Origin of the sequence: Pseudomonas sp. 14P_8.1_Bac3 (assembly GCF_025466085.1) — a bacterium.
Lineage (GTDB): Bacteria > Pseudomonadota > Gammaproteobacteria > Pseudomonadales > Pseudomonadaceae > Aquipseudomonas.
This window is the reverse complement of record NZ_JANLOD010000064.1, coordinates 57,327-112,750: the sequence shown is the minus strand read 5'-3', so window position 1 is coordinate 112,750 and position 55,424 is coordinate 57,327. Positions and strand designations below refer to the sequence as shown.

Here is a 55,424-nt window from a genome sequence, read left to right as displayed (position 1 = left end):
CAAGATTAAATTCCGAAACCCCAATTGCGAAAGCAGTTGGGGTTTTGTTTTTAGTAGAAGTCACCAATTTTGCTGGCACGTTCCGCGTAACGGGCTGGTCACAGAATTTCTTGACGACCATAGAGCATTGGAACCACCTGATCCCATCCCGAACTCAGCAGTGAAACGATGCATCGCCGATGGTAGTGTGGGGTTTCCCCATGTGAGAGTAGGTCATCGTCAAGATTGAATTCCAGAACCCCTGTTTGCTAACGCAAACAGGGGTTTTGTCTTTTCGGGATCTGCAAAACCTCCCTGTTGCATAGGTTCGTAAACCTGTTGGTAACTCAACGCTGTTACCCCAAGCTCCTCAGAAGGCATGCCCCCGCGACTCTACTCGTTGGTCAGATTGTTCGCATTCAGGCGTACGTCGACACCCTTCAAGCCGACGTTGCCCAGGCCAGCCCTACGCAAACAACTTCAACACATTATTCATCGCGTCATCGGCGAACCCTTGCACAAAATCCTTGAACCCCGGTACCGCCTCGGCACCGCCCTGGGCCGGTTCGGCGATGATGGTCCAGGTCGCCCGGGCCTTGCCTTCACCCAGCGCTTCCACCGTCATGGCCGCCCACAGATTCGCCACGCCCAGCGTGTTGTAGATCGTGGTCCACGTCATGCTTCGCGCCTGGTCATCCCGTGAGTTCAGTTGTTCGACCACCAGGTTGCCGTCCTTGAAGAATTTCTTGCGCAGGGACGACACGCCTTCCCCGGTCATTTCAATGTGCGACAGCGCCGGGATGAATTGATCGAAGCCGGCAAAGTTGCCGACCACCGCCCAGACGTTCGCGGCATCCGCCGGCACCTCAACGGAAGACACGACGTGGCAGTCTTGAGGGTTTTTGATCAGCGTATCGGGTTGCAGGGTTTTCATGATGTTGCTCCGGTTGAGTGAGTCAGATGAAATTGATTTCTTTGAGGTAATCGCAGCCGCGACGCAGCAGCGCCGGGGATTTTTCCGGGTAGTGCGCGCCCATCTGCCGCACGCCGGCCTGGGCGTTGTCGTGGCCGATCATCGAGATGTCGCCGATGTCTTCTTCAAAGCCGTTGAGGTAGAAACCGAGCACGCCGAACAACGCGTTGTCACTGTCGACCCGGCCCAGTTGCTGCTGCCAGTCGGCCACGCTGACCATGGAGAATTCGCGGCCGGCCTCACGGAAGGACGCGACGTAATCGTCCCAACTCAGCGGTTCGGGGTTGTGCAGGTTGAACACGGCTTTTTCCGCGGAATAGCGGCTGGCATGGAAGGCGATGAAGCGAGCGAGAAAGTCCACCGGCATCAGGTCGAAATTCAGCGCGAATTCCGGCACCTGGCCGAGCTGGATCGACCCCTTGAGCATCAGCATCAAACGATTCTTGTGCGGTTGGCAGACACCGGTGAGGCTGTTGAAGCTGATGTTGCCGGGGCGATAGACGTTGACCCGGACCCCACGCTCCCGCGCCCGTTCGAGAATGCGCTCGCCGACCCATTTCGACAGGTTGTAGCCGTTCTTGATGTAGATCGGCGGAGTGTGCGCGGCGGGCAGTTCAAGCACCCGGCCATCGGCGGCAATCGTGCTGGACGCCGACAGCGTCGAGACGAAGTTGAAGATCTTCTTGCTGCGCCCTTCGCACAGGCGCAGGCACTCGAAAATCGGCTCGACGTTGTCCCGCACCAGCGACGTGTAATCCAGCACGTGATTGACGTTGGCCGCGTTGTGCACCAGCGCGCCGAATTCGCGATCCAGACGCTCATAGACTTCCGGTGCGAGCCCCAGCGCAGGCTGGGTGATGTCCGCCGGGTACACCCGCACCCGACTCAAATCCAGATCCTCCAGACGGTTCTCCCGCAGTGCGTGAGCGAAGCGTTGCGCCGCCGATTGCCCGTCACCCTCGCGCACCAGGCACGCCACCTCGCTGGCACCCCAGCCCAGCAGCGCCTCGACGATGTGCACGCCGACAAAACTGTTGGCGCCGGTGACGATCACCTTGTGCACATCGCCCATGCGGCTGACCGGTAGCGGTTGCACCTCCAGTTCGCGGAAGGCATCGGCGAGGGCCTGCTCGCTCAGCACTTCTTCGGTGCCGGAACCGCGCACCAGCGTTGCCAGTTTGGCGATGGTCGGCAGCTCGATAAAGCGGTTGATCGAGATGCTGCGGCCGAAGGCTTCGCGCAACCGCAACAGCATGCGCGACAGCAGGATCGAGTGACCGCCCAGGTTGAAGAAGCTTTCGTCGGTGGAAATATCGCTGACGGGCAGCTCCAGCAGCTCGGCCCAGATCTCCAGCAGCAGTGCTTCATCCGCGCTGGCCGGTAAACGCAGCGCCGCGTTTTCAACCATGTTCACGGGCAACTCCAGCAAGGCTTTGCGATCGACCTTGCCATTGCTGGCGAACGGCATGCTCGGCAGTTCGGTCCAGGCGCAGGGCTGCATGTAGTCCGGCAGATGCTGGCTGGCGTGCGCCCTAAGTGCTTCGCGGGCGGCACCGGGGTGAGCTTCCTGAGGCTGAGCAAGGAACGCCAGAATCCGCCGCTGACGGTCGATGACCACCGCCACCTGACGGTACAACTGGCTGTCGCGCAGGCAGCGCTCAATCTCTTCCGGCTCGACCCGAAAGCCGCGAATTTTTACCTGGTTGTCCCGGCGTCCGCACAACTCGATGCCGGCGCTGGTCCACTTCGCCATGTCGCCGGTACGGTAGGCTCGCAGGTGCTCACCATTCGGCAGGCTCAGATTAAAATAACGCTCGGCGGTCTGCTGCGGGTTGTTCAAATAACCCAGGCACACACCCGGCCCGACGATGTACAACTCCCCGACAACCTGTTCGGCCACCGGTTGAAAATCTTCATCCAGAATCAGCACCTGGCTGTTGGCGATCGGCCCGCCGAGGGTGCGATTGCTGTCGCCGGTGCGCAGTTGCCGTGCGGTGATCAGCACCGTGGCTTCGGTCGGGCCATAGAGGTTGTACAGATTGCCCTGGCGGGTCAGTTGCTCGATGACATAGGGTTCGCAGACATCGCCTCCGGTCATCACGTGATCTAGGCACTGCAGTTGATCCAGCGGCAAAATGCTCAACAACGCCGGTGGCAAAAACGCGTGGGTCAACTGTTGGTGGCGGATCAATTCCACCAGTTGCAGCGGGTCGCGGCGTTGATCGTCGCTGGGCACGATCAGCTCGGCACCCTGCAGCAGGGTCGGGAAAATATCGATCAGCGATGAGTCGAAGCTCAACGATGAGAACTGCAGCGCGCGGCTCTGTTCGTTCAGTCGCACATAGTCGGCGTACCACGCGGTGAAGTGCGCCAGGTTCGCCTGGCTGAGCGAAACGCCTTTGGGATGGCCGGTGGTGCCCGAGGTGTACAGCGCCATGCAAGGCGCATCGAGGTTGGGTCGCTGGCGCATCAACGGTTGATCGAGGTCTACGTGCTCAAGGTCAATCGCGCTGATGTCCAGGCTGGGCATATCCCCGGCGAGCGGATGCTGCCCGTCATGCAGCAACAGTACGGCGCCGGCGTTCGACAAGATGTACTGCTGACGCTGCAACGGATGGCTCGGTTCCAGCGGCAGGTAGATCGCGCCGCTGCCGAGAATCGCCAGAATCCCCGCATACAACGCGCTGCATTTTGGCAGACAGATGCCGATCACCCATGGCGTGTCTTGAAGCTCAAGCAATGGTTGCAGTCGCTGCTGAATGGCGCGGCTGTGGGTGTGCAATTCGCGGTAACACAGGGATACGCCGGCCACGTGCAGCGCCGGTCTTTCGGCGGACTGGATGAAGCGCTTCTCCATGCGCTCGATCATCGGCACCTGAGCGAGTTGCAACAGCTCGGGGGCAGCGGTCGCGTTCATCTGATGGACGTAGGCGAGGCTATCCAGAAACAGCAGGCTTTCCACCCGCTCGAACGCAACGGCGCCCGCCGGTTCGGCCAGCAGAAAATAATCCGCATCCCGCGAGAAGCGACTGACCAGCAAGGCGACGTGATCGACCATTTCCGCCAGTGCGCGCAGACGCAGCGCCTGGCCGTTGCCCGAAGGCTCGTCAGCGATCGGCACCCGCGTGAGCAACGTTGAACCGAGCAGGCACAGCAGGTCCAGCGGCGGCAAACCGCAAGTTCCCGCCACGCCGACAGCCAGGCGCAACGTCAGTCGCGGTGTCCCGCTGAAGGGCTGAAACGGCAGAGTGTCGTCATCGATCAGCAAATCAACGTTGCCCGAGGGCAGTGGTTCCAGGGCCGTCACCCGCACCAGTGAATGGCCGTGTTGTTCGAGCTCCCGTGCCAGATCGGTCAGGGCCTGGCTCTGCCCGATGAGCAAAATGTCGAGACGTCTCATGATGTGCTCCTCGTTAAGCCAGGTAGTCGCTCAGGGCGGTTTGAACGCACGGCGACTCGAGCAGCGAACTGCTATGGAAAAACCGCACGATGTTGGCGACCAGCGGGTGATGGCGGTTGATCGGGAAGGCCAGCCCCGACACTTCGCTCTTAAGTGCGTGGCGCGCGGTATCGCTGACCTGCAAGGACTCGATCAGGCGGATGTCGAAGGATTTCTGGATGTCGTTGGTCAGGTAATGGCTGATGAACACCGGCAGAATCTGCGCAATGCATTGGCGGTCCTCTTCGCCTGCGGTGTGCCAGTAGATGCGCACCAACCGCGCCCAGAACCCGGAATGGCGGCCTTCGTCGAGCAAGTGATCGGCCATCAGACCCTTGATCGATTGCTTGACCGTGTCGTCCTTGGCGAATGCCGCGACATCGCCGGTCACGGTGTTCTCGGCGATGGCCACGCAAATCAGTTCCACGGCGCTGCGCAAGTGCTCCGGTGCCAGCGCCACGGCAGCCGGGATCGCGCGGCTCAACTCGATTTCATCCGGCAACTCGATCGGCGTGATACCGGTCATGGCGACGGTCTGTTGCATGAAGTCCATCGCCACCAATGCGTGGTAGTCCTCGTCGATCACTACCGTCATGGCGTCGTAGCGGCAGGCGAATGGGAACGCCACGGCGAAGCGGTTCTTGGCGATGCTGCGAGCGGTCTTGTCGACGATCTCGGTTTCGAAAATCACTACGTCGTTGATGAATTTGTAGAGCGTCTGCACCAGGGCGAAATCCCGTTGCTCCGGGCATTCGCGCAGAAAGGTATCGCTCAGTACCAGCGGCTGACGGCTGAGCGGGTAGATCAGCTTGTCGTCGTTCTCCAGCACGCGGCGCGGGCGGGTGCGGATGGTCGCCCGGCCTTCCCAGGCATCGGCGAAGGATTGGTAGTCAGCGGCGTTCATGCGTTCACCTCCGCCATGGGTTCGTTCATGTTCAGGCGCAAGCCGTTCCACAGCGCGATGCGGCTTTCCACGGCGGCGAGGGCACTGGCGTAGACGTCTTGCTCGCGTTGCGGGTCGCCGTTGACCAGCCGCGCCAGGAGTTTTTCTGCCGCCGGGCCATGGTCTTCGGAATCGACTTCGATGTGCCGCTGCAGGTAGTAGCGAAAGGTCGGCGCCTGTTCAATGCCGATACCCCAGTCGTCGAGAATGCGCTGGAACATCTGCGGAATGACGCTCTCGCGACCGTGCAGAAACGCCGCCGCGACACTGTGACCCGGTGCATGCAGTGCGGTGTGCAACGTCTGGCGCACGAATAGTGCGGCGGCCGGGTCGACGTCGACGCTTTGCAGGGCCACGTCGTAACTCACGCCTTCTTGTTGCAGGGCCACGAAACGCTCGACGGCGGCGGTACGGGCGCCCACTTCGCGCATGGCATCCAGATACAACTCGAAGTGGCTGTAATGACCGTGGGCCGGACGATTATCGGTTTCTTCACCGAGCACGATCTCGTTGATCAGTCGTGCCGCCTGCGGATCACTTGGCGGCAACCACGGTAATTGAACGCACGTCAGCTCCTGTTGCAGGCGTTTGGTCAGCGACATGAAATCCCACACCGCAAAAACATGAGATTCCATGAAACGTTGAAGTACAGAAAGCGAATGGATTTCAGAAAAAATCGGGTGCGCACTCAGTTCTGCTTTCTTCTGATCAAGACGGTCTTTAATCGATTTCATGGCGAGCCTTTAAGTGATCTGGAATGAGGTGAGGTCGGTAAGTAACGGGTGCTTAAAGTTTCCTGATGGCGAACGGTAGCCGCAGATGCGTTGAACGAAGTAAGTTACTTGTAAGACAGTTGTATTCAGCGTTTCAGCCAGTGTTCATTGGCTGGGATAAAAACTAGTACACGAACAAAGTGCTGGGCAAGTTATTTTTATATTATTTTGAAGTTCAACTTTATTGGGCGCGACAAGTTCCAATAAAACTCTTGTTCTAAGTTTTATTTGGGCGTAGTTGCTCCTTCCAACTTATATAAGTAGAAATCGAAATAAAGAGTGAATGCCTCACTCGAGCAACTTTCTATGGATGATCGCTAGTGTCATCTGAGGGGGGTGGAAGTTGGCGGGGGCACCAATACCTTCCTTTTCCCGTGGCAAGACTCCTTCCGTAGGTTCTTGATGCGGGCACAACACCGCTCATGCGGTGCATCGCCCGTCTATTTAGTTGTTGGCAGTTCAAGAGTGAGCGTAAATCAAGGCAGCCGCTATCGCCGACGTGTCATACCGTCAGTACGGGTGTCGAACTCAAGGAAAAAGAAGGAGATGCGCCGTCGGGGCGAGCGCCGGCGAGCAAGGAATATCTGCTCGCTCAGGCTTGTCGCGACGATTTATTTCGGAGTTTTTCTGCTTTTGGATTCCGCGCTGTCGAGGTAGCGGGTAATGACTTCGACGCCGCGATTGAGGTGCTGTTCGAGTAACTTCACCGAAAGATCGATGTCACGGTCTTCTGCTGCGCGCAGCAGCGCGCGGTGATCGTCCTGGGACAGTTTGCCCAGGCCCATGGCTTCCAGGTTGAAGCGCAGGAAACGCTCCTCCTCGTTCAAGCCTTCCTCGATCAGCTTCAATAGCCGACGGTTAGGTGCCCTGTGGTAGAGCGCCATATGGAACAGCCGGTTCAGCCGACCGATCTCCGTGTAATCGTGCTCGATTTCCAGTTCGTCGATGTAGCGCGCCGCCTGTTCAAAGTCGTCGGCGGTGAGCAACGGGATCGACAGGCGCAGCGCTTCGGCTTCCAGCAGGATCCGCAATGCGTAGGTTTCGGCGGCATCGCCCTGAACCAGCGGCGCGACGACCGCACCTTTATGGGCAATCACATTGAGCAATTCTTGCGCTTCGAGCTGGCGCAACGCTTCGCGCACGGGCATGCGGCTGACCCCGAACAGGTCGGCCAGGTCTTGTTGACGAAGGGCAGCGCCGCAAGGAATGCGCCCGTCGAGAATGGCGGCGCGCAGGGTTTCTTCGATGACTGAACGGGCCAGATGCGCGGGAATCGGGCTGTTCACTTTAATGCTGCTGAGAGGGTTGGGTTTCTGTGTCACTACAACGCACCCTGAATGACTGAGAAATTTGGATCCAAATGGACACTAGTGACTGCCTGTGAGGTTGTCAAACGGGCCCACTAAACAGTTCGTTTCCTAAAGTTTAGCGGGCTCCGGTGATCTCACCGTGCCATTGTCTTTTAAGCGGCTAACCTTCACCATCAATCGATTCCACCTGCCTGACTGGATGCCTCCCTTTGGCGGTACGTTTCGTAATCCCCCGGACTGTGCGCTGGCTCTGCTGCGCGTTGCTGCTGGCCGGCGTCCTGCCGGGCGGGCTGCATGCCGACTGGGATTTTTCCCTGATCAGCCGAAAGGCGCAGGCATTGTACGGGCCGTTGGGTGCCGGGCAGCAGCGGATTGATGCGTGGCAGAATCTGCTGGCCACACAAAAGCAGGTCAGCGAGCTGGAGAAGCTCAACGTGGTCAACCTGTTCTTCAATAGACAGGTGCGCTATGTCGAGGACATCGATTTGTGGCATGTGGTCGATTATTGGGAAACGCCGATCGAAGCGTTGTGGAAAGGCGCAGGCGACTGCGAAGACTATGCGATTGCGAAATACTTCAGCCTGCGCCACCTCGGCGTTTCCGCCGAGAAACTGCGCATCACTTACGTCAAGGCCGTCAGCCTGAACCGCGCGCACATGGTGCTGACGTACTATTCCAGCCCCGATGCCATGCCGCTGGTCCTCGACAGCCTGATCGATACGATCAAACCCGCCAGCCAACGAACCGACCTGCTGCCGGTCTACGCTTTCAATGCAGAAGGATTGTGGTTGCCCGGCGCCAAGGGCAACACAAAAGTGAGTGACACCAAACGCCTGTCCCGTTGGCAGGATGTGCTGAAGAAAATGCAGGCGGAAGGTTTTCCGGTCGAGACGACTAACTAGGAGCACGCGCTCAGATGTCTTTGTTCAAACAGCTGTTGATCGCAATTTGTCTGTTCCTGGTGGTCGCCTTCACCGGCAGCTTCATGGTCAGCCTCGAGAGCTCGCGGACCCAGTACGTCAACCAGTTGCGCTCCCACGCGCAGGACGCCGCAACGGCGCTGGCGCTGTCGCTGACGCCGAACATCGATGACCCGGCGATGGTCGAGCTGCTGGTCAGCTCGATTTTCGACAGCGGTTATTACGCAAGCATCCGCGTGGTCGATCTGTCGAACGACAAGACGATGGTCGAGCGTAGCGGCAGCCCGGCGGTGAATAACGTGCCGGACTGGTTCGTCAAGCTGATCGGCCTGGAACCGGCGGGCGGCGATGCGATTGTCAGCCGCGGCTGGGAGCAGGCTGCCCGGGTCGAGGTGGTCAGCCACCCGATGTTCGCCATCGCCAAGCTGTGGCAAAGCGCACTGGGCAGCCTCGGCTGGTTGTTGCTCTGCGGCGCGGTCAGTGCGGCGTTGGGTGCGGCGCTGCTGCGCCGGCAATTGAAACCGCTGGACTACATGGTCCAGCAATCCCATGCCATCGCCCGCCGGGAATTCCTCAGCCTGCCCGACCTGCCGCGCACCCCTGAATTGCGCCGCGTGGTCCAGGCGATGAACCAGATGGTCGAGAAGCTCAAGGCGTTGTTTCAGGAGCAGGCCGAGCGCAGTGAAAAATTACGCGACGAGTCCTATCAGGATTCGTTGACCGGGTTGGCCAACCGGCGCTATTTCGAGATGCAACTGAACGCGCGGGTGAGCAACCCGGAACAGGCGAGTTCGGGTTATTTACTGCTGTTGCGGGTCAAGGACCTCGCTGGCTTGAACCAGCGCAAGGGCGGTCAACACACCGATGAGCTGCTCAAGGCCGTCGGCCAGCAGCTGTCTCGCGAGTGCGCCAAATACCCCGAGACGCAGAACCTCGTCACGCGGATTCGCGGTGGCGAATTCGCCGTGCTCGCGCCAGGACTGGTGCACGCCGAAGCCCTGCAACTGGCGCAACACCTGGATACTGCCCTGGCGAGCCTGCATGCGACCGGTGCTACCGACGTGGCGGCGGTCGCCTACATCGGCCTGGCACCGTTTATTTTTGGCGACTCTCCGCAAGCGGTGCTCGGCCTCGCGGACCAGGCGCTGGCGCAAGCCGAGGGTCAGGGCGATTCACGTTGGGTGTGCCTGGATCATTCGGCGGCGGCGAGCCTTGGCGACGATCATCATTCGTGGCATCGCTTGCTTGATCAGGCGCTGAATCAGCGGCGCTTCGAGCTGTATTTCCAGCCGGTGGTGGCCAGCCAGGACACCACGCTGGTGCTGCATTACAAAGTGCTTTCACGCCTGATCGACGATCAGGGCCAGACGATTCCGGCCGGGCGCTTCCTGCCGTGGCTCGAGCGTTTCGGCTGGGCGGCGCGGCTGGATCGGCTGATGCTGGAGCGGGTGCTCGAGCAAATGGCCGGCCACGAAGCATCGCTGGCGCTGAACCTGTCTTCGGCGACGCTGACCAATCCGCAAGCGCTGGGCAAGGTCTTCGATATCTTGCGCGCGCACTCCAACCTCGCGCCGCGGCTGACCCTGGAAATCGGTGAGGAACAGCTGCCGGAGCAAGCGAAGCTGGAAGACCTGACGCGGCGCCTGCGGGACATCGGCTTCTCGTTGGGCCTGCAACATTTTGGTGGGCGTTTCAGCATGATCGGCAACCTGGCGCGGCTCGGGCTGGCGTATCTGAAGGTCGATGGCGTGTACATCCGCGCGATTGATCGCGAGAGCGACAAGCGCTTGTTCATCGAGGCGATTCAGCGGGCGGCGCACAGCATCGACCTGCCGCTGATTGCCGAGCGGGTCGAGACCGATGGCGAAATGTCGGTGATTCGCGAGATGGGGATTTATGGGGTGCAGGGGCAGTTGATCGGGGGGCCTAAGCCTTGGGATCAGGGCTTTTGAAATGAATTGTCAGTAAAGGCCGCCTTCGCGAGCAAGCCCGCTCCCACCTTGGATCTTCAGCGGGCACAGTATCTGTGTACGACCGGGAACCGATGTGGGAGCGGGCTTGCTCGCGAAGGCGTCAGAACAGGCGACCAGAAAACCAGGGATCAGATCAACCCCATCTCATCATCCTCATCCACCAAATGACTTAACCCGCCCAACGCTTCCCGCGCCTGGGACCGGTCCATCAGTTTGGCCTGCGCGGCCGCCGGCAGGTCGGTGACGCGGATCACGCCCTTATCCGTCAGCACCTGAATCAAGTCGTCGAGTACCCGGATCATGTCCAGATCGCTCTGTTTCAGTTGCTTGAGCTGTTTGATCTGCTGCAGTTGTTTCTGGCTGGTGGCGACGACCTCACTGGTGAACCAGTCCTGCAGATCGGGGTGATCGGCCGGCAGGGTTTCAGTGGATCCGGCGTAGGCCTCGGACTCCACGCGCATCAATTGGCCGTCTGCATTGCGTTGCACGTAGAACATCAAGCGTCCCTCAAGAGTTGAGCAGCGTCATCCTGTCAGCAGCATAGGCGAATTAAGCCATATGGTTATTCGCTAACGGTATTTAAATTCAGGTTCTTATACCTATAAAGTCAACCTCCTGCGTACCTGCCGACCAATCGGCGCGCCGCACGACACGAACCAACACGGGACCTCCGTGAGTTTTCGATCGACGCGCGCGCCCTTGAGCGTGCCACGCGTGGGAGTGATTTATGTCTGTTGTCTCTGCAACTCAACACATCGTGCCGCAAATCTTCGACATTCGCCCGTTCAGCGGCGCCGTCGGTGCCGAAATCATCGGCCTTGACCTGTCTCGCCCGATCAATGATCAAGACTTCGCGCGCATTCATCGTGCGCACCTCGATCATCATGTCGTGGTGTTCCGCGACCAGCGCATTACACCCGAACAGCAAATCGACTTCAGCCGCCGTTTCGGCGTGTTGCAGATCCACGTGCTCAAGCAGTTCCTGCTGGCCGGGCACCCGGAAATCCTCATCGTTTCCAACATCATCGAAAACGGCCAGTCCATCGGCCTGGGTGACGCCGGCAAGTTCTGGCACTCCGACCTGTCCTATAAAGAATTGCCGAGCCTGGGTTCGATGCTGCACGCCCAGGAACTGCCGTCCGAAGGCGGCGACACCTTGTTCGCCGACATGCACAAAGCCTGGGACAGCCTGCCCGCAGCGTTGCGCAAAGCGGTCGAAGGTCGCTCGGCGGCGCACTCTTACACGGCACGCTACAGCGAAACCAAATTCGAAGGTAACTGGCGCCCGACCCTGACACCGGAACAGTTGGCCCAGGTCGCCGAAGTCGTCCACCCGATCGTGCGCACTCACCCGGAAAACGGCCGCAAGGCGTTGTTCGTCAGCGAGGGTTTCACCACCCGCATCGTCGGCTTGCCGGAGGACGAGAGCAAGCAGTTGCTCGATGAACTCTATGCCCACAGCGTTTTGCCGCAAAACATCTACCGCCACCAATGGCAGCCCCACGACCTGGTGTTCTGGGACAACCGTTCGCTGATCCACCTCGCCGCCGGATGCCCAAGCCATCTGCGCCGCAAGTTGTATCGCACCACCATCCAGGGCGACGCGCCTTTCTGAGTTGTCGGAGATCGATCATGTCCAAACGTCTTCCATTTGCACCGCTGGCCGCGGCCATCGGCCTGGGTTTCAGCCTGATCGCCGGCAGCCTGGTGGCGCCGACCGTGGCCCACGCCGAAGGTGAAATCCGCATCGCCGAACAGTTCGGCATCGTTTATCTGCTGCTCAACGTGGTACGCGATCAGAACCTGATCGAGAAGTACGGCAAGCAGGAAGGCATCGACATCAAGGTCGACTGGACGCAGCTCTCCGGAGGTGCGGCGGTCAACGACGCGTTGCTCTCGGGCTCGATCGACATCGCTGGTGCCGGCGTTGGCCCGCTGCTGACCATCTGGGACCGCACCCACGGCAAGCAGAACGTCAAGGCCGTCGCCTCACTCGGCAACTTCCCGTACTACCTGGTGAGCAATAATCCGAAGGTCAAGACCATCGCCGACTTCACCGATCAGGACCGCATCGCGGTGCCGGCGGTGGGCGTGTCGGTGCAGTCGCGCTTCCTTCAATACGCGGCCGCCAAGCAGTGGGGCGACAAGGAATTCAATCGCCTCGACAAGTACACCATCGCCGTTCCGCACCCCGACGCCACGGCCGCGCTGATTGCCGGCGGCACTGAACTGACCGGGCACTTCTCCAACCCGCCGTTCCAGGATCAGGCGCTGGCCAATCCGAACGTGCACGTGGTGCTGAACACCTACGACCTGCTCGGCCCGAACTCGCCGACCGTGTTGTTCGCCACCGAGAAATTCCGCAATGACAATCCGAAAACCTACAAGGCGTTCGTCGAGGCGCTGACCGAAGCCGCACAATTTGCCCAGAACGATAAAGGCGCCGCGGCCGATACGTACCTCCGCGTGACCAAGGCGAAAATCGACCGTGCCGCACTGCTGAAAATCATCGACAACCCGCAGTTCGAATTCAGCGTCACGCCGAAAAACACTTACCCGCTCGCCGAGTTCCTCTATCGCGTCGGCGCGATCAAGAACAAACCGGACTCGTGGAAGGATTATTTCTTCCAGGACGCCAAGCCGCTGCAAGGGAGCTGATCGACATGAACGCCCCTTTGCAAGGCCACACGGTCAGCAAACCGAACGCAGCAGCCCAAGCGTTGCTGTCGGTCGATAATGTCAGCCTCGAGTACCGCACGCCGCAGCGTGTGGTGCGGGCGACCCACCAAGTCAGTTTTGAAATCGACCCGGCGGACCGGTTTGTCCTGCTCGGGCCGTCCGGTTGCGGCAAGTCGACATTGCTCAAGGCCGTCGCCGGTTTTATTCAGCCCGTCGAAGGTGAAATCCGTCTGCAGGGTCAGCGCGTCGATGCGCCGGGGCCGGACCGGATTGTGGTGTTTCAGGAATTCGACCAATTGCCGCCGTGGAAAACCGTCAAACAGAACGTGATGTTTCCGCTGCTGGCCTCAAAAACCCTCAAGCGCAAAGAGGCTGAAGAGCGTGCGCTGCACTACCTGGACAAGGTCGGGCTGGCGGCGTTTGCCGATGTCTATCCGCACACGTTGTCCGGCGGCATGAAGGCGCGGGTGGCGATCGCCCGGGCGTTGGCCATGCAGCCGAAAATCCTCTTGATGGACGAGCCCTTCGCCGCCCTCGACGCGCTGACCCGGCGCAAGATGCAGGAAGAATTGCTGTTGCTCTGGGAAGAGGTGCGCTTCACGTTGCTGTTCGTCACGCACTCCATTGAAGAAGCGCTGGTGGTGGGCAATCGCATTCTGTTGCTGTCGCCGCATCCGGGGCGGGTGAGGGCGGAGGTCCACAGCCATCAATACAACCTGCATAGCCTTGGCGGCGTGGCGTTTCAGGAATCGGCGCGACGGATTCATCGCTTGCTGTTCGATGAAACACCGGAAGCCGAGCGCGAGTTGGATTTTTCCGACATTCGCATCGCTTATTGAGCCATTGAGAGGATTGCCCGATGAGCCAGTCATCACCCGCCCGTGAAGAATTTGAAACCGTTTTGCAACCGCTGACCAGCGTGCCGCTGGAGCGTGAGTTGCCCCTCGGTCAGCGCCTGTGGCAACAGGGCTGGATTCGCAAAAGCCTGATCCTGATTCTGCTCGCGGTGCTCTGGGAAGTGGTCGCGCGCATCCAGAACAACGACCTGCTGCTGCCGAGCTTTCTGCAAACCACCAGCGCGCTGTACGACGGCCTGCTCAGCGGCGAATTGCTGGGCAAGGTGTGGATCTCCCTGGTGGTGCTGCTCAAGGGTTACCTGATCGGCATCGTCCTGGCATTTGCCCTGACCACCCTGGCGGTGTCGACGCAATTGGGTCGTGACCTGCTCAGCACCTTGACCTCGATGTTCAACCCGCTGCCGGCGATTGCGTTGTTGCCGCTGGCGCTGCTGTGGTTCGGCCTGGGGCAGAACAGCCTGATTTTCGTGCTCGTGCATTCGGTGTTGTGGGCGTTGGCGCTGAATACCTATGCCGGCTTTCTCGGCGTCTCGGAAACCCTGCGCATGGCCGGGCGCAACTACGGTTTGAAAGGCATGCGTTTCGTGCTGTTCATCCTCATACCCGCAGCGCTGCCATCGATCCTCGCCGGCCTGAAAATCGGCTGGGCCTTCGCCTGGCGCACGTTGATCGCCGCGGAACTGGTGTTTGGCGCGACCAGCGGCAAGGGCGGGTTGGGTTGGTATATTTTTCAGAACCGTAACGAGCTTTACACCGACAAGGTGTTTGCGGGGTTGGCGGTGGTGATTCTGATTGGGTTGCTGGTGGAGAATCTGGTGTTCGACACGTTGGAGCGGGTGACGGTGAAGCGGTGGGGGATGCAGCGTTAAGGTTGTGCCGCTTCTGCCGCAGAGGAAATCCCCGGTTTCTACCGTGGCAGGTCCGGCCCCTTCGCGGGCAAGCCAAGTTTGCTAGCATTGCGTCTGAGTCAATCCAGATCAGTCACGAGTGCTTACCATGCAGCTACCGGACATGAACCTCTTGGTCGCCCTCGACGCCTTGCTTGACGAGGGCAGTGTGGTGGGCGCGGCGCGGCGGATGAATCTCAGTCCGGCGGCGATGAGCCGGACGTTGGCGCGGGTTCGCGAGGCCATCGGCGATCCGATCCTGGTGCGCGCCGGTCGGGGCCTGGTGCCGACGCCCAAGGCGTTGGCATTGCGCGAGCAAGTGCGGGACGTGGTGGAGCAGGCGGCGCTGCTGTTCCGCTCGGCGGATGACGTCGATCTGGGCAGTTTGCGCCGGCGCTTCAGCATTCGCGTCAACGATTTTTTTGTCGGCGTCTACGGTGGCAAGCTGTTCGACACGATGGAGCGTCAGGCGCCGTACTGCGAGTTGCGTTTTGTTCCCGAGGGCGACGGGGATGACGAGGCCCTGCGTGAAGGTCGCATCGATCTGAGCGTCAGCAACAATCGACCGGTGATGCCGGAAGTGAAGGTGCAGAACCTGTTCTCGACGCACTTTGTCGGCCTGGTGCGCGAGGACCATCCGCTGTTTGACGCGGAGATTACCGCCGAGCGCTTTTCCGGATTTTCCCACATCAGCATGTCTCGTCGTGGCATCGCTCGCGGTCCGATCGACACGGCGCTCAACGCCCTGGGCCTGGAGCGGCGGGTCGCGGTGATTGCGCCGAGTTTCCATGCGGCGATGTTTGCCTTGCCGGATTCCGACCTGATCCTCCCGGTGCCCAAGGAGGTCTTGCTGAGTGTGGCGCGGCTTGGCCTGAAGCTACGCTCATTCACGCTGCCGATACCCCTGCCGACCCTGATGCTGACCCAGGCCTGGCACCCACGTTTCGACAAGGACCCTGCGCATCGGTGGATGCGGGAGACGCTGAAAGCGTGTTGCGACGAGACATGGCTGGCGGCGCAACCGACCTGAAGGCCGCCCCGAATCCCTGTGGGAGTGGGCGTATTGTTGCGTCAGACACACTTATAAACTGCCAATAAGTTGATTTTCGTCAGTCCCCGGATTTCTTAAAATCCTCCGGTCCAAACCCCGGAGCTTGCAGTCCATGACTTCCCTCACGGCCCCGGCACCTCTCGCCGCGGCCAGCCCCGCCGTAGCGCCACCGGCCTTCGGCCCGCGGATCATCATCGGTCTGGTGGGCGTGTTGCTGGCAGTGCTGGTGTCGGGCCTCAACGAGATGGTGACCAAGGTCGCCCTCGCCGACATTCGCGGCGCCTTGGCCATCGGTTACGACGAAGGCACCTGGCTGGTTGCCTGTTACGCGGCGACCTCGGTGGCCGCGATGGCGTTTGCGCCATGGTGCGCGGTGACGTTCTCGCTGCGGCGCTTCACCCTCTATGCGATCAGCCTGTTCACCCTGCTGGGGGTGCTGTGCCCGTTCGCCCCGAACTACGAAAGCCTGCTGCTGATGCGCACCTTGCAAGGCCTGGCGGGCGGTGCGTTGCCACCGATGCTGATGACGGTCGCCCTGCGCTTTCTGCCGGCCAATGTGAAGTTGTATGGGCTGGCCGGTTACGCCCTGACCGCGACGTTCGGCCCTGGGCTCGGCACCCCGCTGGCCGGGTTATGGACCGAGCATGTCGGCTGGCAATGGACGTTCTGGCAAATCATCGCGCCGTGCCTGATCGCCATGGCCGCGGTGGCTTACGGCCTGCCCCAGGATCCCCTGCGCCTGGAACGCCTCAAACAATTCAACTGGCGCGGTCTGCTGCTGGGTTTTCCGGCGATCTGCATGCTGGTGATCGGCATTCTCCAGGGCAACCGTCTGGACTGGTTCGAGTCGAGCCTGATCTGCGGTTTGCTCGGCGGTGGGCTGGTGTTGATGGCGCTGTTCCTGATCAATGAATGGTCGCAGCCTATTCCGTTTTTCAAGATGCAGATGCTGGGCATCCGTAACCTGTCGTTCGCCTTGCTGACGCTGGCCGGGGTGCTGGTGATCCTGCTGGCGGTGATCATCATTCCCTCCAGTTACCTGGCGCAGGTGCAGGGTTATCGCCCGGTGCAGACCGCGCCGATCATGTTGCTGGCGGCGCTGCCGCAATTGATCGCGCTGCCATTGGTGGCGGCGCTGTGCAACTTCCGGTGGGTCGATTGCCGCTGGGTATTGGGGATTGGTCTGAGCATGCTGGCGTTGTCGTGCCTCGGTGGTTCGCAGCTGACCTCGGTGTGGATTCGCGATGATTTCTACGTGTTGCAACTGCTGCAGATCTTCGGGCAACCGATGGCGGTGTTGCCGCTGTTGATGCTGGCGACCGGCAGCATCCACCCGATGGAAGGCCCGTTCGCCTCGGCCTGGTTCAACACAGTGAAAGGCTTGTCGGCGGTGATCGCCACCGGTGTGATCGAGGCGCTGACCACCTCGCGGCTGCACTTTCACTCGACGATGCTGGTAGACCGCCTCGGCAACTCGCCGCTGGCCGACAGCGACAGCGCTGGCCTTGCGCACCGGCTGCATGAGCAGGCCGTGGTGCTCACCGCGTCGGATCTTTATCTGTGCATGGCCGGCATCGCCCTGGCGCTGATCCTGCTTATTTTCTGGCTGCCGACGCGGATGTTTCCGCCGCGTGCGCCGACCTGAATGCTCCACTGAAACCGAAGGTTTTTATGACGACTCAATCAACGAAAAAAGTAGCCGTGGGTGTCGCTGCCCTGGTGGCGGTTGGCGTATTGGTTTATCTGCTGGCGCCAGGAATGTTCGGCAAGCGCACGCAACAGACCACCAACGATGCCTTTGTCTCCGCAGACTTCACCTTGGTGGTGCCACGGGTCGCCGGGTTCATCAAGGAGGTGCTGGTGGAGGACAACCAGCAGGTCAAGGCTGGGCAATTGCTGGCGCTGATCGATGACCGGGATCTGCGCGCCGCCGCTCAAGCCGCCGACGCCGAAACCCTGGTCGCGCGGGCGCAGCTGCAAAACGCTCGGGCGACCCTTGAACGCCAGGCATCGGTGATCGCGCAGGCGCAAGCCACGGTGGTCTCGGCCAAGGCAGAAATGGCCTTCGCCGAACATGAACTGAACCGCTACGACCACCTCGCCGGAGTGGGCGCAGGCACGGTGCAAAACGCTCAGCAAGCGCGTACGCGTATCGACCAGTCCACGGCCCGGCTGGCGAATGCCACGGCGGTGCTGGCGGCGGAGCGCAAGCAAGTGGATATCCTGACCGCGCAACGCGACGCCGCCGACGGTGGCTTGAAACGCGCGCAAGCGGCGCTGGACATCGCCAATTACGAGCTGTCCTACACCCGCATCGTCGCGCCGCAGGACGGCATGGTCGGCGAGCGTGCGGTGCGGGTTGGCGCGTATGTCACGCCGGGCAGCAAGCTGCTGGCGGTGGTGCCGCTGACGCAGGCATATGTGGTCGCCAACTTCCAGGAAACCCAACTGACCAACGTGCAGCCGGGGCAGGATGTGCAAGTGCGGGTGGACAGCCTTGGCGGTGAAGCCCTGAGCGGCCACGTCGAAAGCATTGCGGCGGCCACCGGAGTGACGTTCGCTTCGGTCAAACCGGACAACGCCACCGGCAACTTCACCAAGGTGGTGCAACGGATTCCGGTGAAAATCGTCCTGGAGCCGGGACAACCGTTGGCTGAGCGGCTGCGGGTGGGAATGTCGGTAGAGGCGCGGATTGATACGGCGGGTGCCGGCAAGCATGAGGTTGCGCAGCGATGAAAATCTTCGTTGATCGGGCTGACGCCTTCGCGAACCGGCTTGCTCCCACAGGCAACCGCTTTTCAATGGGGGAGCGAGCCTGCTCGCGCAGAGGCCTTCAGCCACGACTGACCCTGTGCGCCCTGCTGGTGATGAGCCTTTCAGCCTGCACCGTCGGCCCGGACTTTCAGAAACCACAAGCGCAACAAATCACCGAATGGTCAAAACCGCAAAAAGCCGCCGGCAGCCAGGCCGTCGCCGAAACCATGGACGAGCGTTGGTGGGAGGTGTTCCAGGACTCGAAATTGTCGGCCCTGACCCAGCGCGCGCTGACTGATAACCTCGACCTGAAGCTCGCCAGCAGCCGCTTGCAGCAAAGTCGCGCGGCGCGCCAGGTGGTCACCGCCGACCGCTACCCCAACACCGCCGCCACCGGCGGCTACGGGCGTGAACGCAGCAGCGGCAAAGGCCTGGCCGATCCGTCGGGGAACAATGGCAACGCTGCATACAATTTGTGGGACGCCGGTTTTTCCGCCTCCTGGGAGCTGGATTTCTGGGGCCGTGTACGCCGCGAAACCGAAGCCGCCGACGCCACCCTGGAAGTCGCCGAAAACGATCAACGCGGCGTGTTGTTGTCGGTCCTCGCTGAAACGGCTCAGGACTACATCCAGCTGCGCGGCGTGCAGAGCACACGAGCGGTCACCGAGCAGAATCTTGATGTCGCGCGCCATAGCCTGAAACTGTCGCAATTGCGCCTGACCGACGGTGTCGCCACCGACCTCGACGTCGCCGAGGCCGCTGCGCAGGTCGCCGCCATCGAATCGCGCCTGCCAGCGCTGGAGCAGCGCCAATCCCAGCTGATCAATGCGCTGAGCCTGTTGATGGGCGAGCCGCCGCAAGCGCTGCACGCCGAGTTATCCACCGACGCTCCCGTGCCACAAACACCGCGTCAGGTCGCCATCGGTCTGCCGTCGCAACTGGCCGAGCGTCGCCCGGACATCCGTCAGGCCGAAGCCCGCTTGCATGCCGCCACCGCGAACATTGGCGTGGCCAAGGCAGATTTCTACCCGCGCATCACCCTGTCAGGCAACATCGCTTCACAGGCGCTGCAACTGAGCGATTTCGGTTCATGGGGGTCGCGGGCCTTCGGCATCGGCCCGCAAATCAGCCTGCCGCTGTTCGACGGTGGCCGCCTGCGCGGCGTCTTGAACCTGCGCGAAGCCCAGCAACAGGAAGCCGCCATCGCCTACCAGCAAACGGTGCTGCGCGCCTGGCATGAAATCGATGACCAACTGACCGCCTACAACGCCAGCCAACTGCGCCGTGACAGCCTCGCCGAAGCCGTGCGCCAGAACCAGATCGCCCTGCGCACCGCGCAGCAACAATATGTCGAAGGCGTGGTGGATTTCGTCAACGTCCTGACCGTGCAAGGCGAATTGCTCGCGACCCAGCAGCAATGGGTAGAAAGCTCGACCGGGGTGTCATTGGCGATGGTCGGGTTGTACAAGGCGTTGGGCGGGGGATGGGAGTCGGTGTATCCGGTAGGGGAGACGGCGCAGCGCTAATATTGCGGTCAGTTGAACTGGCTTTCCCACAGATCTGGATGAGTGCTCGCTCAAGGTTGATCCGTTCCCCATCAAATGTCGTTGGTCGCAAAGCCAGCATCGACGGTGAACGTACGCCGTCCTACAGTGATCAACAGGGTTCGTGGTCGGGGGCTCGTTTCCGGGGGAGATGCAATGGAGGCGCGCAGGGAAATGCCGTTGGGTGGTACTCAAGAGCCGCATGCTGCACCGGGTGTCTGGGCGACTGTCCAGCGCTGGTTGCGTTGGGCGCAGGAACATTGGCTGCTACCGATTCTGGCACTGGCGGCGCTGGTACGTTTCTACGACCTGACGGCGGCTGCCATCTGGGGCGACGAAGGATCCAGCCTGTTATTGAGTCAGTTTTCGCTGTCCGGCATCTGGCTGCACGCGGCCCATGATGTGCATCCACCGCTGTATTTTTTCCTGCTGCACGGCTGGATCGGGCTATTCGGCGACGGCATTTTTTCGATCCGCTGCCTCAGCGCAGTACCCGGTATCGTCACGGTTTGGCTCGGCGTGTGGCTGATGGACTTGCTCGCCACCCGCCGCGCGGCGCTGCTCGCGGGTTTCCTGCTGGCGCTGTTGCCCACGGCGGTGCGTTACAGCCAGGAAGTGCGCATGTATTCGTTGCTGGGCTTGTGGCTGATCGGCGCGACGATTGCCTTGGTCTACTGGATCAGGCGCCCGCACCGCCCCCGTTATCTGGTGGCGTACGCGCTGTTGATGACGGCCGCGTTCTACACCCATTACTTCACCGCGTTGTGCGTGCTCTGCCACTGGTTGTATCTGGGGTTGATTCGCGTGCAGCCGGGTTATCGCTTGCGGCATATTCAACGCCCCGGCTGGTGGCTGGCGAACGCGGCAATCGTGCTGTTGTTCCTGCCGTGGCTGCCAAGTCTGGTCGATCTGTTGCGACACATGGATCAGCTCAGGGCTAATGGCGACGTGGGCTGGGAATTGCCGGTCACGTTGAGCTCGCTGCCTTCCATGCTGTGGTCGTTCTTGATTCAGGACGATGGCGAAACCCTGCCCGCCTTGCTGTTCATTGCCTTGCCGTTGGCGCTCCTGGTGATTGCCGGCGTAGCGTTGGCGCGCGATCGCAGTGTATTTCGCGGCAGTGCGCTGCTGGTGATCTACACGGCGTTGCCGCTGCTGCTGGTGTTCGGCGTGTCGTTCATCACGCCGGTGTTCATTGAACGTTACCTGACCGCGTATGCACTGGGGCTGCCAATGATTGTCGCGCTGGCGGTGGATCGGCTGTATTCAAGCGCTCGGTTAGTGGCGCTGGCGGTATTGCTGCTGTTCATCGGCGTTGAGCTGGTAGGCCTGAAGAACAACGCCACGGTGGACCCGCAGGATCAGATCAATGTGATGGTCGACTACGTCAACCAGCACTTCGTGAGCGGCGACCGGATTGTCACCAGCGACATGCTCTGGTACCTCAGTTACGTCTACTACAACCGCACCGACACCCGCCCGTTGTTGTACACCCCGCCCTCGGCGAGTGGAGCTTCGACCCGGCCGAACGCCTATGGTTTTGGCACTCTGGTGACTGAGGACACCTACGTCGACAGCCTCGACAGGCTGGCCAATAACGGGCGAGTCTGGCTGATCGGCGCCGTCGATGGGCCGGATGAGTTTGCGCCGTTGCCCGCCGGCTGGCATCGCGTTAGCGAGACCCGCGCGGGCGGCGCCTATGCACGCTTGATCGTGCGGCCTTGAAGCTCGGGTTTAACCACGCCGAGGTATTCAGGGTTTCGACGACAAATCCGCCATGCCCTTGAGCAATTCGATCGGCAGCGGAAAAATAATGGTCGAGCTTTTATCCCCGGCGATCGAGCTCAGTGTCTGCATGTAGCGCAACTGCATGGCGCCCGGCTGACGGCCGAGCATTTCGGCGGCCTGCATGAGTTTTTCCGAGGCCTGCAATTCGCCTTCGGCGTGGATGACTTTGGCCCGGCGTTCCCGTTCGGCTTCGGCCTGTTTGGCGATGGCACGGACCATTGATTCGTTGAGGTCGACGTGCTTGATCTCGACGTTGGCGACCTTGATGCCCCAGGCATCGGTTTGCGCATCGAGTACCTGCTGGATATCGATGTTCAATCGTTCGCGCTCGGCCAGCAGCTCATCGAGTTCATGTTTACCGAGCACTGCGCGCAGGGTGGTCTGGGCCAGTTGGCTGGTGGCCATGAGAAAATCCTCGACCTGGATGATCGCCTTCTGCGGGTCGAGTACGCGGAAGTACAGCACCGCATTGACCTTGACCGAAACGTTGTCGCGGGTGATCACGTCTTGCGGCGGCACGTCGAGCACCACGGTACGCAGGTCGACGCGGACCATTTGCTGCACCACCGGAATCAGCAGGATCAGGCCGGGGCCTTTGACCTGCCAGAAGCGGCCGAGCTGGAACACCACCCCGCGCTCGTATTCACGCAGGATGCGAAACGTCGATCCCGCCAGTGCAATCACCAGCAGCAACAGCGCGGCAAAACCCAGTTGCAGGCCCATGGTCATTCTCCACCCGGCGCCGCGTCAGTCGCGGCCACTTGCAGCAGTAATCCCTTGCGTGCCACCACCCGGACCCGTTGTCCGGGTTGCAGGGGCGTGGCGCTGAGTACTTGCCATTGTTCACCTTGCAGGTGCACCCAGCCGTTGCAGGCATTGCCGGGTTGCAGCGACATCACCGGCGTCACGCTGCCCACCAGTCCGGCGTCGCCACTGACGGTGTGGCGCGGTCGGGTTTTCAGGGCGTGGATCAGTAGGAACACCAGCAGCAATGCACTGATCAGTCCCAGACCGATCATCAACGGAACGGGTACTTCGGTGTTGGTCAGGATCACAGCGCCGATGACGAACATCACGATTCCGCCCAGCCCGATCACACCGTAATTGGGCAGCGCTGCCTCGGCGATCAGAAACACGATGCCGAAGGTGATCAGCCAGATCCCGGCGGGATTGGACACCAGCACGACGGTGTCCGCCGCGAGCGCCGATCCGCTCAGGGCCAATAGCAACGCCACTGCACACCACCTAATGTTCACGTGACCCTCCCTGTTGGAGCGAGCTTGCTCCGGGCAGCCTTCCGACGATGAACGGAAAACGCCGCGCTACGTCAGCTCATCGCTTCTTACAGTCTAGTCGAGCCGTCGGTTGTACGAATTTTGCTCAATTGTCGACAGGGTTCCAGCGGACAGATTTCCCGCGCGATGCGCTCAGCGGGCCTAGACTTTTCATTGGAGAGAAAAGTCGTTGGAGAGAAAAGGTTCATCCATCGTCCGGAACGCTGTTACGAACACCGAGGTGCATCATGCGCATGGCAAGAACCGTGCAGAGCAGCCTGGAAAAGGCCCACTGCGAATTTGACATCGTCACCCATCCCCACTCGGCCAGCAGCCTTGAAACGGCGCGGGTCGCGGGTATTCCCGCCGAACGGGTGGCCAAGTCGGTGATCCTCGACGACCACCATGGCCATTACCTGATGGCCGTGCTACCGGCGAGTCGTCATCTGGACCTGAGTAAAGTGCGCAGCAGCGGCGAATGGCAGATCACCCGGGAAAGCACCCTGGCGCATCTGTTCGACGACTGTGAACGTGGCGCCGTGCCGGCACTGGGCGAGTCCTATGGCCTGGAGATGGTCATCGACCCACTGCTGACCCGGCAGAAAGACATCTACCTGGAAGCCGGCAACCACAACCACCTGTTGCACATGAGCATGCCGGAGTACCTGAAAATGGTGCCGCATGCAGAGGTGCGGGAGTTGAGTCATTGAGTTTTATGGCGTCTCTTCAAGCGTCTTCGCGGGCGGTGCTCTGACGTGCCCGCGATTGACTGCGCAGCGGTCACCCCTCATTAGCCATTCAACAGGAGCCCGACATGCAATCCCCCACCCACAGCCTCCCCTCCCTGTTCAAGCAACTCGGCCTGGACAACGACCCGGTCAGCATCGACCAATTCATCGCCACCCATTCACCCCTCAAACCGGAACTGCACCTGGCGGACGCTTTTTTCTGGACCCAGAGCCAGGCTGCTTTTTTACGGGATGAGATTCTGGATGACGCGGATTGGGCGGAGGTGGTGGATCAATTGAATGTGTTGTTGCGCAAGGGGCGCAGTGGTTGAAAGCTGAACAGTCGCCTAAAAATTGTTTCAAAACTTGACCACCTTTCCTCTCCAATGCGATATTGATAGTTAGCAAACTAACAGTGTGTTTTTTCTCCGTGCCGAAAAACCTCGACGCTCTCCAGATGAACATCAGCAGCTCCATGGTGGTGGCCGCCAGGCATTGGCGGAAGATCTGCCAGACCACGCTGGTCAACTATGGAATCTCCGAAGCCTGCGCCGTCCCGTTGCTGATGATCGGGCGTCTGGGCGAGGGCGTCCGGCAGGTGACGGTGGCGCAGGCGGCCGGGATGGAGAGCCCGTCCCTGGTGCGTCTGCTCGATCAGTTATGCCATGCCGGCTACGTGCTTCGCACCGAGGATGCCCATGATCGCCGCGCCAAATGCCTGAGCCTGACCGACACCGGCCGGGAGCTGGTGCAGGCGGTTGAAATCGAATTGGTGCGCTTGCGCAACGAAGTGCTGGAAGGCATCGCCCCGAGTGACCTGGAAGCGGCGTTGCGGGTGTTGAAAGCGTTCGAAGCGGCCAACGCGCCCTCCGTGGTGAACCCTTGAGCGGATTCTTCACCGGCGTTCCCCCGGCGCGCGACTGGTTCTACGGTGTGCGCACCTTTGCGGCCTCGATGATTGCGTTGTACATCGCCATGCTCATGCAGATGCCGCGTCCGTATTGGGCGATGGCCACGGTTTATATCGTTTCGAGTCCCTTCGTCGGCCCAACCAGTTCCAAGGCGCTGTACCGCGCGGTCGGTACGTTTCTGGGCGCGGCGGCGGCGGTTTTTTTCGTGCCGATGTTTGTACAGAGCCCGTATGTGTTGGTGGTGGTCATCGCGCTATGGACCGGGATTCTGCTGTTCCTGTCGCTGCACCTGCGCACCGCCAACAGTTACGCCCTGATGCTCGCCGGCTACACTTTGCCGCTGATCGCGCTGCCGGTGGTGGATAACCCGCTGGCAGTGTGGGACGTCGCCGAGGCGCGGACCGAGGAGATCTTCCTCGGCATCGCTGTCGCGGCGGTGGTGGGCGCGATGTTCTGGCCGCGTCGATTGGCGCCGGTGTTCAACGATTCGGTGAGCAAATGGTTCGCCGATGCCTCGACCTACAGCCTGCGTTTCCTCAGCCGCAATGTGCAGCCGGATGAAGTCAGCGCGCTGCGAGCATCGATGGTCGCTACCTTCAATACCCTGGAATTGATGATCGGCCAGCTGCCCCACGAGGGCTCGCGTCCGCAGACCGTGCGCAACACCAAGGAGCTGCGCGGTCGGATGATCCATCTGTTGCCGGTGATCGATGCCCTCGACGATGCACTCTATGCCCTTGAGCGGCGCACGCCGGAGCTGGTGGACAAATTCGCACCGCTGCTCGACGCAACCACCGAATGGCTTGAGCACAAGGACGCCGACCTGGCTCGCTGGCAAGCGCTGAAAGCTCAACTCGATGCGCTGCAACCTTCCGCCGAAGCGCTGGATGATCGCAAGCAGCTGCTGTTCTCCAACGCCTTGTATCGCCTCGGTGAATGGATCGATGTGTGGCAAGACTGCCGCAGCCTGCAATACGCCATCGAGTGTGAAAGCCAGGACAGTTGGCGCGCGGTGTATCGGCATTGGCGGCTGGGCCGCCTGTCGCCGTTTCTCGATCGCGGGTTGATGCTTTACTCGGCGGCGTCGACGGTGACCGCGATCATCGTCGCCTCGGTGCTGTGGATTCTGCTCGGCTGGACCGATGGCGGTGCCGCGGTGATCCTGGCGGCGGTGGCGTGCAGTTTCTTCGCCTCGATGGACGACCCGGCGCCGCAGATCTACCGGTTCTTTTTCTGGACGGCGATGTCGGTGCTGTTTGCCAGTCTTTACCTGTTTCTGGTGCTGCCCAACCTGCATGATTTCCCGATGCTGGTGCTGGCGTTTTCCGTGCCGTTCATTTGCATCGGCACGCTGACGGTCAAGCCGCAGTTTTACCTGGGCATGCTGCTGACCCTGGTCAACACCTCGTCCTTCATCAGCATCCAGGGCGCTTACGATGCGGACTTCTTCAGCTTCGTCAATTCGAACTTGGCCGGCCCCGTCGGTCTGCTGTTCGCCTTTATCTGGACGTTGATCGCCCGGCCATTCGGCGCGGAACTGGCGGCCAAGCGCCTGACCCGTTTCAGCTGGCGTGACATCGTCAGCCTGACCGAGCCGGCCTCGCTGGCGGAACACCGGCAGTTGGGCGTGCAGGTTCTCGATCGCCTGATGCAGCATCTGCCGCGCCTGGCCATGACCGGGCAGGACACCGGCATCGCGTTGCGCGAAGTGCGCGTGGCGCTGAACCTGCTCGACCTTTTGGCCTACACCCCGCGAGTGCTCGGCGTGCCGCAGGTGCTGCTGCATCAGGTGGTGGCCGAGGTCGGCGAATATTTCAAGGCGTGCCTCAAGGCCGGCGAACGTTTGCCGGCGCCCAGCGCATTGCTGATGACCATGGACCGCACGCGTCGCGCCCTGAACCGCGATTGCGATGATGGTGCCCGCTTGCATCTGCTGCACGCCCTGAGCGGCCTGCGCCTGGCCTTGCTGCCCGGCGTTGAATTCCTCGGCAGCGGCGAACTCGAAGAACCGCTTCCCCATGGCATCGATGGAGCGCCTTTATGATCGGTGATCTGGATATCAGCGGGGTGTTCCTGCCCACGCTGCTGGTGCTGATGGGCATTACCTACGTGATTTACCTGCTGGTGCACGGGTTGCTGACGCGCTTGCACTTTTACCGTCTGGTCTGGCACCGGGCATTGTTCAACGTGGCTCTCTACGCCTTGCTGCTCGGCGCCGTGGATTCACTCAGTCGATACCTGATGACATGAAAAAACCTGTTTTGACTCTAGGCCGCGTGGTCCTGACGCTGTTGATCGTGACCTTCGCCGTTGTCGTGGTCTGGCGCATGGTCATGTACTACATGTTCGCGCCGTGGACCCGGGACGGGCACATCCGTGCCGACATCGTGCAGATCGCGCCGGACGTGTCCGGGCTGATCCAGCAGGTGGACGTGCGCGACAACCAGTTGGTGAAGCGCGGCCAGGTGTTGTTCAGCATCGATCAGGACCGTTTCAAACTGGCGCTGCGCCAGGCCAAGGCGGCGGTCGCCGACCGTCAGGAAACCCTCGCGCAAGCGCAGCGCGAAGCCAAGCGTAATCGCGGCCTCGGCAATCTGGTGCCAGGCGAGCAACTGGAAGAAAGCAACTCGCGGGTCGCTCGCGCCGAAGTGGCATTGATGGAGGCGCAAGTGGCGGTGGACAGCGCCCAGCTCAACCTTGACCGTTCGACGATCCGCAGCCCGGTGGACGGTTACGTCAACGACCGGGCGCCACGCGCGCAGGAATTCGTCAACGCGGGCCGGCCGGTGTTGTCGGTGGTGGACAGTAACTCGTTCCACATCGACGGCTATTTCGAAGAAACCAAACTCGACGGCATTCATGTCGGCCAGTCGGTCGATATCCGCGTGATCGGCGACCGTGCCCGCCTGCGTGGCCATGTGGAAAGCATCGTCGCCGGTATCGAAGACCGCGACCGCAGCAGCGGCAGCAACTTGCTGCCGAACGTCAATCCTGCGTTCAGCTGGGTACGGCTGGCCCAGCGGATTCCGGTGCGGATCGCCTTCGATGACGTGCCGGACGACTTCCGCATGATTGCCGGACGGACGGCGACGGTGTCGATCGTCGACGACCAGCACCAGGAGCCGGCCAAATGAGCAAGGCCTCGGGTTTGGCGGTGGCCGGATTGGGCCTGTTGCTGTCGGCGTGTCAGGTGGTCGGGCCGGATTATCACTTGCCGGACGAAGCCGCCGTGCATCGCGAAGATTTGCAGGGCGACCTGGCGGTGAACGACAGGAATGTCGTGTCGGCGCCGGTGCCCGGCGACTGGTGGCGTCTGTATAAAGACCCGCGCCTCGATCAGTTGGTGCAGCAAGCCATGGCCTCCAATACCGACCTGCGCGTGGCGGCGGCCAATCTGTCCCGAGCCCGCGCTCAGGTCGACGAAGCCCAGGCGGCTGGCGGTTGGAGTGGCGGTGTAAAAATGGGCGCACAGCGCTTGCAGGAATCCGGCGAGGCTTTCCTGCTGCCGGAGAAAGTGCCGGTGGCGAACGTGGGCGACATCGGCATTACCACCTCGTATCAGTTCGATCTGTTCGGCACCTTGCAACGTGGCATCGAAGCGGCCAAGGCCAATGCCGATGCCACGCAAGCCGCTGCGGACACCGCGCGAATCACCTTGGTGGCGGACGTCGTGCGGGCGTATACCCAGGTCTGCGCGGCCAACGAAGAACGGGAAATCGCCCAGCACTCCCTCGACCTGCAGGCCCAGGGCACCACGCTGATCCAGCGTCTGCGTGACGCCGGACGCGGCGATGAAACCCAGGTCACCCGTTCGCAAACCCAATTCAAATCACTGCGCGCCGACATGCCGCGCTATGAAGCGGCGCGTCAGGCCGGATTGTTCCGCCTGTCGATGCTGCTGGCCAAACCGCTCGACCAGTTGCCCGCCGGCACCAGCGACTGCGCCGAGCTGCCAAAGATTGCGCAACTGTTGCCGGTCGGCGACGGCGCAACCTTGCTCAAGCGCCGCCCCGATGTGCGCCAGGCCGAGCGCCGGCTCGCGGCCGCGACCGCCGGCATCGGCATTGCCACCGGCGAGTTGTACCCGGACATCAGCATCGGCGCGACGGTCGGCACGGTAGGCATTCTGGAAAATCTCGGCAAACCGGCGACCAACCGCTGGGGCTTCGGCCCATTGCTGACCTGGACCGTGCCGTCCAACGGCTCCCGCGCGCGCATCCGCGAGGCTGAAGCGGCGAGCCAGGGCGCGCTGGCGCATTTCGACGGCGTGGTGCTCAACGCCATTCGGGAGACCCAGACCGGCCTGGCCCAATATTCCGCGATGCTGCAACGTCGCGATGCCCTGGCGGATGCCGAGCAATCGGCGCAACTGGCGGCGGACCAGACGCACCGCTTCTTCCAGGCCGGTCGCGCCTCGTTCCTCGCCGACCTGCAAGCGACCCGCACGTACACCGATGTGCGGGCGCAACTGGCCGCCGCCAACACCCAGGTCGCCATGAGCCAGATCGATCTGTTCCTGGCGCTGGGCGGCGGCTGGGAAAGCGGACGAACGCAAGGCTCGAATACCGGCAAACCCTGAGGCCGTTGCTATGCTTTGATGTGTTGGGCTGACGCGCCACGAGCCACGCCAGTCCACTGATCAAGGCTCGCGTTGGTCATGGGGATTAAAAATAATGAAAAACCCTTATGCTCCCGGCTTCTGGTGCGCTATTGCGGCATTGGTCTTGCTGTCGGCCACCTATTTCTACGGCATCATGCTGGCGCACCAGATCGACAAGGCGCTGGTGTTCCTCGACAGCGCCGCTGCGCTGATCGCCGTGATGGCCATCGTCGTGGTGGCCTGGGCGTCGTTCCAGGGTCAGCGCATCAAAAAAAGACAACTCGAACAAGGCAAGACCCTGGTGCTGATCTGGGACACCAAGGTGGCGTTGCGTCGGGTCGAAACGGTGTTCGACCGGTATTTCTGGGGCAGCTACTGGCAACCGGGGCGCACGTTCCAGGAAGTCATGGGCGAACTCACCGGCACCCCGCTGGAAAAAAGCCTCGAAACGTTGAAGAAACAGTGCCTGGCTCTCGACAAGCAAGTGTCGGAGGACGGCTGGCATTGGCTGAACAACGCCCGTGAACTCTCCGATGTCGCCTCCGCCATGGCCCGCGAACGTTATCAGCTGGACTTCTGCGACCCGCGCGCGGACGTGACGGGCGGGGCGGTGATCAATCGGGATTTCGAAGTGCTGGTGTATACGTGGACGGCGCGGCTGAAAAGCTTTGATCATCAGCTGGACGAGATGGAAGTCCAGTATTCCTGATGCTCTATCGTCAGTTCTGACGCCTTCGCGAGCATGCCCGCTCCCAACAGGGGCCTCACTGGACCTGTGGGAGCGGGCATGCTCGCGAAGGCGATTTCATGCCCGCCGAAACTCTCGTCCCCTCCGCGCAGTCCATAGACACTCTTTAACCTTTAAACATTGGGCCGCGCGGTGCGCCTGATGCTAATCTCCATCGCACTTTCAGCGCAGTCGTGACCGCAACCCGTCTTGGGTTCAGGGAAGACGACCACATTTTCAACCACGGACATTGATCGGGTCATTCATGAATAAATCAGCAGGCGTGCTTCTTGGAATTGTCGTGGCCATCGGTGCAATCAGCGTCGGCGGTGCCTGGTACACCGGCACCAAGCTCGAAGGGGTGCTGAACACCTCGATCGCCGACGCCAACAAGGAACTGCAAGCCGCGCTGGTCGGCTCCAACGGCACCGCATCGCTGGAACTGGTATCGCTCGAGCGCCACGTGTTCAGCAGCACCGCGCACTACCGTCTCAAGGGCCAGGGCGAGGTATTCGGCGAGGCGCCGGTCGAATTGCTTTTCGTCGACCATATCGAACACGGCCCGCTGCCGTTCTCGCGCCTGGCGTCGCTGAAATTGCTGCCGGTCATGGCCACCAGTCACTACGAGCTGGAAAGGACCCCGGTCACCGAGAAGTGGTTCGCCGCCGCCAAGGACAAGTCGCCGCTCACCGGCGTGGTCAACATCGGTTACGACAACGCCACCAACGGCACCCTCGAGCTGCTGCCGCTGGATGTGGCGCTGGACGCCAAGTCCCACCTGAAATTCTCCGGCCTTAACCTCGACGTCGCGGCCAGCGCCCAGGCGCAGAAAGTCAAAGCTGACGGCTACATGGACAACTTCACGCTGACCACCGTCGATGAAAACCAGACGCCGGTCAACATCGAGTTGAGCGGCCTGACCCTGGCCAGCAACCTGGTGAAAAGCACCTACGGCTACTACACCGGCGACAATACCGTCGAGCTGACTGACAGCAAGACTACGTTCGGCGCGCAACAGTCGGTGCTGGGCATCAAGAAATTCGAGATGAAGAACCAGACCGAGGAATCGGGCACCAGCGCTTCCGGGCGCGCCGATTACAAGATTGGTGAAGTGTCCCTGAACGGCAAGACGGTCGGCTCCGCGCAGATGGCCATGAGCCTGAAGAACCTCGACATCCCGTCAACGATGTCGCTGATGCAGATTTATCAAACCAAACTGCAGCCATACGAAAAAGCCGCCGCCGAAGCGACGGCTGCCGGTGAGCCGGCCCCAGAACTGGTGTTGACCCCGGAAGAAGAAGCCCAGGTGAAAGCTGGCCTGGAGAAACTGCTTGCCGCCGGTCCGCAGGTGGCGCTGGAGAACCTGTCGTTCACCACCGCCAACGGTGAAAGCCGCGCCAATCTGGTGCTGGACCTGACCAAACCGCAATCCATGGACCTGCCGCCCGATCAGTTGATCAAGCAGCTGATCGCCCTGCTCGACGTCAACATCCAGGTGTCGAAACCCATGCTGGTTGATGTGCTCAGCGTCCAGGGGCAACTCGACGGTCAGACTGACGCCAAGGTCATCGCCGATCAGGCGACGGCCACCGCTGACATGTTCGGCGCCATGGCCGTCGGCACCCAGTTCGCCAAACTGGATGGCAATAACGTCGTCAGCAAGTTGCACTACGCCAATAATCAGGTGGAGTTCAACGGCCAGAAAATGACCGTTGAAGAGTTTGTCGGCTTCGTGATGGGCAAGCTCGGCGGCGCTGGCGTTGTCCAGTAAGGCCTAAACGTCGCGAATCAGCAACCACGCCTCGTCAATCGACAACGGCTGCTTCATCCGTTCGGCCAGCATCGCCATCGCCCGTTCTTCATCACAGGCGATGGCGGCTGCAACAACGCCGTTGCTGCCGAACAGGCCGATAAACGGTGGATGGTAAGGATCGCCCTTGAACTCGACCTCGTCCCAGGCTTCGGCATGTCCGAGGTAGTCGTAGTTCTTGCCGAAATGCCAGGTCCAGAAGTACGGCACATCCAGGTAATGCTCGTCGCCACCCAGCATATTCGCCGCGGCAATCCGTGCGTGTTGCTGGGCCAGGCGCCAATGCTCGATCCGCCGCGGCTGGCCATTGAGTGGGAAAGTGGCGATGTCGCCCGCCGCCCACAGCCCTTCGGTCACGCGCATCCCGCCGTCGACCGTCAGTGAATGGTCCTTTTCCATGGGCAGACCGGCAAACGCATCAGTCGCCGGGCTGACGCCGATGCCGACCAGCACCAGGTCCGCCGGCAGGCGCTCACCGTTCTTCAATCGCACCGCTTCAACCTTGTCCGTGCCCTCGATCTGCTCGGCTTCGCTGTCGGTTTGAAACACCACGCCGTGCGCCACATGGCGGGCGCGAATGGCTTTGCCGACGGTTTCGCCGAACTGCTTGGCGAAGGGCACCTCGTGGCGAGCCAGCACGGTGACGTCCAGGCCATGTTCACGCAGGGCCCCGGCGGATTCCATGGCGATGAAGCTGTCGCCGATGATCACGGCTCGTTGGCCAGGTTGGGCCGCTGCCAGAATGTGTTGCGCCTGATCCTTCGAGCGCAGCACCAATACCTGCGGCAACTCGGCCCCCGGCAAGTCGAGCCGGTTAGGGGTGCCGCCGGTGGCGAGTAACGCGGCGTCATAGGTCAACGTCTGGCCGTCTTTCAGGCGTACGGTGCGATTCTGCGCATCCAGGCTCGCCACTTCACCGTTGACGCGCTCGATGCGTTGCTCGCGGTAAAAACTGTCATCCCGCAGCGGCGGCACTTCGTCTGGCGCCATCTCTCCTGCGATCACGAATTTGCTTAACACGGTTCGGTCATAACCGGCGTCGGGTTCACGGTCGACCAGCAGCACGCGGCCGCCGAAGCCTTTTTCGCGCAACGCCGCCGCACCCGCGGTGCCAGCGGCACCGGCACCGATAATCACGAAGGTGCGGTCATCATCAGCCGGCGGGGTGTGAGGATCCGGCAGCGGATGCTCGTCAACCCAGACTTCGTCCTCGCGCATTTCCAGGGGATAGCGCTTGAGGCTGTCCAGCGACGGCGGTTCACACAGTGCGCCATCTTCGATTCGATACGCGGCCTTGTGCCAGGGGCAAATCAGTCGTCCATGACACAACGCGCCCTCGGCCAACGGCGCACCGGCGTGGGGGCATTGACCCTGATAGGCGCGCAGTTGATCGCCGACCCGCAGCAAGACGATCTTGGTGTCACCGATCCGGACTTCCAGGCCACGGTTCTCGGGAACATCGGCGAAACGGGCGACGCGGTGCAGTGCCATGATCGCTCTCCTGGCGGGCGTTTCAGTTAAGAGTTTGGTGTTTATCCCGAGGTTCAGCCAAATCTCACTGCCACCGCACCAACGGTCCAGCTATAGTTTGCACGCCGACCACGGCCCCACCCGCACAAGGTGCTCCGGTATGACCCGATTGACCTCTCTGAACCCTTGGCTGGCGGCCGTTGCCGTCGCCCTTTGCGTGCAGTTTCCGGCACAGGCCGCGGAACGCTTCACCCTCAATATTCCGGGTGTTTCGGATAACCGTCTGTTCACCTCGGCGGAGGCCAGCGATGCGGCCGGCTGCGGCGGCAAGAACCAGTCTCCGGCCCTGAGCTGGAACGCCGGCCCGCCGGGCACGCAGAGCTACGCCATCGTCATGCACGACCCGGACGGCCAGAAAGGCTTGGGCGTCGACCACTGGATTCAATATGGGATCAAACCCACGACCCGGCAGATTCCGGCGGGCGTTGGTGCTAAATCGGCTTTTGAAGGCGTGGGCGGCAGCAACAGCAAAGGTTCTATCGGCTACATCGGGCCTTGCCCGCCGGTCGGCGACAGCTCTCATCACTACATCATCCAGCTCTACGCGCTCGATCTTGCTCCGGACGCTTTGCCAGCCGGGCTGACCCGCGCGCAATTGCTGGAAAAAATCAAAGGACACGTGCTGAAAAACAGCAGTGTGGTGCGGCGATATCACCGCTGACGTTTTTCAGTGGACTCAACCCGGGCTGGTGTTGCGCCCGGAGTTGAAGAAACGCAATCCGTCAGTGGCCAGCCATTTGGCATCGCTGCGCGAAACGCGCACTATCGCTTCATAGCCGATGCGTTGGAGGATGCCGTGGCAAAAAAAATCGATCGCATCGCCCAAATGCTCAACTGCCCGGAAAAGGGCAAGGAACTGCGGCGAGCCATTACCGAAAGTCGCAAGGAATTTCTTCTGGCAAAACAGGCCGAAGAGCCGCCGCAGGAGGACGTCCTCAATGAGGCCTCGTTCGAGGACGACGAGGATGACGAGTACGACGAATTCGACTGGACGACTGAGTGAGCGCGCAGCGCCGTCCGTGTTAGCGCCGGGTCCTGCGTTCGTAGGCCGCCAGCACGGTGCGCTCCGATTGCACCAGATAGGCGTCGAGCAGGCGGGTCGCTTCTTCCGGCTGACTGTCCTCGACGCAGCGAAGAATCGAAGCGTTCATGTCGACATACGATGAATGCAAGAACTTCGGATCGTTGAGCAGGCCGAAGGCCAACCGCAGCTCGGCCGAAATCTGTGCATAAAACGCCAGCAGACGCGGGCTGTCCGCCAGTTCGACGATGGCTTGGTGGAACATCATGTTCGCCGTGCCTACCGCCACCCAATCCTGCGCCTCCCGCGCACCGACCGCTGACTCCACCGCTTCGCGCATGTGCAGGGTGCCCGGGTGCTGTGGATAACCCTGGGCAATGGCCTTGCACTCGACGAAGCGGCGCACCCGGTAGATGTCGATGATCGACGACATGTCGGGTTCCGCGACCGTGACCCCACGGTTGGGCTCGTGCTTGAGCAACCCTTCGCGGGTCAGGACTCTGAAGGCTTCGCGCAGGGTGTTGCGCGAAATATCCAGGCTTTCGGCCAACGCTGCTTCGGACAGGCGCTGACCGGGCACCAGCTCGCCCTCGACCAGCATTCGGCGGATTTCCTGGGTGATGGTTTCTCCCAGTGTGCGGGGAAGGGCGGGAGAGGCATTGTTCATAAGTGATCCAGGAAAGGAAACAGCGCCGATATTCCATCAGAGCCCAGGGCACGACACAAGCTCGACGCGTTGCGCCTGCTTCATAAAGTAGCACTCATGGGTTTTGAGGTAACAATACGGTGCATATGCATCAACCATACAGCATGGATTGTTCAACAATAAAGTCGCTGTAAACCTACACTTGCAGCGCGATCGTTGACTCTTGGCACGCACATTGCTCAGTGAGGCTATCTCTCACCTGTAGGAATGATGTCGTGACACAGGCCACTCTAGAGTTTACAAAAGCACGACGCGCCTCCCTGGTTGCCGCCGTCTTCATGATGGCGACCTCGGCCATCGGCCCGGGCTTCCTGACCCAGACGGCGACGTTCACCGCAACCCTGGGCGCCGCCTTTGCCTTTGGCATCCTGGCGTCGATCCTGATCGACTTCGTCGTTCAATTGAACGTCTGGCGCATCGTCTCGCTGACCAAAATGCGCGCAGCGGACCTGGCGAACGTGGCGATCCCGGGCAGTGGCTATGTCCTGACCTTGCTGGTCCTCGTCGGTGGTCTGGTGTTCATGCTGGGCAACATTGCCGGTGCCGGCCTGGGTCTCAATGCTCTGACCGGCCTGGATCCGAAATGGGGTGGGGCGCTGAGCGCGCTGCTCGCCATCGCGATCTTCTCGTCTCATCGGGCAGGCATTGCCATGGACCGCATCATGATGGTGCTGGGGATTCTCAAGGTGTGCCTGATCCTCTTCGCCGCCTTCGCGACCCATCCGCCGCTGGGCGAGGCCCTGCGTCAATCGGTGTGGCCTGACTTCGTCGACTTTGCCGCGATCACCACCATCGTTGGCGGCACGGTCGGCGGCTACATCACTTACGCGGGTGCCCACCGCCTGCTCGATCGCGGCACCGTGGGCGTGGAGAACATCGAGGCGGTGTCCAGAGCTGCGTTGACCGGCATCCTGGTCACGGGTATCGCGCGTTTCATCCTGTTCCTCGCCATTCTCGGGGTCGTCGCCAGTGGCGTCGTCATCGATGTGTCCGGCAAAGGCGCCAACCCGGCCGCGCAGGCGTTTGGTGCCGCCGCTGGCGACATCGGCCTGATGATGTTCGGCCTGGTGCTCTGGGCGGCCGGTATCAGCAGCGTGATCGGCGCTTCCTACACGTCGATGTCCTTTATTACCGTGTTCTCCAAGCGGATTACCGAGCGCACGCGTCACCTCGCCACCGTGGTCTTCATTTTCATCTCAGTGGTCGTTTACCTGCTGCTGGGCAAGCCACCCGCAGCGCTGCTGGTCTTCGCGGGAGGCTTCAACGGGCTTATCCTGCCGCTGGGCCTGACCATTTTCATGTACGTGGGCTGGCGCCGTGCCGATCTCATGGACGGCTACCATTACCCGCGCTGGTTGCTGGTGCTGGGCGTCATGACCTGCCTGCTGTCGTGGTACATGGCCTACAAATCGGCCGGTGCCATCTTCGCCTTCATCGGCGCAGCCTGATCTAACCGGAGATATTCGAGATGCGTTCAATTGACCTTAACAGCGACCTGGGTGAAAGCTTCGGCGCCTGGAGCATGGGCGACGATGTGGCGATGCTCGATGTCGTGACCAGCGCGAACGTCGCCTGCGGTTTCCACGCCGGCGATCCGGCCGGCATCCTGCGCACACTGAAAGCCGCCGTGGCGAAGAATGTCACCATTGGCGCCCACGTCGCCTACCCGGACAAAGTCGGTTTTGGCCGCCGCAACATGGACGTCACCAGCGACGAATTGACGGCCGACGTAATCTACCAGATCGGTGCGTTGCAGGGCCTGGCCAAGGCGGCCGGCACATCGGTGCGCTATGTGAAGCCCCATGGCGCCTTGTACAACACCATCGCCCACGACCGCCGGCAGGCGCTGGCGGTGATCGAGGCCATTCGTGCCATCGATTCCACGCTGATACTCGTGGCCCTGGCCGGCTCGCCGTTGATCGAGCTGGCCCGCAACGAAGGCCTGCCGTGCATCGCTGAAGCCTTCGCCGACCGTGCCTACACGCCACAAGGCAACCTGGTGTCGCGGCGCGAACCGGGCGCCGTGCTCCACGACCCGGCGCTTGTGGCCCAACGCATGCTGCGTCTGGTCCAGGACGGTACCGTCGAAGCCATCGACGGCACCCTGACCCGAATCGAAGCCGACTCGATCTGCGTCCATGGCGACAGCCCGGCCGCTGTGGAAATGGCCCGGGAACTGCGCCGGGTGCTGGAGCACGCCAATCTGTCCCTGTTGCCTTTTGCCGGAGATCGTCCATGAATGCCCTTGACCGCGCCCGCCAGGCGGCCATCGCTGCCGCGCGTGAAGCTCGCGAAACCTACCGTGGCGGTCTTGTCGCGCCAACGGCGGGCATCGCCCCGGGCATGACCCAGGCCAACCTGATCGCCCTGCCGCGTGAATGGGCCTACGACTTTCTGTTGTACGCCCAGCGCAATCCAAAAGCCTGTCCGATCCTCGACGTCAGCGATGCGGGCAGTCCAAGGACAATCCTGGCCGAAGACGCCGACCTGCGCACCGACTTTCCCCTCTACCGCATCTGGCGCGACGGCAAACTGGTGGAGGAAGTCAGCGACGCCCGGCAGGCCTGGGCCGAGCACGATGACATGGTGGCGTTCCTGATCGGTTGCAGCTTCACCTTCGAAACGGCCTTGCAGGAAGCGGGCATTGAAGTGCGGCACATCGCCGATAACACCAACGTGCCCATGTACCGCACCAACCGGGCCTGCCGTCCGGCGGGACGGTTGCAGGGTGAAATGGTGGTGTCGATGCGCCCGATCCCGGCCAGTCGTGTGGCCGAGGCCAGCGGCATCACCGGGCGTTATCCCTCTGTGCACGGTGCCCCGGTGCACATCGGCGAGCCTGAGCTGCTGGGCATCCAGGACCTGAGCCGTCCTGACTTCGGTGATGCGGTGCGCATTGAACCGGGCGAAGTGCCAGTGTTCTGGGCCTGCGGTGTCACGCCCCAGGCGGCCGTCGCCGCGTCGGGCGTACCCTTCGCGATCACCCATGCCCCCGGCCATATGTTCATCACCGATGTGCCTGACAGCACGTACCACGTCTAGGAGTTTCCCGTGCGCTTTCTTCCGGTCAACCTGGACGCCCTGCTCGTCGAACTGAACGACCTCGACGAGACCCTTGCCCTGTTCGACGCCCTGACGGCGGAGCCGATTGCGGGCGTGGAGGAAATCATTCCCGCCGCGCGAACGCTGCTGATCCAGTTCCGTCCCAGCACGATCGAGCGCCAGGCGCTCGTTAACCGTATCGCCGGCCAGGACCTCAGCCAGCGCCGCGAGGGTGAGCAGCGCCGGGTGGAAATCCCGGTGCATTACAACGGTGAAGACCTCGACGAGGTCGCCACGCTGCTGGGCATCAGTCGCGACCAAGTGATTGCTCGCCACACCGCCCATGACTACAGCGTGGCCTTTTGCGGTTTTGCACCGGGCTTTGGCTACCTTACCGGCGGCGCCGGTTTCCAGGTGCCGCGCCGCAAAACCCCGCGCACCCGCATACCGGCGGGCGCGGTGGCGTTGGCGGGGGATTTCAGCGGCGTGTATCCGCAAGCCAGCCCGGGTGGATGGCAGATCATCGGGGTCACGCCGTTGCAGATGTGGGACCTGAACCGTGCCGAGCCGGCCCTGCTGCGGCCCGGCTACAAGGTGCGGTTTACCGACGCCGGCCCGCTGCCTGCCAGCGGCTTGCCCGTACCCGCCGCCCCCGCGCGCGCCGCCGAACCCGACGGTGCTTATCTGGAAATCACCAGCCCTGGCTTGCACAGCGTGCTGCAGGACCTGGGGCGTCCTGGCCAGACCGGGCAGGGCGTCTCCCGTTCCGGCGCGCTGGACCTCGGCGCCCTGCGCGCCGCCAACCGTGCCGTCGGCAACCCCTCGGACTTGGCCTGCGTGGAATCCGTGCTCGGTGGCCTGAGTTTCGTCTGCCATGGCCGTGCCGTGATCGCGATCACCGGTGCGCGCACGCCGGTCACCGTCACCAGTGCCAGCGGCCTGCAATGGCAGCCTGGCAACTACCAGCCCATCGAGCTGGAAGAAGGTGATCGCGTGAATCTCGGTTCCCCTGTCGCGGGGCTGCGCAGCTACCTGGCGATTCGTGGCGGTTTCGACGTGGCCCCGGTGCTCGGCAGTTTGTCCACCGACACCCTGGCCCAGGTCGGCCCGCCCGCGCTCGCCGTCGGCGACCACCTGGGTTTCACCACCCGGTCAACCGGCGCCAGCGTTTCCCTGAGCGAGGCCCCGGCGTTCGAGCTGCCGACGGCCGACAACGTCATTACTCTGGACGTGGTCATGGGGCCGCGCAGCGACTGGTTTACCAAAGACGCCATCGAGCGACTGAGCAGCCAGCTGTGGCGTGTCACCTCGCAGTCCAACCGGGTCGGCATTCGCCTGGCCGGTGAAACACCCTTGACCCGCAGCAATCACCAGGAGTTGCCCAGCGAAGGCACCTCCGTCGGCGCCATCCAGGTGCCCGCCAGCGGCCAACCTGTGCTGTTCCTTGCGGACCATCCGTTGACCGGCGGTTATCCGGTGATTGGCGCCGTGGCCACTCACCACCTGGACCTGGCCGGGCAGATACCGATCAATGCCCAGATTCGCTTCAACCCCCTGGATGGTTTCGCGGACATCGAACCGAGCACCGAAGCCTCTATTTCAACTGCCGATGCGAAGAACACCCCATGAAGAAACTACTGATCGCCAACCGTGGTGAAATTGCCATCCGCATTGCCCGCGCCTGCCGCGACTACGGTGTGCAGTCCGTGGCGGTGTATGCCGACGCCGACATTGACGCCTTGCATGTGCGTCAGGCCGACGAAGCCTTCTCGCTCAATGGCCAGCGCCCGGCAGAGACTTATCTCGACATCGAAAAGCTGCTGGCGATTGCCAAGCGCAGCGGCGCCGACGCCGTGCACCCAGGCTACGGCTTCCTGTCCGAGCGGGCCGATTTCGCCCGTGCGGTGATCGATGCCGGGCTGACCTGGGTGGGCCCCAACCCGGAAACCATCGACGTGCTGGGCGACAAGGTCGAAGCGCGAAAACTGGCCCAGCAAGTGGGGGCACCGCTCGTGGCCGGCACACCCGGCCCGGTCGAAAGTGCCGCCGAAGTATTGGCCTTTGCCGAGCAGCATGGTTTGCCGATTGCCATCAAGGCCGCGTTCGGTGGGGGTGGGCGCGGCATGAAAGTCGCCTGGCGCCTGGATGAGGTCAGCGAACTCTTCGCCTCGGCGGTGCGCGAAGCTGAAGCGGCTTTTGGTCGTGGCGAGTGTTTCGTCGAGCAGTTCCTCGACCGTCCTCGGCACATCGAGGCGCAGATCGTCGCCGACAAACACGGCAAGGTGGTGGTGGTCGGCACGCGCGACTGCTCGCTGCAACGTCGTAACCAGAAGCTGGTTGAGGAGGCGCCCGCGCCGTTCATCAACGAGACCCAGCGCCAGCGCATCCACCAGGCCGCCCACGATATTTGCGCCAAGGCCGGCTACGTCGGCGCCGGCACGGTGGAATTCCTGCTCAGCCAGGATGGCACCCTGTCGTTCCTTGAGGTCAACACCCGCCTGCAAGTCGAACACCCGGTGACCGAAGAAACCACTGGCATCGACCTGGTGATCGAGCAGCTGCGGATCGCCGACGGCTTGCCGTTGTCGTTCAGCGAAACACCGACCCCCCGTGGCCACAGTTTCGAGTTCCGCATCAATGCCGAAGACGCCGGCAAGGGCTTCCTGCCGACCCCCGGGCTGATCACCGAATTTGCGCCACCCTCGGGCCCGGGCGTGCGCCTGGACAGCGGAGTGGTCAGCGGTTCGCAGATCCCGAGCAACTTCGACTCGATGATGGCGAAACTGATCGTCAGCGGCGCCACGCGCGAGCAAGCGATCGCCCGTGCTCGCCGGGCGTTGGCCGAGTTCAAGATCGAGGGCATAGCCTCGGTGCTGCCGTTCCACCGCGCGGTGATGGACCACGACGATTTCACCGGGGCCGACCGTTTCGCCGTGCACACCCGCTGGATCGAGACCGATTTTGCCGAGCAAATCACCATCGCCCCGCGCAGCGCAGCGTTGGCCGACCCCGAGGTGCTGCGCACCTTCGTCGAGATCGACGGCAAGCGTCATGCACTGGGCCTGCCGGCAGCGTTGCTGCGCGGCGTCAGCCTCAACGGGGCTGGCCCCGCCGTCGCCAGCACAGCGCCCGCCGAGGTCACGGAGCCGAACGCGGTACTCACGCCCGTGGCGGGCAACCTGCACGCCTGGGTGGTCGCTGACGGCGAGTCGGTCAGCGCCGGGCAAGTGATCGCGGTCGTCGAAGCGATGAAGATGGAAACCTCGATCCTCGCCCCGTGCGAGGGCGTCGTGCAGATCACCAGCCAGGCCGGCAGCTACTTCGAAGCCGGCGCCCTGATCGGCCGCATCAAGACCGCTGATTGATTCAAACGCTTTTCTATTCGAGGCAGTACGCGCACCGGTTTAAACACCCGGTTGCCGCGTGCTGTCCGCAGAAAAGGGTAGATGTCACTTTGAAGTAAAAATAACGATAAAACTCAATCCATCACTCTGCCGTTATCTGGAGCAACTAAGAGCATGTCGATCAACAAGGCTTATGCATTGGCGGGTACTTGCGCCCTGATTTTCCCTTTAACGGCAACTGCGGAGTTTCTTGCCGACAGCAAGACCAGCGTTGAACTGCGCAACTTCTACTTCAACCGTGACTTTCGCAATGGCCCGCCCACTGCCCAGCGCGACCACGCCGCCGAGTGGGCGCAGGGTGTCATGTTGCGGTACGAATCGGGGTTTACCGAAGGGACGCTGGGGCTGGGCGTCGACGCGGTCGGCATGCTCGGCCTCAAGCTCGACGGCGGTGACGGGGCCGGCGGTACGGGCCTGCTGCCCGCCGATTTGAGTTCGAAGAACGGCCGCGGGTCGCAGAGCGAATATTCCAAGCTCGAAGTCACCGCCAAGGCCAGGATCTCGCAAACGCTGCTCAAGGTCGGCTCCTTGACCTTGCGCACACCCGTGGTGTCGAGCAACGACACGCGCCTGTTGCCCGCCACGTTCGAAGGTGCTCTGGTGACGTCCAAAGAGATCGACCAGTTAGTCCTGCAAGGGGGCAAACTGGAGCAGATCAAGTTCAACAGTTCTTCGGACTATCAGGACTTTACCGGCAACCGCATTGGCGGTGTCAGTGACGACTTCCGTTTTGCCGGCGGTACTTACAGTTTCACCAAGGCCCTGAGTACCAGCCTGTATTACGGCAACCTGGAAAACGTCTATAGCCAGGTCTTCGGCGGTGTGGTCTACGAAGTACCGCTGGCGGCGCAACAGTCGCTGAAGTTCGACCTGCGTTATTCCAGCAGCCGCGAAGACGGCAACTTCCGCCGCCTGGATAACCGCGCGGCCAACGGGCAAGTCGCTTACACACTGGGCGCCAATGTGTTCACCGCCGCCTACCAGCACATGAGCGGTGACGACCCGTTTCCTTACATCGCCAACTCCGACCCTTACCTGGTCAACTTCGTCCAGATCAACGACTTCGCCAACATCCAGGAAAAGTCCTGGCAACTGCGCTACGACTACAACTTCGCCGCGCTAGGAGTTCCGGGGCTGACCTTCATGAGCCGCTATGTCAGCGGCGACAACGTCCTGGTCGCCGGCAACAACACCGGCAAGGAGTGGGAGCGCAACACCGACATCGGTTACATCATCCAGAGCGGCTCACTGAAAAACCTCGGCTTCAAAGTCAGGAACGCCACCGTCAGGTCGAACTTCGGCAACGACCTGGACGAAACCCGGCTGATCGTCAGCTACACCTTTGCACTGTAGGAGCGAGCATGCTCGCGATGGACGTCAACGATAACGCGGGCAACATGAACGCCCGCGTCATCTGATGCCCCCGCGTCGGGAACCGCCCGAAGCAGGCGCAGACCTGTAGGAGCGAGCTTGCTCGCGAAGAACGTCAACGATGACGCGGGTAACCTGAATGCCCGCGTCGATTGATCCACCTTCGCGAGCAAGCTCGCTCCTACAGAAAAATTGCGATGTTTAACGGAGGCTCGCGTTACTTCCCGCAAGCTACAAATTCTTGCGCCGTTGCCTACGGCTACGCCAGAATCCGCCGGCTTGTGCGCTTTGGGACGGGTCGGTAACTTGATTCGTGTCACTGATGGTCAGTGATCGGGTTTAGCAGCCCGTAGTGGTTAGCGAAGTGCATGGCACTCCATTCAGTCAGGTGACTAACCTGCACTTGATGGTAGCTGTGCGCGGGGCGCCCTCGGGCGCGCCGGTTTGCTAACTTCCCGGTCTGCTAACCCGCGCACAGCCGCCACCCATCGTTTAGCAGCGACGTGTGATCGGCTCCACTTCTGGAGTTAGTCAAATGTCCAAATCAATCCCCGACCCACCCGTCACCGAACCAGAGCAACCTGCAAGCCAAGGCTCGCTCTTCACCGTCAGCCGCAACATCAACACCGAAACCCTGCTCGCCAACGCCTCGGAAGACCTGCTGTCGATCCGCGCGCTTGCCGCCGACCTCGCCGACGAAGTGGACGGCTCCCGCCGCTCGATAGCCCTGGCAATCAACAGCATGGCCGACGGCGTCCACCTGCTGGTAGAACGCGCCCTGGATCACCTCGACGACCCCGCCATGGCCGCCATCTTTGCCCGCCAACAAACCCAAACCTGATCCCCTCGTTCGATTACCTGTGGGAGCGAGCCTGCGTGATGAGGCCGCCAGACGCACCATCGTTGTCGTCTGAAACACCGCCATCGCGAGCAGGCTCGCTCCCACATTGGTTTCGAGTCATGCACCGATTTTTTCGCCGACTTAAACCCAAACTGTAGGAGCGAGCTTGCTCGCGAAGAACGTCAACGATAACGCTGAGTCCCTGACATCCCGTGGTGTTCTTGAATCCATCGCGAGCACGCTCGCTCCTACAGGGCTTTGTGCTGTCCACGAGGCAATCGCCGCCAGCAGAAAAGACTCGCGTCCGCCTATCGGCGCCGATGAAGTGTTTGCAGAGTTGAACACCCTTATTGGAGAGATCGCAGCCAGCCAATCGCCCACAAAAAAGCCCCAGACCCTACGGCCTGAGGCTTTCTTGTTTCTGCGTATGGTGCACCAGGCGGGATTCGAACCCACGACCCCTGCCTTCGGAGGGCAGTACTCTATCCAGCTGAGCTACTGGTGCAATGCGGGCGCCATGATACTCATATGCACTGCGGGCGTCCATGCTGCTGATTCGATGGTGCTTTTTCAAAGCGTAACCCGCGTTTGCTACGCTGATCTGAAAAATGGGGCAAAGGTGGGGTTTTCGTTCTTTTTTTCGAACAGGCTATTGTCCTTTACCCCCTTTGATCCTAGGATTCGTTTGAGATTTCAAACGCTCTTGTCTGGGTGCTGAACCGCACGCGTTCATTCCGTGCGCTATTTATGTGCTTCAGCCCGGTGAATGATTTCCCTGACGGCAGCCTTTGAGGCGCCTTTCTACAATCATAATTTGCTCCGCGCGTGCCGCGGTGCTGTTAAGGAAAGCCGACATGCAGCTTAAAGACACCCAGTTGTTCCGCCAGCAAGCCTTTATCGATGGCGCTTGGGTCGATGCGGACAATGGTCAGACGATCAAGGTCAACAACCCGGCAACGGGCGAAATTCTGGGCACCGTGCCGAAAATGGGCGCTGCCGAAACCCGCCGCGCCATCGAAGCCGCTGACAAAGCGCTGCCGGCCTGGCGTGCACTGACCGCCAAGGACCGTGCCAACAAGCTGCGTCGCTGGTTCGAACTGATCATCGAGAACCAGGACGACCTGGCTCGCCTGATGACCCTGGAACAGGGCAAGCCATTGGCCGAAGCCAAGGGCGAAATCGTTTACGCCGCGTCCTTCATCGAGTGGTTCGCCGAGGAAGCCAAGCGCGTCTACGGTGACGTGATTCCAGGCCACCAGCCGGACAAGCGCCTGATCGTAATCAAGCAGCCAATCGGCGTGACCGCTGCAATCACCCCGTGGAACTTCCCGGCCGCGATGATCACCCGTAAGGCCGGTCCAGCGCTGGCTGCCGGTTGCACCATGGTGCTCAAGCCTGCTTCGCAAACTCCGTTTTCTGCTTTCGCTCTGGCAGAGCTGGCCCAACGTGCCGGCATTCCTGCTGGTGTGTTCAGCGTGGTGTCCGGCAGCGCCGGCGACATCGGCAGCGAGCTGACCAGCAACCCGATCGTACGCAAGCTGTCCTTCACCGGCTCGACCGAGATCGGTCGCCAGCTGATGGCTGAATGCGCCAAGGACATCAAGAAAGTGTCCCTGGAGCTGGGCGGCAACGCGCCGTTCATCGTGTTTGACGACGCGGATCTGGATAAGGCCGTCGAAGGCGCGATCATTTCCAAATACCGCAACAACGGCCAGACCTGCGTCTGCGCCAACCGTCTGTACATTCAGGATTCGGTCTACGACGCATTCGCCGAGAAGCTGAAAGTGGCAGTGTCCAAGCTCAAGATCGGCAACGGTCTGGAAGAAGGCACCACCACTGGCCCGCTGATCGACGAAAAAGCTGTGGCCAAGGTGCAAGAGCACATCGCCGACGCCGTGGCTAAAGGCGCAACCGTGCTGTCCGGTGGCAAGAGCATGGAAGGCAACTTCTTCGAGCCGACCATCCTGACCAACGTGCCGAAAAACGCGGCTGTGGCCAAGGAAGAAACCTTCGGCCCATTGGCGCCGCTGTTCCGCTTCAAAGACGAAGCCGAAGTGATCGCGATGTCGAACGACACCGAGTTCGGTCTGGCCTCTTACTTCTATGCGCGTGACCTGGGTCGTGTGTTCCGTGTGGCCGAAGCCCTGGAATACGGCATGGTCGGCGTCAACACCGGGTTGATCTCCAACGAAGTCGCGCCGTTCGGCGGCATCAAGGCGTCGGGCCTGGGCCGTGAAGGCTCCAAGTACGGCATCGAAGATTACCTGGAAATCAAATACCTCTGCCTGGGCATCTAAGCCCGGCAAGGCATTGCTTCAAGCGCAGAGGGCACGAGAGCGCTGACCCTTTGCGCGCTTCAACCGGAAATTTCTCTGCAGCCGGGAACGCTGTGGCAGTCGATCATCGCATGCTGCCGCAGTTGCCTTCCCGCCGCATTTTCCTTGAACCACGCCGCCCGATGAGCGGTGAATGAGGACTTTATGAGCAAGACTAACGCTTCCCTGATGAAACGCCGCGAAGCCGCTGTACCACGCGGTGTTGGCCAGATTCACCCGATCTTCGCCGAGTCCGCGAAGAACGCCACCGTGACCGACGTTGAAGGTCGCGAGTTCATCGACTTCGCCGGCGGTATCGCCGTGCTGAACACCGGCCACGTGCACCCGAAAATCATCGCCGCCGTGACCGAACAACTGAACAAACTGACCCACACCTGCTTCCAGGTGCTGGCGTACGAACCGTACGTAGAGCTGTGCGAAAAAATCAACGCCAAGGTGCCAGGTGATTTCGCCAAGAAAACCCTGCTGGTCACCACCGGTTCCGAAGCCGTTGAAAACGCCGTGAAAATCGCCCGTGCCGCGACTGGCCGTGCCGGCGTGATTGCCTTCACCGGCGCTTACCACGGTCGCACCATGATGACCCTGGGCCTGACCGGTAAAGTCGTGCCTTACTCGGCCGGCATGGGCCTGATGCCAGGCGGCGTGTTCCGCGCGCTGTACCCGAACGAACTGCACGGTGTGAGCGTCGACGATTCGATCGCCAGCATCGAACGCATCTTCAAGAACGACGCCGAGCCGCGTGACATCGCTGCCATCATCATCGAGCCGGTCCAGGGCGAAGGCGGTTTCTACGTCGCGCCTAAAGCGTTCATGACGCGCCTGCGCGCGCTGTGCGACCAGCACGGCATCCTGTTGATCGCTGACGAAGTACAGACCGGCGCTGGCCGTACTGGCACCTTCTTCGCCATGGAACAGATGGGCGTTTCCGCCGACCTGACCACCTTCGCCAAATCCATCGCGGGCGGCTTCCCGCTGGCCGGTGTGTGCGGCAAGGCCGAATACATGGACGCTATCGCCCCAGGCGGCCTGGGCGGCACCTACGCCGGTAGCCCGATCGCTTGCGCCGCGGCCCTGGCCGTGATGGAAGTGTTCGAGGAAGAGCACCTGCTGGACCGCTGCAAGGCAGTTGGCGAGCGTCTGGTCACTGGCCTCAAGGCCATCCAGGCCAAGTACCCGGTGATCGGCGAAGTCCGTGCCCTGGGCGCGATGATCGCGGTCGAGCTGTTCGAAAACGGCGACAGCCACAAGCCGAACGCCGCTGCCGTTGCTTCGGTTGTGGCCAAGGCGCGCGACAAGGGCCTGATCCTGCTGTCCTGCGGTACCTATGGCAACGTTCTGCGCGTGCTGGTACCGCTGACTTCGCCGGATGAGCAACTGGACAAAGGTCTGGCGATCATCGAAGAATGCTTCTCCGAGCTGTGATCCAAGTGCTCGCATGAATGTGTGAGCTGATCGACAAAAAACCCGCTTCGGCGGGTTTTTTTTTGTTTCTGAAACATACTGGGCCGAACCCAGTGGCCCGCAGTGAACTAAGGTGCAGGCAGTGCAAATGGAGGGTGCTGATGAACGCTGTAGTTTTGCCCGCTGTCCCTCGAGTGCTGATTGCCGAGGCCGATCCTTGGTCGCGGGATTTGCTTAATCAAGTGCTGCTGAAGGTGCGTTGCGACGCGCGAATCGATCTGTGCGCCGATGGCCAGGGCGCGTTGACGCGGCTGGCGGAGAACGCCTACGACCTGGTGATCGTCGATTGGGAGTTGCCGGGCGTGGACGGTTTGAATGTCTTGCGCAGTGTGCGCCAGCGCAAGCGCAATCCCCCGCTGCCTTTCATCCTGATGAGCAATCGCAACGACAGCGCCAGCGTGCGCGAGGCGTTGCCCCTGGCGCCCACGGCGTACCTGACCAAACCGTTGAACATGGAAAGCCTGACCCAGCGTCTGCAGGGTTTGTTGCTCAATGCCGGCGAAGAAGTGTGCTGTGATGTACCGACGCTGGCGCCGGGCATGACCCTGTCGGTGTTTCTTGAACGTCGACGGGAGCTGACCGATGGCGCGCCGCTGATGACCGACGTGCAGTTGGCGGTCAACCGCAGCCTTAACCCCAATGGCCTCGATCTGACGCTGCTCGAAGAAGAAATCCGAACCGACCCGCAGATTGCAGCCGTGCTGATCGCCGCCGCCAATAGCGCGGCCCAACACCATGGCGCGGCGGTACAAACCCTGGCCCAGGCGCTGCATCGCCTCGGCACCGGGCAGAGCATGAACCTGATTCTTGGATTGGCGTTGAAGCGCAGCGCACGGCTCAGTGATCCGCAGCTGGCTGACTATGCCGAACGGTATTGGGAGCTGTCGCTGCACACGGCCGAATATGCCCGGACGCTGGCGCGCTTGCTGGATCTGGAACAGGAGCGCTGTTATTGCGCCGGCCTGCTGCATCGCCTGGGCGACCTGGCATTGCTGCGGTGTTTGCAGGAATGGAAGCAGGCCGGCGGCGAGCTGGATGAATGGGAAGAGGTCGGAGAGGCGCTCGCCGAGTTTGGCGCGGCCTACGGTTCGGCGCTGCGTACCCGCTGGCGTCTGCCGCTGGAGCTGCGAGAGCTGATTGCGGCGGTCTACCAGCTCGGTGGCGGGGTTTACTCTCGTGAGGCGCTGGTGATGAACATGGCGGCGCAGCTGGCGCATCTGACCGAGCATGAGGGCATTGAGGCGCTGGCGAAGAGCCGAACGGCGCGGCTGCTCAAGATCGGGTTGCCGGAGCTGACGCGATTGCGCAAAAAGTAGCCATTACACAAAACCCAGTGGGAGCGGCGGTGCGACGCTCAGCCGGAAATGATCCGGTTCTTGCCCTGCCGCTTCGCCTCATACATCGCCGCATCGGCCCGGGCAAACAGGCTGTCGACGCTGTCATCCTCGGCTGTCAGGCTGGTCAGCCCCTGGCTGACGGTGATGCCGAACGTCTGGTGCTCATGGCTGAAGCTCAGCCGTTGAATCTCCCGTTGCAGGCGCTCGGCCACTTGCATGGCCATGTCCGGTGCGCACCCCGGAAACACTGCGGCAAACTCCTCTCCGCCAATCCGCCCGAACACGTCGCCGCGACGCAGCGTGCCGCGGCCAGTTTCAGCGACGCGCTGCAGCACGTTATCGCCTTCCGGGTGGCCATAGGTGTCGTTGATCACCTTGAAGTCATCGATGTCCAGCAACAGGAACGCCAGTGGCGAACCCTGTTGGCGGGCCAGTTCGAACTCGCGGCGGGCGCAGTCGAAGAAGTGTCGGCGATTGCTGCTCTGGGTCAGGACGTCGGTGGTGGCCAGGCGATGCAGTTCGCTTTCCATGTGCTTTTTGTCGGTGATGTCTTCGGCAATGCCAACGATGATCACCGGCTTGCCCGGTTCGGCCTGGCGGTTGATGAAGCACTTGTCGCTGAGCCAGCGCACCTGGCCATCGGCGGCGATGATGCGGTACTCCCGGTCTTCGACGGCGCCTTTTTCCAGTACCTCGGCGAAGCTGCGTTCGGCGTACTCGAGATCGTCGGGGTAAATGCTGTCGCGCCACTGGTTGTAGTCGGACAGCAACAGGCCGGCGGAACGGCCGAAAATCCGTTCATAGGCGGGGCTGACGTACACCACCTGACGAGTTTCCCAGTTGAACGCCCAAAGCACCGCGTTAACGCTCACCAGCAGCGAGCTGAACAGCTGCTCGCGTTCGCTCAGGCGCGCGACTTCGCCTTGGGCATGCATCAACGCCATCAAGGTTTGCGCGGCCTCGGGCCATTGGGGTAGGGATGAGTCTTGCAGGTTCTTGTTGACCATCGACACAGATCTCAAAGGACGTGCCGCGTGTTCGATAGCGGCCACAACAAAGCCCGCCGTAGTGGCGAAGTGTCTTTGAGATAGAGGATTCGAAACGAAGTTCCGGAGGGTGCGCCCACGAACGGGGCGCACCGATCAACGGTGTCAGGCAGTGGCGGCAGGGCGCAGCGAGTAGGTCTTCAGCTGGTCGGCGAAGTCACGCAGGGATTGAATTCCGCTGGCTTCGGCTTCGTGCACCCAATCCTTGATCGCAGCCAGCATGTCGTGACCATTTGAACTGGTCTTGACCCAGATCTGCTGCAGGGCCAGGCGTTTCTCGTAAATTACCTTCAGCGCCTGGCTGTGCTCGAGCATGTTCTGGATGCGCACGTGGTGCCTGTCATCGAGCAGGCTGGTTTCCCGCGAGAGCAGGCGCTTGGCCCGATGAAACTGGTGGCGGACGGAATGATCGACCTTCTCCAGTTCCTGCTTGACCAGCGGCGCGATCACCAATTTGCGGTACTGGGCCATGATCTGGAAGCGGTTATTGAGGATGGCCATGGCGGTGTCCATGTCCAGGCTGCCTTTACCTTCGACCCGATGGGCAATCGGCGCAACCCGCTGGACCTTGGCCAGACGAAGGAAACTGAAGACCTGGATCCAGGCCCAGCCGAGGTCGAACTCCCACTTCTTCACCGACAGTTTTGCCGAGTTAGGGTAGGTGTGATGGTTGTTATGCAGTTCTTCACCGCCGATCAGGATGCCCCAAGGCACCAGGTTGGTCGCCGCATCGCGGCATTCGAAGTTGCGATAACCGACGGCATGGCCCAGGCCATTGACCACGCCAGCGGCCCAGACCGGAATCCACATCATCTGGATGGCCCAGATGGTGATGCCGATGGTGCCGAACAGCAGCAGGTCGATGACCGCCATGATCGCCACACCCAGCAACGGGAAGCGGCTGTAGAGGTTGCGTTCGATCCAGTCTTCCGGGCAGTTCTTGCCGTAGATGCGCAGGGTCTCGGGGTTTTCCGCTTCGCTGCGGTACAGCTCGGCGCCCTTGCGCAACACCGTGGACAGGCCCTTGATGACCGGGCTGTGCGGGTCATCGACGGTTTCGCATTTGGCGTGATGCTTGCGGTGGATGGCGGTCCACTCGCGAGTGTTCTGCGCCGTGGTCAGCCACAGCCAGAAGCGGAAGAAATGTTTCAGGCCGGCATTGAGCTCAAGCGAGCGATGGGCTGAATAACGATGCAGATAGACCGTGACGCCGATAATCGTGACGTGGGTCATCAGCAGGGTGACTGCCACCAGTGACCAGGGTGACAAGCCGAGAAAACCTTCGTACCACATAGGCTATAGGGCCCTCAAAAAGAAAAAACAGCCGTTGCATTATCACCAAGCCCACGGATAAAACCAGTCGCCCTTTCAGATATGAGTGGCGGGATGTTTCTTAACCTATAATTCCACCCCTTTTTTAGGGACATGGACGGCCGAATGTCTGCCACCTATCGCGACGCATTGCGTGCAGCGCTGCTTTATCTGTTGTTATCCGTTGTCTGGCTGCAGTTCAGTGGTTATTTAATGAACAGTTTCTTCGATAGCTCCGACGAGCTACTGCGATGGCAACTGATCAACGGTTACGCCTGGGTCCTGCTGAGCGCCGGTTTGATCTTCATCGCCCGCGCGCGATTGCTCCGCTGCCTTGGCATCGGCGCCAAATTGCGTGAGCGCCATGTGGATCGCGAGCGGTTGCGTCAGGCGGCCGCGGTGTTCGACTGCACCCGCGAAGGCGTGCTGGTCACCGACCGCGAAGGGGTGATCGTCCATGTGAACCGGGCGTTCATCGAAATCACCGGCTATCAGTCTGAAGAGGTTCTGGGGCGGCAGCCCAGCCTGTTCAAGTCCGGCCGCCACCCGACGGCGTTTTACCAGGCAATGTTCGCGACACTGAATGGCTGCGGCGAATGGAGCGGCGAAATCTGGAACCGCCGCAAGAGCGGCGAAATCTATCCGCAATGGCAGACCATCCGCCTGATTCACGACGACCAGGGCCAGCTCAGTCATTACGTCGCGGTGTTCTCCGACATCAGCGCGATCAAGGATTCCGAGCATGAACTCAAGTACCTGGCCCACCACGATCCACTGACCGATCTGCCCAACCGCCTGCTGTTCACTGACCGCGCGCAGCAGGCGCTGGCGTCGGCGCAGCTCCACAAGCGCGGGTGCGCGTTGCTGCTGATCGATCTGGACCACTTCAAGATGATCAACGACAGCCTCGGCCACACCATCGGTGACCAATTGCTCAAGGCGGTGTCCGAGCGTTTGAAAGCCCTGTTCGGCCCGGGCATCACCCTGGCCCGGCTGGGCGGTGACGAGTTCGCCGTGCTGGCGGAAAGTTGTCCACAGCTGGTGCACGCCGCGGCGCTGGCCCAGCGCATCGTTGATGGTATGCGCGAGCCTTTCTCTATCGACGGGCATCAGTTGTTCATCAACGCCAGCATCGGCATCAGCCTGTTCCCCGGCGATGCCTTGAGCGCCGAACAGCTGCTGCGCAACGCCGACTCGGCCTTGTTCAAGGCTAAAAGCGCTGGCCGCGACGGCTACGCCCTGTACACCGAAGAGTTGACCGCCCACGCGCAGCAGCGCGTCGAGACTGCCTCCGAGTTACGCCGGGCGTTGGAACAGCAGGAGTTGCGGGTGTTTTACCAGCCGGTTCACGACCTCAAGAGCCGTCGCATGGTGGGGGTTGAGGCGCTGGTGCGTTGGGAGCATCCGCAGCGGGGGCTGGTGTCGCCTGCGGAATTCATTCCCATCGCCGAGCGCACCGGGTTGATCGCCGAGGTCGATGCCTGGGTGATGCGCCACGCCTGCCAGCAGATGTGTCAATGGCAGCAGGCCGGGGTGGCGTTGTCGTTTGTCGCGGTGAATGTGTCGTCGCGCTTGTTTGCCCGCCGTGAGTTGTATCAGCAGGTGGCGCAGGTGCTGCACGAAACCGGGCTGGATCCGGCCTGTCTGGAGCTGGAAGTGACCGAAAGCGCGGTCATGGACGATCCGGAAGTGGCATTGGAGCAAATGCATCGCCTGCGCGAACTCGGCGTGCGGCTGGCCATCGATGATTTCGGCACGGGGTACTCGTCGCTGCTGCGGCTCAAGCGTTTGCCGGTGCAGAAGCTCAAGATCGATCAGGGTTTCGTGGCGGGGCTCCCGTGGGATGACGACGATGGGGCCATCGTGCGGGTGATTATCGCCCTGGCGCAGAGCATGGGAATGCAGGTGCATGCCGAGGGCATCGAACAGGCTGAGCAGGCAGCGTTCCTCTTCGAGCAGCGTTGCGATTTGGGCCAGGGTTACTGGTTCGGCCGGCCGGTGCCGGCCGAACAGCTGGACTGGATGCGCAATCCGATCGCTTGAAATCCCCCGTAGGAGCGAGCTTGCTCGCGAAAAACGCCCGGACACTGCGTTCCTCGGAAAGTCCCCGTCAAAACGTTCACATCCATCGTGAGCACGCTCGACCCTTCAAGGGTCGAGTGGCGCGTAAATCCTCGTCCACACAGACAATTTCATTTAGTTATATAAACATTCTTAAATAGTCTTTTTAAGAATATCCGCACCTATCTACTATTGGCCTCACGCCGCAAGCAGTGCCGGACACTGCCAGGCAACCTCTCAGTCGAAGGAGCAGCACCATGAGCGCATCCCTACGTAGCGTTGACGGTCAAGACGAAGCCACTATCTTGCGTGAGATCCAGAGCGCGTTGCGCGACCTGCGGTTCGGCGCCGTAGAAATCACTGTGCATAACGCCCAGGTGGTGCAGATCGAACGCAAGGAAAAATTCCGTTTGCAGAACCCCAGCAACAAGCCGAGCTAAGCCGTCGGCAACCCGCTTCCCGCCACCATAAAAAAAGCCAACACACTAAGAATTCCAGGAGCTTTCACCATGTCGTCGATTCGTCATTTCGCTTTGGCCGCCCTGGCCAGTGCCCTTTTTGCGGGGTCCGCGGTTGCCAAGGATTACGAACTGCTCAACGTTTCGTACGACCCGACCCGTGAGCTGTACCAGGATTACAACGCCGAGTTCGTCAAGTTCTGGCAAAAAGATCACGCGGGCGACACGGTGAAAATCCAGCAGTCCCACGGTGGTTCGGGCAAGCAGGGCCGTGCGGTGATCGACGGTTTGCGTGCTGACGTGGTGACCCTGGCGCTGGCCGGTGACATCGACGAAATCGCCAAGCTCGGCAAAACCCTGCCGGCTGACTGGCAGAAACGCCTGCCGGATGCGAGCACGCCTTACACCTCGACCATCGTGTTCCTGGTGCGTAAAGGCAACCCGAAAGGTATCAAGGACTGGGGCGACCTGGTCAAGAACGACGTCTCGGTGATTACCCCGAACCCGAAAACCTCCGGTGGCGCACGCTGGAACTTCCTGGCGGCCTGGGCCTATGGCCTGAAAGCCAACGGCGGCAGCGAAGCCAAGGCCAAGGAATACGTGCAAACCCTGTTCAAGCACGTGCCTGTGCTGGATACCGGCGCTCGCGGTTCGACCATCACTTTCGTCAACAACGGTCAGGGTGACGTGTTGCTGGCCTGGGAAAACGAAGCCTTCCTGGCCTTGAAGGAAGACGGCGGCGCTGACAAGTTCGACATCGTTGTGCCTTCGCTGTCGATCCTCGCCGAGCCGCCAGTGGCTGTGGTCGACAAGAACGCCGAGAAAAAGGGCAACACCGAGATCGCCGAAGCGTACCTCAAGCACTTGTACAGCCCGGCCGGCCAGGAAATTGCCGCGAAAAACTTCTACCGCCCACGTGACAAGGACGTGGCCGCGAAGTACGCCAATCAGTTCCCGAAACTGGAGCTGGTGACCATCGACAAGGACTTCGGCGGCTGGAAAACCGCGCAACCGAAATTCTTCAATGACGGTGGCGTGTTCGACCAGATCTACCAAGCGCAGTAATCTGACTCAAGCCATACCACGGGCCTTATGCTGGGCGCGTACCGTGTGGGAGCGGGCTTGCTCGCGAAAGCGGTGTACCAGACGACGTAAATGTCGGCTGGTATAACGTCTTCGCGAGCAAGCCCGCTCCCACATGATGCGTTTAGCGGATCGCTTTTTTAACCAAGGACTTTTATGTCGCGTCGTATCTCCCCCGTCATACCCGGCTTCGGGCTGACGCTGGGCTACACCTTGGTGTACCTCAGCCTGATTGTGCTCATTCCATTGGCGGCGATGTTCGTGCACGCCGCTCAACTCACCTGGGATCAGTTCTGGGCGATCATCTCGGCGCCTCGCGTGCTGGCGGCGTTGAAGCTGAGCTTCGGTACTGCGCTGTACGCCGCGATCATCAACGGCATCATCGGCACGCTGTTGGCCTGGGTGCTGGTGCGCTACACCTTCCCCGGTCGCAAGGTCATCGATGCGATGATCGACTTGCCCTTCGCGTTGCCCACGGCCGTGGCCGGTATCGCGT

At 61.4% G+C, this 55,424-nt stretch carries 48 protein-coding genes, 1 tRNA gene and 1 rRNA gene (1 of these 50 only partly in view); 37 read left to right on the top strand and 13 right to left on the bottom strand.

Going from position 1 to position 55,424, the window contains the following annotated elements:
* Positions 1-109 precede the first annotated feature (109 nt).
* Positions 110-225, top strand: a 5S ribosomal RNA gene (rrf, locus tag NTD84_RS20290).
* A gap of 220 nt (positions 226-445) precedes the next feature.
* Here the strand turns inward: rrf and NTD84_RS20285 are convergent.
* The 5 genes from NTD84_RS20285 to NTD84_RS20265 all read right to left on the bottom strand — a co-directional run bounded on the left by NTD84_RS20285 (position 446) and on the right by NTD84_RS20265 (position 7,429).
* The gene (locus NTD84_RS20285; protein WP_262169097.1) at positions 446-913 is read right to left on the bottom strand and encodes an SRPBCC family protein; all 468 of its coding nucleotides are present in this window, start codon (positions 911-913) and stop codon (positions 446-448) included.
* Between the two features lie 22 nt (positions 914-935).
* A complete protein-coding gene (locus NTD84_RS20280) occupies positions 936-4,352 on the bottom strand; it encodes a non-ribosomal peptide synthetase (RefSeq protein WP_262169094.1) in 3,417 nt (1,138 codons plus the stop codon).
* Between the two features lie 13 nt (positions 4,353-4,365).
* Positions 4,366-5,295: a diiron oxygenase gene (locus tag NTD84_RS20275; protein WP_262169092.1), complete on the bottom strand. Its 930-nt coding sequence runs from the start codon at positions 5,293-5,295 to the stop codon at positions 4,366-4,368.
* Positions 5,292-6,068: a DUF3050 domain-containing protein gene (locus NTD84_RS20270; RefSeq protein WP_262169090.1), complete on the bottom strand. Its 777-nt coding sequence runs from the start codon at positions 6,066-6,068 to the stop codon at positions 5,292-5,294. The genes NTD84_RS20275 and NTD84_RS20270 overlap by 4 nt, the downstream gene beginning before the upstream one ends.
* Before the next feature lie 650 nt (positions 6,069-6,718).
* A complete protein-coding gene (locus NTD84_RS20265; protein ID WP_262169088.1) occupies positions 6,719-7,429 on the bottom strand; it encodes a GntR family transcriptional regulator in 711 nt (236 codons plus the stop codon).
* Between the two features lie 197 nt (positions 7,430-7,626).
* On the opposite strand from NTD84_RS20265, the gene lapG reads away from it, so the two are divergent.
* Both lapG and lapD read left to right on the top strand, forming a co-directional pair.
* A complete protein-coding gene (lapG, locus tag NTD84_RS20260; RefSeq protein WP_262169086.1) occupies positions 7,627-8,319 on the top strand; it encodes a cysteine protease LapG in 693 nt (230 codons plus the stop codon).
* A 14-nt stretch (positions 8,320-8,333) separates the two neighbouring features.
* A complete protein-coding gene (gene lapD, locus NTD84_RS20255; protein ID WP_262169084.1) occupies positions 8,334-10,289 on the top strand; it encodes a cyclic di-GMP receptor LapD in 1,956 nt (651 codons plus the stop codon).
* Between the two features lie 149 nt (positions 10,290-10,438).
* Here lapD and NTD84_RS20250 read toward each other — a convergent pair whose 3' ends face one another.
* Positions 10,439-10,807 carry a tryptophan synthase subunit beta gene (locus tag NTD84_RS20250; RefSeq protein ID WP_262169081.1) on the bottom strand — a complete coding sequence of 123 codons (369 nt, stop codon included), beginning with the start codon at positions 10,805-10,807 and terminating at the stop codon, positions 10,439-10,441.
* A gap of 230 nt (positions 10,808-11,037) precedes the next feature.
* On the opposite strand from NTD84_RS20250, the gene NTD84_RS20245 reads away from it, so the two are divergent.
* The 9 genes from NTD84_RS20245 to NTD84_RS20205 all read left to right on the top strand — a co-directional run bounded on the left by NTD84_RS20245 (position 11,038) and on the right by NTD84_RS20205 (position 21,807).
* Entirely contained in the window at positions 11,038-11,925 is an 888-nt protein-coding gene (locus NTD84_RS20245) for a TauD/TfdA dioxygenase family protein (RefSeq protein WP_262169078.1), read from the top strand.
* Between the two features lie 17 nt (positions 11,926-11,942).
* Positions 11,943-12,968, top strand: coding sequence for an ABC transporter substrate-binding protein (locus NTD84_RS20240; RefSeq protein ID WP_262169075.1), 1,026 nt, complete (start codon positions 11,943-11,945; stop codon positions 12,966-12,968).
* 5 nt (positions 12,969-12,973) lie between these two features.
* The gene (locus tag NTD84_RS20235; protein ID WP_262169073.1) at positions 12,974-13,828 is read left to right on the top strand and encodes an ABC transporter ATP-binding protein; all 855 of its coding nucleotides are present in this window, start codon (positions 12,974-12,976) and stop codon (positions 13,826-13,828) included.
* Between the two features lie 20 nt (positions 13,829-13,848).
* A complete protein-coding gene (locus tag NTD84_RS20230) occupies positions 13,849-14,715 on the top strand; it encodes an ABC transporter permease (protein WP_262169071.1) in 867 nt (288 codons plus the stop codon).
* 127 nt (positions 14,716-14,842) lie between these two features.
* Positions 14,843-15,763 carry a LysR family transcriptional regulator gene (locus tag NTD84_RS20225; RefSeq protein WP_262169069.1) on the top strand — a complete coding sequence of 307 codons (921 nt, stop codon included), beginning with the start codon at positions 14,843-14,845 and terminating at the stop codon, positions 15,761-15,763.
* 133 nt (positions 15,764-15,896) lie between these two features.
* Positions 15,897-17,429, top strand: coding sequence for an MFS transporter (locus tag NTD84_RS20220; protein ID WP_262169066.1), 1,533 nt, complete (start codon positions 15,897-15,899; stop codon positions 17,427-17,429).
* Positions 17,430-17,455: 26 nt separating this feature from the next.
* Positions 17,456-18,520, top strand: coding sequence for an HlyD family secretion protein (locus NTD84_RS20215; RefSeq protein ID WP_262169064.1), 1,065 nt, complete (start codon positions 17,456-17,458; stop codon positions 18,518-18,520).
* Complete coding sequence (locus tag NTD84_RS20210; protein WP_262169062.1) at positions 18,517-20,064, top strand: efflux transporter outer membrane subunit; 1,548 nt, start codon at positions 18,517-18,519, stop codon at positions 20,062-20,064. Before NTD84_RS20215 ends, NTD84_RS20210 begins: the two co-directional genes overlap by 4 nt.
* 174 nt (positions 20,065-20,238) lie before the next feature.
* Positions 20,239-21,807 carry a glycosyltransferase family 39 protein gene (locus NTD84_RS20205; protein ID WP_262169060.1) on the top strand — a complete coding sequence of 523 codons (1,569 nt, stop codon included), beginning with the start codon at positions 20,239-20,241 and terminating at the stop codon, positions 21,805-21,807.
* 27 nt (positions 21,808-21,834) lie between these two features.
* On the opposite strand, the gene NTD84_RS20200 is transcribed toward NTD84_RS20205, so the two are convergent.
* Together NTD84_RS20200 and NTD84_RS20195 are read right to left on the bottom strand one after the other, a co-directional pair.
* Complete coding sequence (locus NTD84_RS20200) at positions 21,835-22,593, bottom strand: slipin family protein (protein WP_262169057.1); 759 nt, start codon at positions 22,591-22,593, stop codon at positions 21,835-21,837.
* Between the two features lie 2 nt (positions 22,594-22,595).
* The gene (locus NTD84_RS20195; RefSeq protein ID WP_262169055.1) at positions 22,596-23,126 is read right to left on the bottom strand and encodes an NfeD family protein; all 531 of its coding nucleotides are present in this window, start codon (positions 23,124-23,126) and stop codon (positions 22,596-22,598) included.
* A 266-nt stretch (positions 23,127-23,392) separates the two neighbouring features.
* Between NTD84_RS20195 and NTD84_RS20190 the strand changes: the two genes are divergently transcribed.
* The 9 genes from NTD84_RS20190 (at position 23,393) to NTD84_RS20150 (ending at position 31,881) form a co-directional block, all read left to right on the top strand.
* Positions 23,393-23,854: an aminoacyl-tRNA deacylase gene (locus NTD84_RS20190; protein WP_262169052.1), complete on the top strand. Its 462-nt coding sequence runs from the start codon at positions 23,393-23,395 to the stop codon at positions 23,852-23,854.
* A 104-nt stretch (positions 23,855-23,958) separates the two neighbouring features.
* On the top strand, positions 23,959-24,204 hold the full coding sequence (locus NTD84_RS20185) for a DUF2789 domain-containing protein (RefSeq protein WP_262169050.1): 246 nt from the start codon (positions 23,959-23,961) through the stop codon (positions 24,202-24,204).
* A gap of 125 nt (positions 24,205-24,329) precedes the next feature.
* Complete coding sequence (locus tag NTD84_RS20180; RefSeq protein WP_262169047.1) at positions 24,330-24,758, top strand: MarR family winged helix-turn-helix transcriptional regulator; 429 nt, start codon at positions 24,330-24,332, stop codon at positions 24,756-24,758.
* The gene (locus NTD84_RS20175; RefSeq protein ID WP_262169043.1) at positions 24,755-26,827 is read left to right on the top strand and encodes an FUSC family protein; all 2,073 of its coding nucleotides are present in this window, start codon (positions 24,755-24,757) and stop codon (positions 26,825-26,827) included. Before NTD84_RS20180 ends, NTD84_RS20175 begins: the two co-directional genes overlap by 4 nt.
* Positions 26,824-27,033 carry a DUF1656 domain-containing protein gene (locus NTD84_RS20170; RefSeq protein WP_008034684.1) on the top strand — a complete coding sequence of 70 codons (210 nt, stop codon included), beginning with the start codon at positions 26,824-26,826 and terminating at the stop codon, positions 27,031-27,033. Before NTD84_RS20175 ends, NTD84_RS20170 begins: the two co-directional genes overlap by 4 nt.
* Entirely contained in the window at positions 27,030-27,917 is an 888-nt protein-coding gene (locus tag NTD84_RS20165; protein WP_262169038.1) for an HlyD family secretion protein, read from the top strand. The genes NTD84_RS20170 and NTD84_RS20165 overlap by 4 nt, the downstream gene beginning before the upstream one ends.
* Positions 27,914-29,362 carry an efflux transporter outer membrane subunit gene (locus tag NTD84_RS20160; RefSeq protein WP_262169036.1) on the top strand — a complete coding sequence of 483 codons (1,449 nt, stop codon included), beginning with the start codon at positions 27,914-27,916 and terminating at the stop codon, positions 29,360-29,362. The genes NTD84_RS20165 and NTD84_RS20160 overlap by 4 nt, the downstream gene beginning before the upstream one ends.
* Before the next feature lie 94 nt (positions 29,363-29,456).
* Positions 29,457-30,092, top strand: a complete 636-nt coding sequence (locus tag NTD84_RS20155) for an NADH:ubiquinone oxidoreductase subunit N (protein ID WP_262169034.1) — start codon at positions 29,457-29,459, stop codon at positions 30,090-30,092.
* Positions 30,093-30,375: 283 nt separating this feature from the next.
* Entirely contained in the window at positions 30,376-31,881 is a 1,506-nt protein-coding gene (locus tag NTD84_RS20150; RefSeq protein WP_262169031.1) for a YdgA family protein, read from the top strand.
* A 3-nt stretch (positions 31,882-31,884) separates the two neighbouring features.
* On the opposite strand, the gene NTD84_RS20145 is transcribed toward NTD84_RS20150, so the two are convergent.
* Complete coding sequence (locus tag NTD84_RS20145; protein ID WP_262169029.1) at positions 31,885-33,411, bottom strand: apoptosis inducing factor family protein; 1,527 nt, start codon at positions 33,409-33,411, stop codon at positions 31,885-31,887.
* Positions 33,412-33,550: 139 nt separating this feature from the next.
* On the opposite strand from NTD84_RS20145, the gene NTD84_RS20140 reads away from it, so the two are divergent.
* Positions 33,551-34,111, top strand: coding sequence for a YbhB/YbcL family Raf kinase inhibitor-like protein (locus tag NTD84_RS20140; RefSeq protein ID WP_262169027.1), 561 nt, complete (start codon positions 33,551-33,553; stop codon positions 34,109-34,111).
* A gap of 81 nt (positions 34,112-34,192) precedes the next feature.
* Entirely contained in the window at positions 34,193-34,453 is a 261-nt protein-coding gene (locus NTD84_RS20135) for a hypothetical protein (RefSeq protein ID WP_262169101.1), read from the top strand.
* 19 nt (positions 34,454-34,472) lie between these two features.
* Here the strand turns inward: NTD84_RS20135 and NTD84_RS20130 are convergent, their stop codons facing one another.
* Positions 34,473-35,138, bottom strand: coding sequence for a GntR family transcriptional regulator (locus NTD84_RS20130; protein WP_262169025.1), 666 nt, complete (start codon positions 35,136-35,138; stop codon positions 34,473-34,475).
* A 254-nt stretch (positions 35,139-35,392) separates the two neighbouring features.
* Between NTD84_RS20130 and NTD84_RS20125 the strand changes: the two genes are divergently transcribed.
* From NTD84_RS20125 to NTD84_RS20095, 7 genes are all read left to right on the top strand, one after another.
* On the top strand, positions 35,393-36,625 hold the full coding sequence (locus NTD84_RS20125) for an NRAMP family divalent metal transporter (protein ID WP_262169023.1): 1,233 nt from the start codon (positions 35,393-35,395) through the stop codon (positions 36,623-36,625).
* 20 nt (positions 36,626-36,645) lie between these two features.
* Complete coding sequence (locus NTD84_RS20120) at positions 36,646-37,416, top strand: LamB/YcsF family protein (RefSeq protein ID WP_262169020.1); 771 nt, start codon at positions 36,646-36,648, stop codon at positions 37,414-37,416.
* Positions 37,413-38,219 (top strand): putative hydro-lyase, encoded by an 807-nt coding sequence (locus NTD84_RS20115; protein WP_262169018.1) that lies wholly within the window; start codon positions 37,413-37,415, stop codon positions 38,217-38,219. The genes NTD84_RS20120 and NTD84_RS20115 overlap by 4 nt, the downstream gene beginning before the upstream one ends.
* 9 nt (positions 38,220-38,228) lie before the next feature.
* Positions 38,229-39,848, top strand: coding sequence for a 5-oxoprolinase/urea amidolyase family protein (locus NTD84_RS20110; protein WP_262169015.1), 1,620 nt, complete (start codon positions 38,229-38,231; stop codon positions 39,846-39,848).
* Complete coding sequence (locus NTD84_RS20105; RefSeq protein WP_262169014.1) at positions 39,845-41,584, top strand: acetyl/propionyl/methylcrotonyl-CoA carboxylase subunit alpha; 1,740 nt, start codon at positions 39,845-39,847, stop codon at positions 41,582-41,584. The genes NTD84_RS20110 and NTD84_RS20105 overlap by 4 nt, the downstream gene beginning before the upstream one ends.
* A gap of 153 nt (positions 41,585-41,737) precedes the next feature.
* The gene (locus NTD84_RS20100; RefSeq protein WP_262169011.1) at positions 41,738-42,976 is read left to right on the top strand and encodes an OprD family porin; all 1,239 of its coding nucleotides are present in this window, start codon (positions 41,738-41,740) and stop codon (positions 42,974-42,976) included.
* A 553-nt stretch (positions 42,977-43,529) separates the two neighbouring features.
* Complete coding sequence (locus NTD84_RS20095) at positions 43,530-43,835, top strand: DUF6124 family protein (RefSeq protein WP_262169008.1); 306 nt, start codon at positions 43,530-43,532, stop codon at positions 43,833-43,835.
* Positions 43,836-44,263: 428 nt separating this feature from the next.
* Here NTD84_RS20095 and NTD84_RS20090 read toward each other — a convergent pair.
* Positions 44,264-44,340 (bottom strand) — tRNA-Arg (locus NTD84_RS20090).
* A 349-nt stretch (positions 44,341-44,689) separates the two neighbouring features.
* Here NTD84_RS20090 and gabD point away from each other — a divergent pair.
* The 3 genes from gabD to NTD84_RS20075 all read left to right on the top strand — a co-directional run bounded on the left by gabD (position 44,690) and on the right by NTD84_RS20075 (position 48,948).
* Positions 44,690-46,132 carry an NADP-dependent succinate-semialdehyde dehydrogenase gene (gene gabD, locus NTD84_RS20085; RefSeq protein WP_262169006.1) on the top strand — a complete coding sequence of 481 codons (1,443 nt, stop codon included), beginning with the start codon at positions 44,690-44,692 and terminating at the stop codon, positions 46,130-46,132.
* A 183-nt stretch (positions 46,133-46,315) separates the two neighbouring features.
* Positions 46,316-47,593 carry a 4-aminobutyrate--2-oxoglutarate transaminase gene (gabT, locus tag NTD84_RS20080; RefSeq protein WP_262169004.1) on the top strand — a complete coding sequence of 426 codons (1,278 nt, stop codon included), beginning with the start codon at positions 46,316-46,318 and terminating at the stop codon, positions 47,591-47,593.
* A gap of 140 nt (positions 47,594-47,733) precedes the next feature.
* On the top strand, positions 47,734-48,948 hold the full coding sequence (locus NTD84_RS20075) for a response regulator (protein WP_262169001.1): 1,215 nt from the start codon (positions 47,734-47,736) through the stop codon (positions 48,946-48,948).
* A gap of 38 nt (positions 48,949-48,986) precedes the next feature.
* Here NTD84_RS20075 and NTD84_RS20070 read toward each other — a convergent pair whose 3' ends face one another.
* Together NTD84_RS20070 and desA are read right to left on the bottom strand one after the other, a co-directional pair.
* Positions 48,987-49,976, bottom strand: a complete 990-nt coding sequence (locus NTD84_RS20070) for a GGDEF domain-containing protein (RefSeq protein WP_262168999.1) — start codon at positions 49,974-49,976, stop codon at positions 48,987-48,989.
* A gap of 144 nt (positions 49,977-50,120) precedes the next feature.
* Complete coding sequence (gene desA, locus NTD84_RS20065; protein ID WP_262168996.1) at positions 50,121-51,308, bottom strand: delta-9 fatty acid desaturase DesA; 1,188 nt, start codon at positions 51,306-51,308, stop codon at positions 50,121-50,123.
* A gap of 144 nt (positions 51,309-51,452) precedes the next feature.
* On the opposite strand from desA, the gene dibA reads away from it, so the two are divergent.
* From dibA to cysT, 4 genes are all read left to right on the top strand, one after another.
* Positions 51,453-53,369: a phosphodiesterase DibA gene (gene dibA / locus NTD84_RS20060; protein WP_262168994.1), complete on the top strand. Its 1,917-nt coding sequence runs from the start codon at positions 51,453-51,455 to the stop codon at positions 53,367-53,369.
* A gap of 275 nt (positions 53,370-53,644) precedes the next feature.
* A complete protein-coding gene (oscA, locus tag NTD84_RS20055; protein ID WP_007945260.1) occupies positions 53,645-53,827 on the top strand; it encodes a sulfur starvation response protein OscA in 183 nt (60 codons plus the stop codon).
* Positions 53,828-53,896: 69 nt separating this feature from the next.
* Entirely contained in the window at positions 53,897-54,910 is a 1,014-nt protein-coding gene (locus NTD84_RS20050; RefSeq protein ID WP_262168990.1) for a sulfate ABC transporter substrate-binding protein, read from the top strand.
* A gap of 174 nt (positions 54,911-55,084) precedes the next feature.
* Positions 55,085-55,424, top strand: the 5' portion of a protein-coding gene (gene cysT, locus NTD84_RS20045) for a sulfate ABC transporter permease subunit CysT (protein ID WP_033058556.1). Its footprint extends 479 nt past the window's final position; the window shows 340 of its 819 coding nt (coding positions 1-340); it begins with the start codon at positions 55,085-55,087; its stop codon lies off the right edge, out of view.

Bases quoted from the DNA above. Each gene is read 5' to 3' on its own strand.
- NTD84_RS20285 (WP_262169097.1), bottom strand. From the start codon at position 913: ATGAAAACCCTGCAACCCGATACGCTGATCAAAAACCCTCAAGACTGC.
- NTD84_RS20280 (WP_262169094.1), bottom strand. From the start codon at position 4,352: ATGAGACGTCTCGACATTTTGCTCATCGGGCAGAGCCAGGCCCTGACC.
- NTD84_RS20275 (WP_262169092.1), bottom strand. From the start codon at position 5,295: ATGAACGCCGCTGACTACCAATCCTTCGCCGATGCCTGGGAAGGCCGG.
- NTD84_RS20270 (WP_262169090.1), bottom strand. From the start codon at position 6,068: ATGAAATCGATTAAAGACCGTCTTGATCAGAAGAAAGCAGAACTGAGT.
- lapD (WP_262169084.1), top strand. From the start codon at position 8,334: ATGTCTTTGTTCAAACAGCTGTTGATCGCAATTTGTCTGTTCCTGGTG.
- NTD84_RS20250 (WP_262169081.1), bottom strand. From the start codon at position 10,807: ATGTTCTACGTGCAACGCAATGCAGACGGCCAATTGATGCGCGTGGAG.
- NTD84_RS20245 (WP_262169078.1), top strand. From the start codon at position 11,038: ATGTCTGTTGTCTCTGCAACTCAACACATCGTGCCGCAAATCTTCGAC.
- NTD84_RS20240 (WP_262169075.1), top strand. From the start codon at position 11,943: ATGTCCAAACGTCTTCCATTTGCACCGCTGGCCGCGGCCATCGGCCTG.
- NTD84_RS20235 (WP_262169073.1), top strand. From the start codon at position 12,974: ATGAACGCCCCTTTGCAAGGCCACACGGTCAGCAAACCGAACGCAGCA.
- NTD84_RS20230 (WP_262169071.1), top strand. From the start codon at position 13,849: ATGAGCCAGTCATCACCCGCCCGTGAAGAATTTGAAACCGTTTTGCAA.
- NTD84_RS20225 (WP_262169069.1), top strand. From the start codon at position 14,843: ATGCAGCTACCGGACATGAACCTCTTGGTCGCCCTCGACGCCTTGCTT.
- NTD84_RS20220 (WP_262169066.1), top strand. From the start codon at position 15,897: ATGACTTCCCTCACGGCCCCGGCACCTCTCGCCGCGGCCAGCCCCGCC.
- NTD84_RS20215 (WP_262169064.1), top strand. From the start codon at position 17,456: ATGACGACTCAATCAACGAAAAAAGTAGCCGTGGGTGTCGCTGCCCTG.
- NTD84_RS20210 (WP_262169062.1), top strand. From the start codon at position 18,517: ATGAAAATCTTCGTTGATCGGGCTGACGCCTTCGCGAACCGGCTTGCT.
- NTD84_RS20205 (WP_262169060.1), top strand. From the start codon at position 20,239: ATGGAGGCGCGCAGGGAAATGCCGTTGGGTGGTACTCAAGAGCCGCAT.
- NTD84_RS20200 (WP_262169057.1), bottom strand. From the start codon at position 22,593: ATGGGCCTGCAACTGGGTTTTGCCGCGCTGTTGCTGCTGGTGATTGCA.
- NTD84_RS20190 (WP_262169052.1), top strand. From the start codon at position 23,393: ATGCGCATGGCAAGAACCGTGCAGAGCAGCCTGGAAAAGGCCCACTGC.
- NTD84_RS20185 (WP_262169050.1), top strand. From the start codon at position 23,959: ATGCAATCCCCCACCCACAGCCTCCCCTCCCTGTTCAAGCAACTCGGC.
- NTD84_RS20180 (WP_262169047.1), top strand. From the start codon at position 24,330: ATGAACATCAGCAGCTCCATGGTGGTGGCCGCCAGGCATTGGCGGAAG.
- NTD84_RS20170 (WP_008034684.1), top strand. From the start codon at position 26,824: ATGATCGGTGATCTGGATATCAGCGGGGTGTTCCTGCCCACGCTGCTG.
- NTD84_RS20165 (WP_262169038.1), top strand. From the start codon at position 27,030: ATGAAAAAACCTGTTTTGACTCTAGGCCGCGTGGTCCTGACGCTGTTG.
- NTD84_RS20160 (WP_262169036.1), top strand. From the start codon at position 27,914: ATGAGCAAGGCCTCGGGTTTGGCGGTGGCCGGATTGGGCCTGTTGCTG.
- NTD84_RS20155 (WP_262169034.1), top strand. From the start codon at position 29,457: ATGAAAAACCCTTATGCTCCCGGCTTCTGGTGCGCTATTGCGGCATTG.
- NTD84_RS20150 (WP_262169031.1), top strand. From the start codon at position 30,376: ATGAATAAATCAGCAGGCGTGCTTCTTGGAATTGTCGTGGCCATCGGT.
- NTD84_RS20145 (WP_262169029.1), bottom strand. From the start codon at position 33,411: ATGGCACTGCACCGCGTCGCCCGTTTCGCCGATGTTCCCGAGAACCGT.
- NTD84_RS20140 (WP_262169027.1), top strand. From the start codon at position 33,551: ATGACCCGATTGACCTCTCTGAACCCTTGGCTGGCGGCCGTTGCCGTC.
- NTD84_RS20130 (WP_262169025.1), bottom strand. From the start codon at position 35,138: ATGAACAATGCCTCTCCCGCCCTTCCCCGCACACTGGGAGAAACCATC.
- NTD84_RS20120 (WP_262169020.1), top strand. From the start codon at position 36,646: ATGCGTTCAATTGACCTTAACAGCGACCTGGGTGAAAGCTTCGGCGCC.
- NTD84_RS20115 (WP_262169018.1), top strand. From the start codon at position 37,413: ATGAATGCCCTTGACCGCGCCCGCCAGGCGGCCATCGCTGCCGCGCGT.
- NTD84_RS20105 (WP_262169014.1), top strand. From the start codon at position 39,845: ATGAAGAAACTACTGATCGCCAACCGTGGTGAAATTGCCATCCGCATT.
- NTD84_RS20100 (WP_262169011.1), top strand. From the start codon at position 41,738: ATGTCGATCAACAAGGCTTATGCATTGGCGGGTACTTGCGCCCTGATT.
- NTD84_RS20095 (WP_262169008.1), top strand. From the start codon at position 43,530: ATGTCCAAATCAATCCCCGACCCACCCGTCACCGAACCAGAGCAACCT.
- gabD (WP_262169006.1), top strand. From the start codon at position 44,690: ATGCAGCTTAAAGACACCCAGTTGTTCCGCCAGCAAGCCTTTATCGAT.
- gabT (WP_262169004.1), top strand. From the start codon at position 46,316: ATGAGCAAGACTAACGCTTCCCTGATGAAACGCCGCGAAGCCGCTGTA.
- NTD84_RS20075 (WP_262169001.1), top strand. From the start codon at position 47,734: ATGAACGCTGTAGTTTTGCCCGCTGTCCCTCGAGTGCTGATTGCCGAG.
- NTD84_RS20070 (WP_262168999.1), bottom strand. From the start codon at position 49,976: ATGGTCAACAAGAACCTGCAAGACTCATCCCTACCCCAATGGCCCGAG.
- desA (WP_262168996.1), bottom strand. From the start codon at position 51,308: ATGTGGTACGAAGGTTTTCTCGGCTTGTCACCCTGGTCACTGGTGGCA.
- dibA (WP_262168994.1), top strand. From the start codon at position 51,453: ATGTCTGCCACCTATCGCGACGCATTGCGTGCAGCGCTGCTTTATCTG.
- oscA (WP_007945260.1), top strand. From the start codon at position 53,645: ATGAGCGCATCCCTACGTAGCGTTGACGGTCAAGACGAAGCCACTATC.
- NTD84_RS20050 (WP_262168990.1), top strand. From the start codon at position 53,897: ATGTCGTCGATTCGTCATTTCGCTTTGGCCGCCCTGGCCAGTGCCCTT.